Source organism: Acinetobacter sp. WU_MDCI_Abxe161, assembly GCF_025514355.1.
GTDB lineage: Bacteria > Pseudomonadota > Gammaproteobacteria > Pseudomonadales > Moraxellaceae > Acinetobacter > Acinetobacter pittii_E.
Map to the genome: position 1 here is coordinate 57672 of NZ_JAHPTU010000001.1, position 57671 is coordinate 115342.

49 protein-coding genes and 4 tRNA genes (2 of these 53 cut by a window edge) are annotated in these 57671 nt (G+C 39.0%); 37 read left to right on the forward strand and 16 right to left on the reverse strand.

Annotated elements, in window-relative coordinates:
• Together adeG and KTI78_RS00305 are read left to right on the forward strand one after the other, a co-directional pair.
• On the forward strand, nucleotides 1-2935 hold the 3' portion of the coding sequence (gene adeG, locus KTI78_RS00300) for a multidrug efflux RND transporter permease subunit AdeG (protein WP_262444886.1). 245 nt of this gene lie to the left of the window's left edge; 2935 of the gene's 3180 nt are visible here — the last part of the coding sequence; its start codon lies beyond the left edge, outside the window; it ends in the stop codon at nucleotides 2933-2935.
• A 12-nt stretch (nucleotides 2936-2947) separates the two neighbouring features.
• Nucleotides 2948-4408: an efflux transporter outer membrane subunit gene (locus KTI78_RS00305; protein WP_262444887.1), complete on the forward strand. Its 1461-nt coding sequence runs from the start codon at nucleotides 2948-2950 to the stop codon at nucleotides 4406-4408.
• Nucleotides 4409-4457: 49 nt separating this feature from the next.
• On the opposite strand, the gene glyA is transcribed toward KTI78_RS00305, so the two are convergent.
• Nucleotides 4458-5711 (reverse strand): serine hydroxymethyltransferase, encoded by a 1254-nt coding sequence (glyA, locus tag KTI78_RS00310; RefSeq protein WP_016140470.1) that lies wholly within the window; start codon nucleotides 5709-5711, stop codon nucleotides 4458-4460.
• 60 nt (nucleotides 5712-5771) lie between these two features.
• On the opposite strand from glyA, the gene KTI78_RS00315 reads away from it, so the two are divergent.
• Entirely contained in the window at nucleotides 5772-5933 is a 162-nt protein-coding gene (locus KTI78_RS00315; protein WP_262444888.1) for a hypothetical protein, read from the forward strand.
• A 23-nt stretch (nucleotides 5934-5956) separates the two neighbouring features.
• Here KTI78_RS00315 and KTI78_RS00320 read toward each other — a convergent pair whose 3' ends face one another.
• Complete coding sequence (locus tag KTI78_RS00320; protein ID WP_262444889.1) at nucleotides 5957-7186, reverse strand: alpha/beta hydrolase; 1230 nt, start codon at nucleotides 7184-7186, stop codon at nucleotides 5957-5959.
• A 248-nt stretch (nucleotides 7187-7434) separates the two neighbouring features.
• On the opposite strand from KTI78_RS00320, the gene KTI78_RS00325 reads away from it, so the two are divergent.
• From KTI78_RS00325 to KTI78_RS00375, 11 genes are all read left to right on the forward strand, one after another.
• A complete protein-coding gene (locus KTI78_RS00325) occupies nucleotides 7435-8121 on the forward strand; it encodes a putative quorum-sensing-regulated virulence factor (protein ID WP_262444890.1) in 687 nt (228 codons plus the stop codon).
• 148 nt (nucleotides 8122-8269) lie between these two features.
• Complete coding sequence (locus KTI78_RS00330; protein WP_262444891.1) at nucleotides 8270-8890, forward strand: hypothetical protein; 621 nt, start codon at nucleotides 8270-8272, stop codon at nucleotides 8888-8890.
• Between the two features lie 102 nt (nucleotides 8891-8992).
• Nucleotides 8993-9069 (forward strand) — tRNA-Arg (locus KTI78_RS00335).
• Nucleotides 9070-9186: 117 nt separating this feature from the next.
• Nucleotides 9187-10122, forward strand: coding sequence for an ABC transporter ATP-binding protein (locus KTI78_RS00340; RefSeq protein ID WP_002118101.1), 936 nt, complete (start codon nucleotides 9187-9189; stop codon nucleotides 10120-10122).
• A complete protein-coding gene (locus KTI78_RS00345) occupies nucleotides 10119-10892 on the forward strand; it encodes an ABC transporter permease (RefSeq protein ID WP_016140466.1) in 774 nt (257 codons plus the stop codon). The genes KTI78_RS00340 and KTI78_RS00345 overlap by 4 nt, the downstream gene beginning before the upstream one ends.
• Nucleotides 10889-11701 carry an NADPH-dependent 7-cyano-7-deazaguanine reductase QueF gene (gene queF / locus KTI78_RS00350; RefSeq protein ID WP_262444892.1) on the forward strand — a complete coding sequence of 271 codons (813 nt, stop codon included), beginning with the start codon at nucleotides 10889-10891 and terminating at the stop codon, nucleotides 11699-11701. The genes KTI78_RS00345 and queF overlap by 4 nt, the downstream gene beginning before the upstream one ends.
• A gap of 23 nt (nucleotides 11702-11724) precedes the next feature.
• The gene (locus KTI78_RS00355; protein WP_016140464.1) at nucleotides 11725-12375 is read left to right on the forward strand and encodes a hypothetical protein; all 651 of its coding nucleotides are present in this window, start codon (nucleotides 11725-11727) and stop codon (nucleotides 12373-12375) included.
• A 126-nt stretch (nucleotides 12376-12501) separates the two neighbouring features.
• A complete protein-coding gene (gene rodA, locus KTI78_RS00360; protein ID WP_057074415.1) occupies nucleotides 12502-13644 on the forward strand; it encodes a rod shape-determining protein RodA in 1143 nt (380 codons plus the stop codon).
• 19 nt (nucleotides 13645-13663) lie between these two features.
• Complete coding sequence (gene mltB, locus KTI78_RS00365) at nucleotides 13664-14665, forward strand: lytic murein transglycosylase B (protein WP_016140462.1); 1002 nt, start codon at nucleotides 13664-13666, stop codon at nucleotides 14663-14665.
• Between the two features lie 290 nt (nucleotides 14666-14955).
• Entirely contained in the window at nucleotides 14956-15567 is a 612-nt protein-coding gene (locus tag KTI78_RS00370) for a septal ring lytic transglycosylase RlpA family protein (RefSeq protein ID WP_002118141.1), read from the forward strand.
• 570 nt (nucleotides 15568-16137) lie between these two features.
• A complete protein-coding gene (locus KTI78_RS00375; RefSeq protein ID WP_262444893.1) occupies nucleotides 16138-16587 on the forward strand; it encodes a DUF962 domain-containing protein in 450 nt (149 codons plus the stop codon).
• Nucleotides 16588-16632: 45 nt separating this feature from the next.
• Here KTI78_RS00375 and KTI78_RS00380 read toward each other — a convergent pair whose 3' ends face one another.
• From KTI78_RS00380 to rpsB, 6 genes are all read right to left on the reverse strand, one after another.
• Nucleotides 16633-16950, reverse strand: a complete 318-nt coding sequence (locus KTI78_RS00380) for an AzlD domain-containing protein (protein WP_239967210.1) — start codon at nucleotides 16948-16950, stop codon at nucleotides 16633-16635.
• Between the two features lies 1 nt (nucleotide 16951).
• Nucleotides 16952-17668, reverse strand: coding sequence for an AzlC family ABC transporter permease (locus KTI78_RS00385; protein WP_262444894.1), 717 nt, complete (start codon nucleotides 17666-17668; stop codon nucleotides 16952-16954).
• Between the two features lie 88 nt (nucleotides 17669-17756).
• A complete protein-coding gene (locus KTI78_RS00390; RefSeq protein ID WP_262444895.1) occupies nucleotides 17757-18581 on the reverse strand; it encodes a helix-turn-helix transcriptional regulator in 825 nt (274 codons plus the stop codon).
• A 105-nt stretch (nucleotides 18582-18686) separates the two neighbouring features.
• Nucleotides 18687-19172 carry a DUF3465 domain-containing protein gene (locus KTI78_RS00395; RefSeq protein WP_016140457.1) on the reverse strand — a complete coding sequence of 162 codons (486 nt, stop codon included), beginning with the start codon at nucleotides 19170-19172 and terminating at the stop codon, nucleotides 18687-18689.
• A 65-nt stretch (nucleotides 19173-19237) separates the two neighbouring features.
• On the reverse strand, nucleotides 19238-20113 hold the full coding sequence (gene tsf / locus KTI78_RS00400) for a translation elongation factor Ts (protein WP_262444896.1): 876 nt from the start codon (nucleotides 20111-20113) through the stop codon (nucleotides 19238-19240).
• 137 nt (nucleotides 20114-20250) lie between these two features.
• A complete protein-coding gene (rpsB, locus tag KTI78_RS00405) occupies nucleotides 20251-21003 on the reverse strand; it encodes a 30S ribosomal protein S2 (protein WP_002118204.1) in 753 nt (250 codons plus the stop codon).
• Between the two features lie 210 nt (nucleotides 21004-21213).
• Between rpsB and map the strand changes: the two genes are divergently transcribed.
• The 4 genes from map to KTI78_RS00425 all read left to right on the forward strand — a co-directional run bounded on the left by map (nucleotide 21214) and on the right by KTI78_RS00425 (nucleotide 26452).
• Nucleotides 21214-22038 (forward strand): type I methionyl aminopeptidase, encoded by an 825-nt coding sequence (gene map, locus KTI78_RS00410; RefSeq protein WP_046811653.1) that lies wholly within the window; start codon nucleotides 21214-21216, stop codon nucleotides 22036-22038.
• Between the two features lie 207 nt (nucleotides 22039-22245).
• Complete coding sequence (locus tag KTI78_RS00415) at nucleotides 22246-23316, forward strand: OmpW/AlkL family protein (RefSeq protein ID WP_239975083.1); 1071 nt, start codon at nucleotides 22246-22248, stop codon at nucleotides 23314-23316.
• A gap of 403 nt (nucleotides 23317-23719) precedes the next feature.
• Nucleotides 23720-25066 carry an MFS transporter gene (locus tag KTI78_RS00420; RefSeq protein ID WP_262444897.1) on the forward strand — a complete coding sequence of 449 codons (1347 nt, stop codon included), beginning with the start codon at nucleotides 23720-23722 and terminating at the stop codon, nucleotides 25064-25066.
• A gap of 171 nt (nucleotides 25067-25237) precedes the next feature.
• On the forward strand, nucleotides 25238-26452 hold the full coding sequence (locus KTI78_RS00425; protein ID WP_262444898.1) for an MFS transporter: 1215 nt from the start codon (nucleotides 25238-25240) through the stop codon (nucleotides 26450-26452).
• Nucleotides 26453-26695: 243 nt separating this feature from the next.
• Here the strand turns inward: KTI78_RS00425 and sthA are convergent, their stop codons facing one another.
• Nucleotides 26696-28108 (reverse strand): Si-specific NAD(P)(+) transhydrogenase, encoded by a 1413-nt coding sequence (gene sthA / locus KTI78_RS00430; protein WP_002118117.1) that lies wholly within the window; start codon nucleotides 28106-28108, stop codon nucleotides 26696-26698.
• Between the two features lie 202 nt (nucleotides 28109-28310).
• Between sthA and lipA the strand changes: the two genes are divergently transcribed.
• The 3 genes from lipA (at nucleotide 28311) to KTI78_RS00445 (ending at nucleotide 32556) form a co-directional block, all read left to right on the forward strand.
• Nucleotides 28311-29324 carry a lipoyl synthase gene (gene lipA / locus KTI78_RS00435; protein WP_002118167.1) on the forward strand — a complete coding sequence of 338 codons (1014 nt, stop codon included), beginning with the start codon at nucleotides 28311-28313 and terminating at the stop codon, nucleotides 29322-29324.
• Between the two features lie 279 nt (nucleotides 29325-29603).
• Nucleotides 29604-32066, forward strand: coding sequence for an acyl-CoA dehydrogenase (locus tag KTI78_RS00440; protein ID WP_262444899.1), 2463 nt, complete (start codon nucleotides 29604-29606; stop codon nucleotides 32064-32066).
• 106 nt (nucleotides 32067-32172) lie between these two features.
• Complete coding sequence (locus KTI78_RS00445) at nucleotides 32173-32556, forward strand: carboxymuconolactone decarboxylase family protein (RefSeq protein ID WP_000043120.1); 384 nt, start codon at nucleotides 32173-32175, stop codon at nucleotides 32554-32556.
• A 37-nt stretch (nucleotides 32557-32593) separates the two neighbouring features.
• On the opposite strand, the gene KTI78_RS00450 is transcribed toward KTI78_RS00445, so the two are convergent.
• Nucleotides 32594-33130 (reverse strand): cysteine peptidase family C39 domain-containing protein, encoded by a 537-nt coding sequence (locus KTI78_RS00450; RefSeq protein ID WP_262444900.1) that lies wholly within the window; start codon nucleotides 33128-33130, stop codon nucleotides 32594-32596.
• 221 nt (nucleotides 33131-33351) lie between these two features.
• Between KTI78_RS00450 and ahcY the strand changes: the two genes are divergently transcribed.
• From ahcY to KTI78_RS00480, 6 genes are all read left to right on the forward strand, one after another.
• Nucleotides 33352-34734 carry an adenosylhomocysteinase gene (ahcY, locus tag KTI78_RS00455; RefSeq protein WP_016140447.1) on the forward strand — a complete coding sequence of 461 codons (1383 nt, stop codon included), beginning with the start codon at nucleotides 33352-33354 and terminating at the stop codon, nucleotides 34732-34734.
• A gap of 71 nt (nucleotides 34735-34805) precedes the next feature.
• Nucleotides 34806-35642, forward strand: coding sequence for a methylenetetrahydrofolate reductase [NAD(P)H] (metF, locus tag KTI78_RS00460; RefSeq protein ID WP_224991413.1), 837 nt, complete (start codon nucleotides 34806-34808; stop codon nucleotides 35640-35642).
• A gap of 18 nt (nucleotides 35643-35660) precedes the next feature.
• Nucleotides 35661-36383, forward strand: a complete 723-nt coding sequence (locus KTI78_RS00465; protein WP_262444901.1) for a 16S rRNA (uracil(1498)-N(3))-methyltransferase — start codon at nucleotides 35661-35663, stop codon at nucleotides 36381-36383.
• A 134-nt stretch (nucleotides 36384-36517) separates the two neighbouring features.
• Nucleotides 36518-39370, forward strand: coding sequence for a GGDEF domain-containing phosphodiesterase (locus tag KTI78_RS00470; protein ID WP_262444902.1), 2853 nt, complete (start codon nucleotides 36518-36520; stop codon nucleotides 39368-39370).
• A 236-nt stretch (nucleotides 39371-39606) separates the two neighbouring features.
• Nucleotides 39607-41877 carry an NADP-dependent malic enzyme gene (locus tag KTI78_RS00475; RefSeq protein WP_016140443.1) on the forward strand — a complete coding sequence of 757 codons (2271 nt, stop codon included), beginning with the start codon at nucleotides 39607-39609 and terminating at the stop codon, nucleotides 41875-41877.
• Between the two features lie 91 nt (nucleotides 41878-41968).
• Entirely contained in the window at nucleotides 41969-43207 is a 1239-nt protein-coding gene (locus KTI78_RS00480; protein WP_262444903.1) for a multifunctional CCA addition/repair protein, read from the forward strand.
• A gap of 42 nt (nucleotides 43208-43249) precedes the next feature.
• On the opposite strand, the gene KTI78_RS00485 is transcribed toward KTI78_RS00480, so the two are convergent.
• Nucleotides 43250-44425 carry a S1C family serine protease gene (locus tag KTI78_RS00485; RefSeq protein WP_200042497.1) on the reverse strand — a complete coding sequence of 392 codons (1176 nt, stop codon included), beginning with the start codon at nucleotides 44423-44425 and terminating at the stop codon, nucleotides 43250-43252.
• A 194-nt stretch (nucleotides 44426-44619) separates the two neighbouring features.
• Between KTI78_RS00485 and KTI78_RS00490 the strand changes: the two genes are divergently transcribed.
• The 6 genes from KTI78_RS00490 (at nucleotide 44620) to KTI78_RS00515 (ending at nucleotide 47211) form a co-directional block, all read left to right on the forward strand.
• On the forward strand, nucleotides 44620-45378 hold the full coding sequence (locus KTI78_RS00490) for a Nif3-like dinuclear metal center hexameric protein (RefSeq protein WP_262444904.1): 759 nt from the start codon (nucleotides 44620-44622) through the stop codon (nucleotides 45376-45378).
• Between the two features lie 145 nt (nucleotides 45379-45523).
• Entirely contained in the window at nucleotides 45524-46150 is a 627-nt protein-coding gene (locus tag KTI78_RS00495; RefSeq protein ID WP_000208083.1) for a superoxide dismutase, read from the forward strand.
• A gap of 147 nt (nucleotides 46151-46297) precedes the next feature.
• A tRNA-Asn gene (locus KTI78_RS00500) sits at nucleotides 46298-46373 on the forward strand.
• An 8-nt stretch (nucleotides 46374-46381) separates the two neighbouring features.
• A tRNA-Asn gene (locus KTI78_RS00505) sits at nucleotides 46382-46457 on the forward strand.
• A gap of 178 nt (nucleotides 46458-46635) precedes the next feature.
• Nucleotides 46636-46711 (forward strand) — tRNA-Asn (locus tag KTI78_RS00510).
• Nucleotides 46712-46767: 56 nt separating this feature from the next.
• Nucleotides 46768-47211, forward strand: a complete 444-nt coding sequence (locus KTI78_RS00515; RefSeq protein ID WP_262444905.1) for a DUF2726 domain-containing protein — start codon at nucleotides 46768-46770, stop codon at nucleotides 47209-47211.
• A 10-nt stretch (nucleotides 47212-47221) separates the two neighbouring features.
• Here KTI78_RS00515 and KTI78_RS00520 read toward each other — a convergent pair whose 3' ends face one another.
• The 5 genes from KTI78_RS00520 to glnA form a co-directional block, all read right to left on the reverse strand.
• Nucleotides 47222-47422: a hypothetical protein gene (locus KTI78_RS00520; protein WP_262445022.1), complete on the reverse strand. Its 201-nt coding sequence runs from the start codon at nucleotides 47420-47422 to the stop codon at nucleotides 47222-47224.
• 112 nt (nucleotides 47423-47534) lie between these two features.
• On the reverse strand, nucleotides 47535-48992 hold the full coding sequence (locus tag KTI78_RS00525; protein WP_262444906.1) for an alpha/beta hydrolase family protein: 1458 nt from the start codon (nucleotides 48990-48992) through the stop codon (nucleotides 47535-47537).
• 110 nt (nucleotides 48993-49102) lie between these two features.
• Nucleotides 49103-49981: a 4-hydroxybenzoate octaprenyltransferase gene (ubiA, locus tag KTI78_RS00530; RefSeq protein ID WP_262444907.1), complete on the reverse strand. Its 879-nt coding sequence runs from the start codon at nucleotides 49979-49981 to the stop codon at nucleotides 49103-49105.
• Nucleotides 49978-50487: a chorismate--pyruvate lyase family protein gene (locus KTI78_RS00535; RefSeq protein ID WP_224991421.1), complete on the reverse strand. Its 510-nt coding sequence runs from the start codon at nucleotides 50485-50487 to the stop codon at nucleotides 49978-49980. Before KTI78_RS00535 ends, ubiA begins: the two co-directional genes overlap by 4 nt.
• Nucleotides 50488-50613: 126 nt before the next feature.
• Nucleotides 50614-52029, reverse strand: a complete 1416-nt coding sequence (gene glnA, locus KTI78_RS00540; protein WP_002052696.1) for a type I glutamate--ammonia ligase — start codon at nucleotides 52027-52029, stop codon at nucleotides 50614-50616.
• A gap of 775 nt (nucleotides 52030-52804) precedes the next feature.
• Here glnA and KTI78_RS00545 point away from each other — a divergent pair.
• From KTI78_RS00545 to trpD, 4 genes are all read left to right on the forward strand, one after another.
• A complete protein-coding gene (locus tag KTI78_RS00545; RefSeq protein ID WP_262444908.1) occupies nucleotides 52805-54346 on the forward strand; it encodes a peptide MFS transporter in 1542 nt (513 codons plus the stop codon).
• Complete coding sequence (locus KTI78_RS00550; protein ID WP_262444909.1) at nucleotides 54343-56145, forward strand: aminopeptidase P family protein; 1803 nt, start codon at nucleotides 54343-54345, stop codon at nucleotides 56143-56145. The genes KTI78_RS00545 and KTI78_RS00550 overlap by 4 nt, the downstream gene beginning before the upstream one ends.
• Nucleotides 56146-56444: 299 nt before the next feature.
• Nucleotides 56445-57029, forward strand: a complete 585-nt coding sequence (locus KTI78_RS00555; RefSeq protein WP_039250772.1) for an anthranilate synthase component II — start codon at nucleotides 56445-56447, stop codon at nucleotides 57027-57029.
• A gap of 9 nt (nucleotides 57030-57038) precedes the next feature.
• Nucleotides 57039-57671, forward strand: the 5' portion of a protein-coding gene (gene trpD, locus KTI78_RS00560) for an anthranilate phosphoribosyltransferase (RefSeq protein ID WP_262444910.1). 417 nt of this gene lie beyond the right edge of the window; only the first 633 of its 1050 coding nucleotides appear in the window; the start codon lies at nucleotides 57039-57041; its stop codon lies off the right edge, out of view.

The window sequence follows — 57671 nt, forward strand, 5'->3', positions numbered from 1 at the left end:
TCAAGCAAACAGCGACGGTAACCTCACCATTACGGTGAACTTTAAACTTGGCATCGACCCAGATAAAGCTCAACAACTGGTTCAAAACCGTGTGTCTCAGGCTATGCCACGCTTACCTGAAGATGTACAGCGTTTAGGTGTCACGACTTTAAAAAGCTCACCAACTTTAACCATGGTTGTGCATCTGACCTCACCAGATAGTCGCTATGACATGACCTACTTGCGCAACTATGCAGTATTGAACGTGAAAGACCGTTTAGCGCGCTTACAAGGGGTGGGTGAAGTTGGTTTATTTGGTTCTGGTGACTACGCGATGCGTGTGTGGCTCGACCCACAAAAAGTGGCACAGCGTAACCTCACAGCAACCGAAATTGTGACTGCAATCCGTGAACAAAACATTCAGGTAGCAGCGGGTACAATCGGTGCATCACCAAGTAATTCACCTTTACAGCTCTCAGTCAATGCTCAAGGTCGTTTAACCACTGAGCAAGAATTTGCCGATATTATTTTAAAAACTGCTCCAGATGGTGCGGTTACCCGATTGGGTGATGTTGCACGCGTTGAACTCGCAGCTTCACAATATGGTTTACGTTCATTGCTTGATAATAAACAAGCAGTCGCGATTCCAATTTTCCAAGCACCGGGTGCCAATGCATTGCAAGTTTCCGATCAAGTGCGCGACACGATGAAGGAGCTTTCAAAAGATTTCCCATCTTCAATTAAATACGACATTGTGTATGACCCGACCCAGTTCGTACGTGCCAGTATTAAAGCGGTCGTTCATACCTTACTTGAAGCAATTGCACTGGTTGTTGTTGTTGTAATTTTATTCTTGCAAACATGGCGTGCCTCAATCATTCCATTGCTTGCCGTACCAGTTTCAATTATTGGTACGTTCGCACTCATGCTTGCTTTTGGTTATTCCATCAATGCACTGTCACTATTCGGGATGGTACTCGCCATCGGGATTGTGGTCGATGACGCTATTGTCGTCGTCGAAAATGTCGAGAGGAATATCGAAGCAGGTTTAAGCCCAAGAGATGCAACTTATCGCGCCATGCGAGAAGTGAGTGGGCCGATTATTGCGATTGCCTTAACGCTTGTTGCAGTATTCGTACCTCTTGCCTTTATGACAGGCTTAACAGGGCAATTTTATAAACAATTTGCCATGACCATTGCCATTTCAACAGTCATTTCGGCATTTAACTCACTTACTCTATCTCCTGCTCTAGCAGCCATGTTACTTAAAGGACATGATGCTAAACCTGATGCTTTAACACGCATTATGAACCGCGTATTTGGACGTTTCTTTGCACTGTTTAACCGCGTATTTACACGTACTTCAGACCGTTACGGTAAAGGCGTGAGTCGTGTCATCTCACACAAAGCATCGGCAATGGGCGTCTATGCAGCACTTTTAGGTTTAACCGTTGGTATTTCTTATATTGTTCCGGGTGGTTTCGTTCCCGCGCAGGACAAACAATATTTGATTAGCTTTGCTCAACTGCCAAATGGTGCGTCATTAGATCGTACCGAAGCTGTCATCCGTAAAATGAGTGATACAGCTCTTAAACAGCCTGGTGTAGAAAGTGCTGTTGCCTTCCCTGGCCTCTCAATTAACGGTTTTACCAACAGCTCAAGCGCTGGTATTGTCTTTGTAACCTTAAAACCATTCGATGAACGTAAGGCCAAAGACTTATCTGCCAATGCAATTGCTGGTGCACTCAATCAGAAATATTCAGCTATTCAAGATGCCTATATTGCAGTTTTCCCACCGCCACCCGTGATGGGCTTAGGTACTATGGGCGGCTTTAAACTCCAACTTGAAGACCGAGGTGCCTTAGGCTATTCAGCGCTGAATGATGCTGCACAGAACTTTATGAAAGCAGCACAATCAGCCCCTGAACTTGGTCCAATGTTCTCAAGTTATCAAATTAACGTACCTCAACTAAATGTAGATCTGGACCGTGTCAAAGCTAAACAACAAGGTGTTGCTGTAACAGATGTTTTCAACACCATGCAGATTTATTTAGGTTCTCAGTACGTTAACGACTTTAACCGCTTTGGACGTGTTTATCAGGTTCGAGCACAGGCAGATGCCCCTTTCCGTGCTAACCCTGAAGATATTTTGCAGCTTAAAACCCGTAACAGTGCCGGACAAATGGTGCCGTTATCTTCACTGGTGAATGTGACTCAAACTTATGGTCCTGAAATGGTCGTTCGTTATAACGGCTATACCTCAGCAGATATTAACGGCGGCCCTGCACCAGGTTATTCATCTAGCCAAGCAGAAGCTGCGGTTGAACGTATTGCCGCACAGACTTTACCGCGTGGCATCAAGTTTGAATGGACAGATTTAACTTACCAAAAAATCTTGGCTGGTAATGCAGGACTCTGGGTATTCCCAATTAGCGTATTGCTCGTGTTCTTAGTTTTAGCCGCACAATATGAAAGTCTAACTCTGCCTTTAGCTGTAATTTTAATTGTACCAATGGGAATCTTGGCGGCTCTGACAGGTGTCTGGCTGACAGGTGGAGATAACAACATCTTTACCCAAATTGGTCTGATGGTACTGGTCGGACTGGCCTGTAAAAATGCCATCTTAATTGTCGAATTTGCGCGGGAACTCGAAATGCAAGGTGCAACTGCCTTTAAAGCAGCTGTTGAAGCAAGTCGACTGCGTTTACGTCCAATTCTAATGACTTCTATTGCATTCATTATGGGTGTCGTACCACTGGTTACCTCAACTGGTGCAGGTTCTGAAATGCGCCATGCCATGGGTATTGCCGTGTTCTTCGGCATGATTGGTGTAACACTGTTTGGTTTATTCCTGACTCCTACCTTTTATGTACTGATTCGTACCCTGAACAGTAAACATAAATTGCATTCGGCAGCCGTTCATGAAGCGCCTTTGTCTACCCCACATGATCATTAAGGAGGATATTTGATGGCTACAGCAAAACAAAGCTTATTATTGTCCTCACTCATGGGAAGCCTGCTCCTTGCAGGCTGCTCTTTAGCTCCGGAATATCAACCTGCAAAGGTGATTGTTCCAGTCAAATTTAAAGAGTCTGATCCTCAACTTGAGGACAATAACTGGAAAATTGCTCAACCTGCCGATCAGCAGGTTCGAGGTGAATGGTGGCGTGTTTTTAATGATGCTCAATTGAATAAACTTGAACAACAAGCCATTTCCGGAAACCAGTCCCTTAAAGCGGCAGCAGCCAATATTCAGGCATCACGTGCGTTACGTTCAGCAGCACAAGCTGAACGTTTGCCAAGTATTGGTGCTGGCTTTGGGCCAACTCGTCAAAAGCCCTCTCCAGCTTCACTCGGTTTAGATGAAAATGCCCATACGTCTGCACAAACCTTATGGCGTGCTCAAGCGAATGTTTCATATGAGCTCGATTTATTTGGTCGTATCGCCAGTAGTGTTAATGCAGCAACAGCTGATGTACAGCAACAAGAAGCATTATATCAGTCAGCACTTTTAGCCTTACAGGCAGATGTTGCACAAGGCTATTTTCTTATTCGCCAACTTGATGCTGAACAAGCAATTTATAATCGCACCATTAAGCTACTTGGTGAAACACGAGATCTCGTTCAAACTCGATTTCAAAATGGCTTAGTCAGCGAATTAGATGTTTCTCGCGCACAGACCGAGCTTGCGACAGCACAAACGAGCGCATTGAATATTGCTCGTAACAGAGCCAATGCTGAGCATGCACTTGCAGTATTATTAGGCAAAACACCTGCTGATTTTAGCTTGGCAGTTCAGCCTTTAACTACAAACAGCCTCCGTCTCCCAACGGGTTTACCGTCAGCTTTACTTGAAAGACGACCGGACATTGCTGCGGCTGAACGTGCTATGGCAGCGGATAATGCGCGTATTGGAATTGCGCGTGCTGCCTTCTTCCCAAAACTGGATCTAACAGGTGCGCTCGGTTATGAATCATCAACTTTAGGTGATTTAGGTAAATGGTCGAGCCGTACATTCTTACTCGGTCCAGTTGCAGGTACTATTTTGTCTTTGCCATTATTTGACGGCGGGCAACGTAAAGCTGGAGTCGCTCAAGCACGAGCTGCCTATGAAGAAAGCGTGGCAAACTATCGGCAAACTGTACTGAATGCATTTCGCGAAGTTGAAAATGGTTTGTCCGATCAACGTATTCTAGATCAACAAATTCAGGCTCAAAATCAAGCGCTCTCCTCTTCTCGTCATGCAAACCAGCTTTCTCATCTACGCTATAAAGAAGGTGCTATTAGCTATCTTGATGTGATTGACTCTGACCGGACTATATTGCAACAAGAGCAACTTTCCGCACAGCTTAACGGCAGTAGAATGATGGCGAGTGTAGATTTAATCCGCGCATTAGGAGGCGGATGGCAGGCTGCTTCACCTAATTAACTTGATATAAAAAAAAAGCGCCATATGGCGCTTTTTTTATATCTATAACTTATTGTGCATATACAGGGAATTTTGCACAAACAGCTTCAACTTTTGCTTTTACGTCAGCAATAACTTTTTCGTCACCTTTGCTGTCAATCACGTCAGCGATCCAACCAGCAAGTTCACGAACTTCAGCTTCACCGAAACCACGAGTTGTTACTGCTGGAGTACCGATACGGATACCAGAAGTCACAAATGGAGAACGTGGGTCATTTGGAACTGAGTTTTTGTTCACAGTAATGTGAGCAGCACCTAACCAAGCATCTGCATCTTTACCAGTTACATCTTGTTTGATTAAAGATAACAAGAATAAGTGGTTTTCTGTACCACCAGAAACAACATCATAACCACGTGCAATTAATACTTCAGCCATTGCTTGAGCATTTTTCACAACCTGTTGTTGGTAAGCTTTGAAGTCATCAGACATTGCTTCTTTGAAGCAGATTGCTTTAGCAGCAATCGCATGCATTAATGGACCGCCTTGGTTACCAGGGAATACAGCTGATTGAAGTTTTTTCTCGATTTCTTCATTCGCTTTCGCAAGGATTAAACCAGAACGTGGACCACGAAGTGTTTTATGAGTCGTAGTTGTCGTTACGTCAGCAATTTGAACTGGGTTTGGATATACGCCAGCAGCAACAAGACCTGCAACGTGAGCCATATCAACAAAAAGGTAAGCGCCAACTTTGTCCGCGATGTCACGGAAACGTTGCCAATCTACAACACGGCTATAAGCAGAGAAACCAGCAACGATCATACGTGGCTTGTGCTCTAACGCTAAACGTTCAACTTCTTCGTAATCGATCTCGCCAGTTTCAGCGTTTAGACCGTATTGAACCGCATTATAAGTTTTACCAGAGAAGCTTACTTTTGCACCGTGAGTCAAGTGACCACCGTGAGCCAAGCTCATACCTAAAACTGTATCGCCCGGGTTAAGAAGCGCTAGATAAACAGCAGAGTTAGCTTGTGAACCAGCGTGTGGTTGAACGTTTGCGTAATCTGCACCAAAAAGTTCTTTAGCACGATCAATCGCCATTTGCTCGATGATATCCACATACTCGCAACCGCCATAATAGCGTTTGCCTGGATAACCTTCTGCATATTTGTTCGTAAGTTTTGATCCTTGCGCTTCCATCACAGCAGGAGAGCAATAGTTTTCAGATGCAATTAACTCGATATGTGCTTCTTGACGCTCACCTTCAGAAGCAATTGCTTGAGCTAATTCTGGATCAAATTCAGAAATGGAAATATTGGCAAACATTAGCGGGGGTCCTATAAATTAGGGCTTTTAAGCCGTGCTAAGATTGCGGCATATTGTAGCATGAACTTTATAATTAAACAGAATGAAGTTAGCTCAGTTTTAAATAAAAATGGCTCAAGTTTTATAAAAAATGAGCCATTGTTTATAAATCAAATAAAAAGCATGTTTAAAGCTTATATTTTAAATTTTTCCGTCGTTCATTTTAGCTTACAAAAATATTAAAAAGCCTTTAAATATCAATAACTCTATTGAGATGTCAGTAAAGTCTGAACATTTCCAACGATGTTATCAACATTACTACTCATTGCCGTACCATGATCCCAGTTACCCGTTACATAACTATTAATTTTGGTGCCTACAACAGTGGCATTAGATATCAAGATATCCGTTGCTACTTTAGGAACTGTTGAATCTGCTAAGCCCTGATAAATAATGATTGGTGTCGTGACTTTTACTTGTAACGGCTGCGAATCTTTATCTAAAAATGTTTTAACTAACGGCACAGCCATAAAATTAGGTTGTGTACGCGTATAACCATCCAGCGTTCCATTGTGATCTGTAGCATACTTAGTCATACCTGCGCCAAAAGCTTGACCCAATGGTCCGGAACAAATTGTTTCTGCTTGCTCTGCAATACTGGAGATTTGCGAAGTAAAGACTTGTGGATAATCAAAAGTGGGTTGTGTGTTGCGAATACCCGCACTAACTAAAGCTGTATAAGTATCAAGTTGAGCATACATTGATATCTTTTTATCTAGAGTCGCATTAGCAACAGATTGCTCTCCCGCCACTAAAATAAAACCTAAATTAGAAGCAGGTGCTACCGCTACAGTACCTTTATAATCTAGTTGTGCACGACTGGCATATTGTGCAGCACCTAACGCAGCATGCCCACCTTGCGAATGTCCTACAGTGACCCATTTTTTTGAAGTTAATAAATTACGCTGTAATAAATAGTTACGTGTTGCAACTACAGCATCCGTAATTGAGAAAGCTTCACTTTTAACATTTAAAAATGGATGTATGCCTGGGGTACCTAAACCCTCATAGTCAGGTGCGACAACAACATAACCTGCTGCAAGTAATTTACTAATTAAATCTTTTGTACTGTCTGTTAAAGCTGCTTTACTTGGTGCACAGGCATCTGCCACACCCGTAGTGCCATGCGCCCAGACTACAATTGGCCAACCGCCTACTGGTGGTGGAGTATTTGGGGTAAATACCAAACTGGTTGCCTGTACCTCTTGGCCACTTTGACCCAACATTTTATAAGTCAAAATACTACTTTCTGCTGCCACACTTCCTAAGTTGGTACTTGTGTAAGCTTCAACTTTAACAACTGGATTTTGAATATTATTGATTGGTGTCCCGGATGGATTAGTAGGAGCTGGGCCATCATCACTACTCCCTCCTCCACAAGCAACTAAAAATAAACTCGTGCTCAGAACGCTTGTCATTAATAGGTTCATTTTCATTGATATATCTTCCCTTAAATTCCATTTTTGTTGTGCTTTAATTTTTAATCAACATTTTCTAATGTCTTAAAAACAATTACGCCTAATCTTTCTTTTCCGCAAGTTCTATTGGATAGAATTAATCTCTGAAAACTCTATTTTTAATATAAATTGACGTTATCGCTACTTTATAGCTTCACTTCATGTTTTAAAGTAGGTAGTCAACTGTTAACATTCATAATTAATCGTGATTGTTTAAAGGGCCAGTTATGCAAACCATTATTTTAGATACAGAAACACATACACTAAATGGTTTGCCAATTGAAATTGCGTATGCCCCGATTGAGATTAATGCAGGTAAGCTCACTTTAGATAAAAGCAAATTGTTTGATCAACTTTATCAAGTCGGCACCCCTATCTCTTACGCTGCTATGGCAGTACACCATATATTAGAGTCAGATTTAGAAAACCAGCCCCACTATAAAACCTTTAAATTACCAGAAACTACCACTTATATTATTGGTCACAATATTGATTACGATATTGCCGCGATTGCTCGCTGTGGTGTAGATGTATCGAATATCAAACCGATTTGTACTCTAGCTTTAGCGCGTAAAACTTGGCCTGAAGCAGAAGCGCATAATATTTCAGCACTGATTTATATGATTTCTCAAGGCAGCAGTAAAGCTCGAGAATTGCTCAAAGGTGCACACCGTGCCGATGCCGATATTATTTTGACTGCTAATATTTTGATGCATATTGTCTATCATTTAAATATTCAAGATATTGAAGAGCTATACCGAGTCTCTGAAGAAGCACGTATCCCTACAACTATTAACTTTGGAAAGCATAAAGGCACGGCAATTGCGGAACTTCCTAAAGACTATATTCAATGGTTATTGCGCCAAGATGAACTGGACGTCTATTTACGCAAAGCTTTGGAAGGTGCATTTTAAAGACTTAAATAGATGATATTCATAAATTCTTCATCATATTGTCATTTTTGAGTTTTATCGTTAACCCTATTTATATTTTATTAAAAACAGTACTGTTCAACTGAGAAGCTTGAACAGTCTGATTTATTTTTTATCTTGGGGAAAAACGATGGCTGGTTTTTATCGAACCAATTTGGGAAGAGTCGCGCTTCAACAACGTAATATTGCTTTAAATGCAAAACAAAGACGTTTACTACTATTAATAGACCATGAAGATTTTCAAAATTTAAATAGTGAATTTAAAAAACGTATTGCGTCTCCAGAACTTATTCAACAACTTATCGACTTAAAACTTATTGCTCCTTCAAGCGAAAACTATTCAGAATTAAATGAACAAATATCTTTTCCACAAACACCTATAACTACTCTAGAAGCACATCAGAAAAATCCTAAAGATGATCATAAAAGTGACGATATAGTTGGTGAAATTCAGGTTCCCCAATCTTTGCAATCTACAAATATTGAAAATAGTCAGCCGCCAGTTCCTGTTCAACAACTTTCTTTTGAAGAAATACAACAACTGATGAAGCAAAATTTGAATCAGTACTGTGGACTTATGGCAAAACCACTTATCCAGAAAATAGAGCAAATAAAAACGCTTCAAGAGCTTAAAATGTGCCAAATGCAATGGATTACCCACTTACAGGAGTCACGTATTCCACCTCATGAGCTAGCCCATACTCTTCATTCTATTAATTATTCAATTCAACTTATCCAACAGCGCATCTAAAAAAACAACAAGCTGCTGTTTAATTAAGCATTAAACTCACTTGTTACCTATTTCGTGCTTTACCTATTGGTGTTTTTTTCCTATGATGTGGCCCACACACGTGCGCTCGTAGCTCAGTTGGATAGAGTACAGGTTTCCGAAGCCTGGGGTCGTGGGTTCGATCCCCGCCGGGCGCACCAATTTATATATAATAACTTCATAAATTTATCTCAATTTTATAAAATTCCGACTATTTTACTTGGTTTATTAATCATTATCGCTCAAAATATACCCCTCTTTCATAATGTGAGAATTTCATGACTGATGCTTTGGTTTTAAGAGATTTGTCCAAAACATATCGTAATGGTTTTCAGGCGTTAAAAGGTATTAACCTCACTGTGCCTGAAGGTGAATTTTATGCGTTGTTAGGTCCAAATGGTGCCGGCAAATCAACAACCATTGGTATTATCAGTTCCCTCACGAAAAAAACCGAAGGAACCGTTGAGATTTTTGGGCATAATCTCGACACTCATCCATCCTTGGCAAAACAGCAGCTTGGTGTTGTCCCTCAAGAATTTAACTTTGGACAGTTCGAAAAAGCGTTCGATATTTTAGTCACTCAAGCGGGTTATTACGGCATTCATAAAAAGATTGCAGAAAAACGTGCCGAACATTATTTAGAAAAGCTAGGCCTTTGGGAAAAGCGTAATATACAAGCACGCATGCTGTCTGGTGGTATGAAGCGCCGCCTCATGATTGCGCGCGCCATGATGCATGAGCCTAAACTTCTTATTCTAGATGAGCCTACCGCGGGTGTAGATATTGAGTTGCGCCGTTCTATGTGGGATTTTCTCACCGAAATGAACGAAAGTGGTACTTCTATTATTTTGACTACACATTATCTCGAAGAAGCTGAAATGTTGTGTCGTCAAATTGCCATCATTGATCGTGGTGTCATTAAAGAAGACACCAGCATGAAAAGTTTCTTAAACCAACTGAGTGAAGAATCTTTTATTTTTGATTTGGCAGAACCCATTGCCCCACTTCAATTAAACATCATTGGTGTGAAGTTCAACTTAATTGATAGCAGCACTTTAGAAGTGACAATGGATAAGGCCCATACATTAAATGACTTATTCCAGCTTTTAGAATCACAAGGTATTCGTGTTCGTAGTATGCGAAACAAATCGAACCGTCTAGAAGAGCTATTCGTCAAAATGGTCGAGAAAAATCTTGAAGGAGAGGCAAAATGAATTTTAACCAACTGCAAATTGCCCTCTGGACTCTAGTTCGTAAAGAAGTACGCCGTTTTCTACGTATTTGGCCACAAACTTTATTACCACCTGCGATTACAATGAGTTTGTACTTTGTCATTTTTGGTAATTTGGTTGGTTCGCGCATTGGACAAATGGGCGGTGTGAGCTATATGCAGTTTATTGTGCCCGGCCTAATCATGATGGCGGTTATTACTAATAGTTATGCGAACGTATCTTCAAGTTTCTTTAGTGTGAAATTCCAAAAAAGCATTGAAGAACTGATTATGAGCCCCGTGCCACTCCATATTATTTTATGGGGTTATGTGATTGGTGGGATTTGCCGTGGTGTATTGGTCGGAACAATTGTGACTGCAATGAGCTTATTCTTCACCGACCTTTTTATACACAATTGGTTCGTGACTATATATACAGTCTTAATTACCTCGGTTCTTTTCTCATTAGGCGGATTCATTAATGCAGTCTATGCGAAATCATTTGATGATATTTCTATTATTCCAACATTTGTCCTTACACCTTTAACCTATTTAGGGGGTGTGTTCTATGCCATTAGTGCACTTGGCCCTTTTTGGCAAAAACTTTCTTTAATTAATCCCATTGTGTACATGGTCAATGCTTTCCGTTTCGGCATTTTAGGTCATAGCGACGTGAACGTTACGTTCTCTTTAATCATTGTGACATTATGCTGTGTTGTACTTTACGGAATTGCTTACTATTTACTTGCTCGTGGTTCAGGAATGCGTGAATGAGTGTCGAACAGTCTTTATTGGGTAAAGAAACTCAATATCCAACTAACTATCAACCTGATGTTTTATTTCCAATTGCTCGTGCCCAGTCTCGTGAAGCCTACTCGCACATTGAAGGTATTACACAAGGTAAAGATTGGTGGCATGTTTTTGAAATTTCATGGTTAAACGCTCATGCCATCCCGCAAGTTGCTATTGGCAGAATTACGCTACCAGCTTCTTCACCAAATTTGATTGAATCAAAGTCATTAAAACTTTACTTCAATAGTCTTAACTTTACTCAGTTTGATTCTAAAGAATCATTCATTGAAACAGTTGAAAAAGACTTATCGGCTGCGGCAGGCGCTAAAGTTGAGTTAACCCTATTTCAGGTAGATGATTTAGAGATTTCCAAGCCTCAAGGTATTTGTATTGATGAGCTAAACCCAGAGCGTTTAGAGCAACATCCAGATGCGACTCTTTTAAAACAAGATGAGTTTGATGAAGAAGTAGAAATTGAACTGTATTCTCATCTTTTGAGAAGTAACTGCCCAGTCACGGGACAACCGGATTGGGGTACAGTTTTTATCCGTTTTAAGGGCAAAAAACCTTGTTATCGTAGTATTTTAGCTTATATTATCTCGTACCGTCAGCATAATGGTTTTCACGAACAATGTGTTGAGCAAATCTTTGCTGATATTTGGCAAAATTTGCAGCCTGAAAAGCTGATGGTTTATGCAACTTATACTCGTCGCGGCGGACTTGATATTAACCCTTGCCGAGTATCGGATCTTTCATGGATGCCAAAACCGATTCGATTGGCACGACAATAAAACGAATAATTTGAGGATATACCATGCCGTTTTTTGGTTTTACCCCTTCTGAAGGCTTATTGAACGATATACAAACTGGAATTGCGAATAAAAATTCTAGCGAACCTTTGTATCCACTTCGCGATAAGATTGCTTTACAACTCAATGAAGAGATTATTGATAATGTCTTAATTCAGTTAGTTCAGCATTTCCCTGCAAGTGAAAAACGCGATACTGCCGAAAAACTAGCAGGCTATGTCAAATCAACAGTTGCTGTTCTTTTAAAACAATTGTTAAGCAAAGCACCAAACGATGTTGTTAAACAGTCTGTAGAGTTCTCTGAAAAAAGCTTATTTAAAGACCCACAAGGTCAATATAAAGTAGGTGTAACTTTAGATCCTAGTTTAGTCACTAACCTTAAGCATAACTTCACTGAGCTTGAAGCTGGCAATGATATTAATAAAGCTGCATTAGCTGAACTATATAAACAATTCGGCGATGCTATGATCAAGCATTTTATGTCTGATTTTAACAAGACATTAGACCTCGGCATGATCAAGCGTAAAGCGGCTGATATTGGTGCTGCGGCTGTAACAAAAGCAGTTCATATTGCAATTGATAAGCTCATCCCTAGCTTAAATCGTACTGAACTAAAAGCGATGGCTGAATATCATGATGGCCTATTCTTTAACTAATAAAAAATAGCCTATCGGAAACCTAGCGAGAGCTAGGTTTTTTTATTGCAAAATATTGATATACATTGCCATTAATCAGGTTTATGTTAGCATGCGCCAAGCACTGATTGACCTAGTTAACGCCGCATGTCTCCGAGTCCACAATATAAATTTTTACGCCAAGCTCCTCGAGATGGTCTTAGCACCGCTATGCAACCATCAAAGTGGCAACAACTCCATATTGACCCGTGGTTATGCCTATTTTTGCTCTTAAATGCTCTGTTAGGTTTAACTGTACTATATAGTGCTTCAGCACAAGATGTAGGGTTAGTCAGTAAACAAGCCATGAGTTTTGGTATTGGTTTTCTAGTGATGGTTGGTCTAGCCCAAATTCCACCCAAGGTCTATCAAGCTTTTTCACCCTATTTTTATTTGTTTGGTCTATTTTCACTTGTGGCAGTCATGGTGTTTGGTGAAGTCCGAATGGGTGCTCAGCGCTGGATTGATATTCCCGGTTTCGGAAGTGTCCAACCCAGTGAATTCATGAAAATCGGCATGCCAATGATGATTGCGTGGTTCTTAGCAAGAAAACCTCTTCCCCCTAGCTTTTCACAAGTTGTTTTATCATTAATGTTAATTGGTATTCCTTTTTTACTGATTGCAGAACAACCAGATTTAGGAACATCACTTTTAGTCTTGGCAAGCGGCATATTTGTCTTATTTTTAAGTGGACTATCATGGCGGATGATTGGTGCAGCTGCCGCTTGTGCAGCGGTCATAATTCCCATTGCATGGGAGTTTCTTTTGCACGACTATCAGCGTCAAAGGGTGTTAACTTTACTTAATCCAGAAGCAGATGCACTCGGTACAGGTTGGAATATTATTCAATCTAAAACTGCAATTGGCTCAGGCGGTTTTTCAGGTAAAGGTTTCCTTGAAGGTACTCAATCACATTTACACTTTTTACCCGAAGGACATACTGACTTTATTATTGCTGCGTATTCCGAAGAATTTGGTCTCATCGGTGTACTTATTTTAGTAACTCTTTATTTTGCTATTATTTTTAGAACATTCCAGATCGGTTTACAAAGCTTCCATAACTATGGACGTTTAGTTGCCGGCGCCTTTGGTTTGTCTTTTTTTGTTTATGTATTTGTAAATGCGGGAATGGTCAGTGGTATTTTACCTGTAGTAGGTGTTCCTTTACCTTTTATGAGTTATGGTGGAACAGCTATTATTACTTTAATGGCCACCTTTGGTTTAGTCATGTCCATTCATACACATCGATAATCTGGAATTTTAAAACGATATGTTGTCTCAACACTTAAATAAAACTTTAAAAATGCTTGCTTTGTGTACTGGCTTAATCAGTACCAGCCATTTTGCTCAGGCTAACGATTTTGCCACACATCCTGATTATTTAAACTTTAAACAAAAAACGATGAATGCTTATGGCTTAAGTAGCGACCAAGTCGATGCAGCCATGAGTGGCGCAAAAAATTTACCAAACATTCTAAATATTATGACTCGCCCAGGTGAAAGTAAGCCTTGGTATGACTACCGTTCCATGTTCTTGGTGGAAGGCACAATTCAACGCGGCGTGCGTTTTAAAAACCAATATGCAGATGCTTTAAATCGCGCTGAACAGCAATATGGCGTATCCCAAGCTGTCATTTTAGGTATTTTGGGCGTTGAGACAGGCTATGGTGCAAATAAAGGTTCTTTTATTACACGTGATGCCTTAGCTACCCTTGCTTTTGGCTACCCTCGCCGCGCTGAATATTTTGGTGATGAGTTAGCTGCTCTGATTGCATGGACATATAAAGAAGGTTATCCAACTAGAAGTATTGTTGGCTCATATGCAGGTGCGATTGGCTATCCGCAATTTATGCCAAGTAATATTAGTAAATATGGTGTGGATTATGACGGTAATGGCCATATCGACTTAAGAAACTCAGCAGAAGATGCCATCGGTTCAATCGCTAACTATTTAGCAAAACAAGGTTGGCAACGCGATCAGCCTATCGGGTTTATGGCACGTTACACAGGATCAAATCCGGAAAGTATTATTGCGAAAGATTTAACTCAACCTTTCCCCTATGGCGCACTAAAGACACTGGGTATCGCACCATTAAATCCTTTAGTTAAAATTGATGATCTGGATATGGTGAATGTAATTCAATTACAAGACTATAACGGTCCAATTTACTATTTAACTTACCCGAATTTTCAAGTGATTACGACCTATAATAAGAGCCGCATGTACGCTACCGCTGTGTGGTTATTAGGCACTGAAGTGGCTAGCCGATAGGCTAGCTTTTTTTACACCCACACCAAAAGTCAATAAATATTTTTGTTAAATAGCTCACAATACATACATTTTAAATAAATTGTTACACTATTGGTTATTTTTTAACCCAAAACTGTAAGTTTTTGCCCTTTTTGTAACGATTTCTCGTTAAAGACTAGACACTCTCCGTAAGCGATGAATATTATCCACCCCAATATAGCAATTGCAAAAGTGAATAATAAGGCATGTTCACTTTAAATTTCAGTCAATGGCTGAAAGAAAAAAGTACATGTTCTCAGGAGTTTATACAAATGCAGTTATCGCTGAAATACGTTCTTGCACTGACGGCTAGTTTAAGCATGGCCCCACTGCACGCTGAAATGGTGCAGTCATCATCATTAAACAGTGATGTAGATGGTCCTAATCTAGCAGCACGTGTGTTGAGTAAAGATACTCAAAACTTTAATTCTCGTTTTTCTAACATTAACAGTCTTTCAATCACTGAACGTTCTGGCGATCAAATCCGTCGTCAAGCGATCGCAGCAAAAATTGAAATCCCTGAAGATGAGCCTTCAGTGATTGAAAAACTTAACACAGTAGCTTCAAATACTGTTCGTAAGTTTAGCCAAACTGGTATGGCGTCTTGGTATGGCCGCCAATTCCATGGTCGTAAAACTGCAAGTGGTGAAACATTCGACATGAATGCTCTAACTGCTGCTCACCGTAGCCTACCATTGAACTGTTATATTCGAGTAACGAATAAAGACAATGGTAAAAGTGTGGTTGTAAAAGTAAATGACCGTGGTCCTTTCCATGGTAATCGTGTACTTGACCTATCTTACGGTGCAGCTAAACGTCTTGGTATTACCAATGCCGGAACTGCAAAAGTAAATATTGAGCGTGTTGATGGCCCAACTTCATAAGTTATAGCCTCTCGAGTTCATGTAAAAAGCCGCATATTTTCTGCGGCTTTTTTATATTTTAAACTATCAAATATAATTTCCTTCCCAGAATTAGAGTGCCTTCTTTTTTGCCCCTAACTCACCCCAAATTTGAATATTTATTAATCAAAAAAACACATTAATTTAGCCCAACTCAATTTAACGCCTAAATTGCGTTTAGAGCAACTTTATAAAATTTTGGCTACCCTAGTACCATTTTTCTAAAATAAAGGCTATTTACGGCGTTTTTAGAGTAGATGAGTAGAGCCTTTTCACACAATTTTCCCGACTATCTCAAAATGGCACTTTTTTTGATAATTTCATCATCTAGCAACATAGAAAAAATATTATGAAATATTGCACTTCTCTTGAGGTCAAATTGATCACTTTTTCAATTACCGTGACCTTATTTTTTTCCATTGTGCTTTCCTAAGCGTTTATTACCAATTTTCCATAGTTGAATAGTGTGAGTTTCTTGTCGATATCTTCAACAACAGGCTAAAATACACTCAGAAAAAATAAATCAAATTTAAAACAAGGAGTGTGCTACTCATGAAATCCATTACTGAATGGTTTGATGAATATAGTGAAAGTCATCAAAATCCAACAAATAAACAAATTCACTGGCTTTGCGTTCCTGCTATTTTATTTTCTATTATTGGAATTATTGCGCATTTCAGCACCTTACTTACTGCGCTATTACTTGTGCTAACCTTAGTATTTTATGCACGTTTAGATCTTGTACTTGCTGTTGCGATGGCTGCTTTACTCGTTGTTATGGCATGGCTCATTTACACCCTGCCTGTAGGAGTCGGGTTTTATATCGCTATTTTTGTGATTGCTTGGGTCGGACAGTTTTACGGACACAAAGTAGAAGGCAAAAAACCATCATTCTTTAAAGATTTACAATTCCTACTGATTGGACCAGTTTGGTGTATGGATGCTTATCTCTCAAAAATCTTACCCAAATGGAAAACTAGACAAAAACATGCTATTTCCTAATTGTTAAATTAGAGCTGAATCCTCTCGATTCAGCTTTTTTATATCTTAGTAATTTATTAGAAAATTTATAAAATAAAAGAATCCCAAACTTGCTATCACACTTAAAAGTACTTTTTTTAGATAAATAGCGATCACAATACAAAAGATTGCTGCATAAATATAAGGATTATTTACCATACCTCTAAAATGATCACCATCGAAAAAAATAACTGGAATGCAGATTGCAGTTAACAAACAAGGTGCGGAATAGTGAAGCATCTTATTCATAATAAGCGGCATTTTAATTTTTACTTTCGGCTCTAAAAAGTAATAGCGATTAAAAAAGACAATTGCTGCCAAGCCTAAAATCATAAACCAAGACATACTATTCCCCCATCCCTATTTTTTCAGTTAATACAGCAGCTAACATCCCTATTAATCCTGAAAGTAAAATCGCTCCCTCAATTTGATAAAGTTTAAATAAAAATCCGCTTAAACAAGTGGTTAATACACCCGCCACAACAGGATATCCTTTACATAACGGCACAATCATGGCAATAAAAATAGCAATGATCGAAAAATCTAAATGATAATTTAAAAGATTAGGTATCACTGTTGCGAGCAATATGCCCGCCAAGCTAAATACCACCCAAAATAAATAAAAAGACAGTCCGGCTCCGAGCAGATATTCCGATCTTCTTTTTTCCAAGGGAGCGCTCACAGCAAACAATTCATCTGTTAATAAAAAGCCTAAACTTAACCGTTTTGGAAGAGACAAAATAGAAATGTCATTTCTTAAAGTTAATGCATAAATAAAGTGCTGAGCAGTTAAAAAGAAAATAGTTAAATAAATTGTAAAAACGGATGCCCCTTCCATAGACATGCTTAAACTAACTAACTGAGCAGCTCCAGCAAAGACAAGTCCAGACATTGCCAGTGCTTTAGAAAAAGATAGTCCCGCATGAATTGCCATAGACCCCGCTAAAATTGCCCATGGAATAATAGAAATTGACAAGGGTAAAATATCCACTGCACCACGTAAAAACAAATAGGATGGCTTATTTTTTGAAAACTCAACCGACTGATTAAGCTGAAAATTCATATATAAAATCCAATATAAGAAACACCTCCATAACTTGCTTGATGAGTGCTGACTTATATTGGATAAAATTGCTTGAGTACCAGTTTATTTATATGTTTAAACTTGCCACATATTGAGTAGGTGTAACGCCCATTGCTTTTTTAAAGTGACGGTTAAAATGGCTTTGATCAGAAAAACCACATTGTTGTGCCACCATCACAATTTGATCCCCCTGTTTTAATAACTGTCTCGCTTTTTGCAAGCGCGCTTGAACCAGCCACGCATGAGGTGGTAAGCCTACATATTTTTTAAATTGTCTTAAGAAATGCCAAGCGCTCAAGCCGACCATGTCCGCCAAATCTTGTAAAGAAAAGTTCGTTTCAGGCATTTCTACCAGCAATTCTTTAACTCTTAATATTTTTGAATACGCCTCTGGCAGCTCACAAAAAGTATGATTTGATTTACCATGTCGTTTCATTAAACAAGCTAATGTCGATAAATACATTGTTTCTTTGAGTAGAAAATTATCTTTTTGTTCTAATAAATCAAATAGTAAACAAAGCTGTTGAGCCAAACCTAGATCGTGAATCACAGCTTGTGGAAACCATGGAGCTCCATGCGGATTTTCAAAAAAATCTTGGCTAACTTCTGCCAACATTTCCGGTGTAGGATAAATTGCTCGATAGCGCCAACCCGATTCGACAGCAGAGGAGCCAGTATGAATCTCATCTGCATTAACTAAAATAATATCGCCTTTAGGGGCTACATGTAGCTGTCCCGTCCGAAAAAAAGACTGTGCCCCTTCTTCAATTACACCAATACAATATCCTTCATGAGTATGCTTTGAAAATTGTGTTTGGTGATAATGTGCTTTTAATAACTCTAAACCGCCCAACTCTCGCACATGCAGATAATCGGCTTGCTCCCGCTGCATAAATACGTCTCATCTATTCAATAAAAAAACCATAGCATGTTTTAATAAACTGAATAGAACAAAATTGCTCTATGAAAATAATCTAATCAGACATTCACTGGAGTTTTATTGGTAGATTTGTCCATCATGTTTAAGCCAACCACTTTCATGACGACCTTGTGGATCATGATGAGTCCAATGTAATACCCCACCTTTTGGGTTGTATTCATATTCGCCATAAAACTCTACGATATCACCTTTATTTAGATTGGAAATTTTAGGTGCCAAATCGATGTTATGGGCGACCAAAATTGAAAGGCCATTGTTTAATACCAGAATAAATTTCTGATGTCTCGACCCATCATTATCATCTCTTAGAATTGCTTTGACTCGCCCCTTTCCCCCTACTTGAACATTACTTTGTCGCTGCTCGTAAGCAGTTTTTATAGTGTCCACCCCATTATTTGAAAATGTAGTTTTATTATTCTGAGCTGTGGGTATAGTTGATGAAGGCGATTGGCTTTGCTTATGTCCAGATAAATCCAGTCCAAAATACGCAGCAATCAATAAAATAATAACACCACCAATACTGAGATTTTTTTTATTTGTCATTGTATACCCTTATTTTAACTGAGATAAAAAAAGCCCCAATGGGGCTTTTTTTATTGTGATACGAATTACTTCGCAGCAGCTTGAGCAGCAGCAACTTCTTCAGCGAAGCTAAGTTCTGCTTTCTTCTCAATACCTTCACCAACTTCGAAACGTACGAATTCAGCAACAGTAGTACCAGTTGCTTTTAATACATCAGCAACTTTTTTGTCATTGTCGATTACATACATTTGACGATCAAGAGCAACTTCGTTCAAGTATTTATCAACTGAACCTGTTACCATTTTCTCAACGATGTTAGCTGGCTTACCAGATTCTAACGCTTTCGCTTCAGCAATTTCTTTTTCTTTAGCGATAAGGTCAGCAGGAACAGCTTCAGCATTTACAGCTACTGGGTTGAATGCAGCAACGTGCATTGCAATACCTTTACCAGTATCAGCATCACCAGTATAAGAAACTACAACACCGATTTTTAAACCGTGTTTGTAGATAGCCAAGTTTTCGCCTTCAACGATTTTCGCACGACGAACTTGGATGTTTTCACCGATTTTTTGAACAAGTGCAATACGAGCTTCTTCAACTGATTGACCGTCTGCTAATTTTAATTCAGCGATTTTAACAGCATCAGTTTCACCAGCAGCTAAAGCAGCAGTAGCAACAGCTTTTGAGAAGTTAGAGAAGTTTTCGTCTTTAGCAACGAAGTCAGTTTGACAGTTAACTTCAACTAAAATTGCTTTGTTGCCTTCTTGAACGATTGTGATTGCACCGTCAGCAGCAATGTTACCAGCTTTTTTAGCAGCTTTAGCTTGACCAGATTTACGAAGGTTATCAATAGCAAGCTCGATGTCACCGTTCGCTTCTGTTAATGCTTTTTTGCATTCCATCATTGCAAGACCAGTACGGTCACGTAATTCTTTTACCATGCTTGCAGTAATTGCAGTCATGTTGATCTCCTAAAATCGGTAGAAAATAAATCTTTTCAACAAAAACGGCCCAAAGAATCTCTGGGCCGTTTGCACTCTCGACGCTTAATTTGCCACCATTACATGTCGCAAAAATGACAAGCCTGCGTCAAAACGCATTAAGCCTCAGAAGCGTCTTTCGCAGCGTCATCGCCTTTTGCTTGAGCGTTCGCTTGAGATTGAGCGTATTCTTTACCAGCAAGAATTGCGTCAGCCATAGCTGAAGCATATAGAGTTACTGCACGGATCGCATCGTCGTTACCAGGAATAACGTAATCAACGTTGTCTGGGTTAGAGTTTGTATCAACGATACCGATAACAGGAATACCTAAGTTCTTCGCTTCTTTGATTGCAATCGCTTCGTGATCAACGTCGATTACAAATAATGCGTCAGGTAAACCACCCATGTTTTTAACGCCGCCTAAAGAGCGCTCAAGTTTTTCCATCTCACGAGCACGTTCTAAAGCTTCACGTTTAGTAAGCTTAGCAAAAGTACCATCTTGAGATTGAGTTTGAAGATCTTTTAAACGGTTGATAGATTGGCGAAGTGTTTTCCAGTTCGTCAACATACCACCTAACCAACGGTGATCTACGTATGGTTGACCAGCGCGTTGAGCTTGTTCACGGATGATGTTAGAAGCAGCACGTTTTGTACCAACGAACAAAACTTTGTTCTTTTTGCTTGCTAATTGGTTAGCGAAGTTCAAAGCATCATTTAACGCAGGAACAGTGTGCTCAAGGTTGATGATGTGAATTTTGTTGCGCGCGCCAAAAATGTATTGACGCATTTTTGGGTTCCAGAAACGAGTTTGGTGACCAAAGTGCGCACCTGCTTGAAGAAGGTCGCGCATGCTTACGTTGTAATCTGCCATTTTCTTTACCTTAAAAGTTGGGTTAGGCCTCCATATATCCGCATTCTCCACCCTTTTACAGGCACCCAGAGTAATGTGACGATATATGTGCGGATTTTTTACTCCATCTATCAAAATTGTTCGTAAAAGATATTCACGAAAAGCATTTGATAAAATGGGCGGCTATTTATACCATAGACACTTGTAAATTACCAAAAGTTTTTAGAGATCATGAACAGTACTTATACAGCTCCACGTCGATTAATCAAAACTCCAGATGAAATTGAAAAAATGCGCATTGCAGGACGACTGGCGGCTGAAGTTCTAGAGATGATCAAGCCCCATATTAAGGCAGGTGTAAGTACACTTGAACTTGATACCATTTGTCGCAATCACATTGAAAATGTGCAGCATGCTATTCCTGCATGTGTCGGCTATGGTGGAGCTCCTGGCCGCCCGGCTTTTCAGCACTCTATTTGTACTTCGGTTAACCATGTTGTATGCCATGGTATTCCCTCTGAAAATAAAATTTTAAAAAATGGTGACATTCTTAATATTGACGTAACTGTCATTAAAGACGGTTATCACGGCGATACCAACATGATGTATGTCGTTGGTGGTGAAACTTCTATTTTAGCAAACCGTCTATGTAAGGTTGCTCAAGAAGCGATGTATCGTGGAATGGCAACTGTCAGAGATGGTTCATATTTAGGTGATATCGGCCATGCAATCCAGAAGTATGTTGAATCAGAACGTTTTAGCGTAGTACGTGAATATTGTGGCCACGGTATTGGGACTGTTTTCCATGATGAACCTCAAGTCCTCCATTATGGTCAAGCTGGTACAGGTATGCGTTTAGAAGCTGGTATGACTTTTACGATTGAACCTATGGTAAATGCGGGTGTTTGGCAAACCAAATTATTGGGTGACAAATGGACGGTTGTAACGAAAGATCATAAACTTTCAGCTCAATATGAACACACTATTTTAGTCACTCAAACAGGTATTGAAGTTCTAACTGCTCGTCCTGAGGAAGATCTATCTCGCTTTAACTAAATAGTTTAACAAACTTAAATAAAAGGCTGCCTTGTGTAGCCTTTTATTATTTATTATGTACTTTTTATTAATAAATATTTCCAAATATAAACAAATATTTCAAAAAAATTACAATTGTTAATTTTAAATACACAATCATTTTAATAAAACACGCTATGGTGGGCTCAATAAAAATCAGTAAACAAATGCCGGACATGGAGTCCTTTTATGATGAAAAAGTCATTATTTTGTATGACAGCTGCTTTTTTTGCTCTGCCAACAGTCACTTGCGCCGCTTCTCCATATTTTAGTTTAAAAGATGGCGATGGCTTCAAACGTTTTTCTATCTCTGCTGGTCCGTTATATGTCAAACCGACAGGTAATGCTCAACCATTTAGAATTAATACTTCTGTTAAAGAGAATGAGCAGTCTAAGGTCGGAGATATTAAAGTAAAAACTATTCAAGACAATATTTCAGACGATAATAGTAATGTCGTTCTTGAACAGCTCATTGATGTTATTGGTTTAGGTACAGATACTATTCCTGCATGGTTAAGTGGGACAGCAGAAATCCGCGGTTTAAGCCAATGGGAAGCTGAAAATACAGGTTTAGAAGCAGATGATGTGACTACTCTCGGTCTCATGTCAAATTACTTTTTTACAGATAATGTTTCACTAGAAGTAAAAGCAGGAATTCCCCCTAAAGTTGATTTACAAGGTAAAGGGAAAATATATGCTCCCTTTTCTGCTACTGCAAAACCTGCTGGTGGAATCCTCGGGTCGATGGAGCTTGAAAATAATATTTTTATTACCGATCTTGAAGCACATGGAAGTGCGGCATCGGCTCGAGCTTGGACACCTGCATTTGAACTACAGTACCATTTTGGCAAAACTGGCGTAAATAAGTTTAGACCTTATGTCGGATTAGGTGTGATGTATGCCTATTTCAGTGAGTTAGAAATGAATCCTGAAATTGAGAAAGATTTGGTCAGTGCCGGGCACATGATTGTCAATATTAAAGATGGTAAATCAGGTGCTGCCTTAGAAAGAAAAACCAGTTCTGGTGATCCTAAAGTAGAACTTGAAGCATCCGATGCAATTGCGCCTGTAGCAACTTTAGGTTTCACCTATGACTTCAATGATAAATGGTATGCGGTCGGGTCTGTTTCTTATGCTCATTTAAAAACAGATACAACGATTACAGTCAATGATGCTAAGTATGGTGAATTAATTAATGCAAAAGCAGATATCGAAATTAATCCAATTTTAGGTTATGCAGGTATCGGTTACCGTTTCTAACTTTTGTGTCACGTAAAGCTATAAGAACGGAGGAACGTTGTTATAGCTTTCTTTCTCTCTACACACTGCCTCTTTTTAAAACAAAGTGCTAAAAAAATGAGCACTTTTTAAAAATAGGTTTATCAAATCTCTCTTTCTTCACTTTTATCATCTTCTTTCTTTAAAATTCCCTACCCTAATAGTTTTTAATTTTAATAACTAAATGAATAAAATTAAAAACTAAGGTTTTCCTTTTAGTAAAAATAATTTTTTGGCACAAGCTTTGCTTTATTCATAGCAAGATGAGTCAACGATGACTCAATGAATAAACCAAGACGGCCAATGATGTCCGCTCTGATCGGTATGCAGTAGGCAATAAATTGCCAAGCAAATTAACATTTCGTTCAGTTCAGGGGGACGGCGTATGTCTTCAAATATCAATCTAGATGCAAAAAAAGCAACTGAGATTAAATTATTCAGTTTTTCTACTCCATCAATGCGTGCCTTCCATATGACATGGCTCGCATTCTTTGTGTGCTTCTTCGCATGGTTTGCATGTGCTCCATTAATGCCAGTGATTAAAGGTGAGTTCGGCTTAACGAAAGATCAAATTGCCAATATTAATATTGCTGCCGTTGCGATTACGATTTTAGTAAGACTCGCTGTCGGTCCACTATGTGATAAATATGGCCCCCGCATCACTTACACCACCCTATTGCTATTAGGAAGTATTCCAGTATTTGGAGTAGCTGCGGCCAACAGTTATGAATCCTTTTTATTCTTCCGCTTGCTGATTGGTGCAATTGGTGCAAGCTTTGTCATTACGCAATATCACACCAGTGTCATGTTTGCCCCTAACGTAGTAGGGACAGCAAATGCGGCAGCAGCTGGTTGGGGAAATGCTGGTGGCGGTGCAACCCAAGCGCTTATGCCTTTATTACTCGGTGCAATTATCATGTTTGGCGTCGAGCAAACTATGGGCTGGCGTGTTGCGTTAGTCGTACCGGGCATAATGATGGTCATTGTTGGTATTCTTTACTGGAAACTCACTCAAGATTGCCCGCAAGGAAATTTTAAAGAAGTTCGTGCACAAGGCATTGAAGTTGGCAGTGGCAAAAAAGGTGGCATGGCAATTTTAATGCAAGCTGCTCGCAACTACCGCGTCTGGATTTTATTTGTGGCTTACGGGGCATGCTTCGGAATCGAAATTTTTATCCATAACGTTGCAGCAATGTACTATGTTGATCAGTTCAAAATGGATTTAAAAACTGCTGGTTTAACTGCCGGGATATTTGGTCTTTTAGCATTATTCGCTCGTGCGCTTGGCGGTATTATTTCCGACAAAGTCGCTCTGAAAAAAGGTTTAGATGGCCGCACTAAAGTACTGGTGCTCATGATTTTGGGCGAAGGTTTATTCTTAATTCTTTTTTCTCAAATGAATGTGGTTGCTCTTGCAATTATTTCCATGACAATTTTTGCCCTGTTTACTCACATGGCTTGTGGCGCGACCTATGCTCTCGTACCATTCATTGACCGTAATGCATTAGGTGGTGTTGCTGGCATTATTGGGGCTGGTGGCAATGTTGGTGCTGTAGCTGCTGGTTTCCTACTTAAAGGCTTGCTTGATGTTCAAACTTGCTTATTTATTTTAGGTGGTCTGGTTATGGTCGCTGGCTGTAGCGTCATTTTGATTCGCTTTACTACTGAACATAAAGAAAAAGAACAAGTCCTTTTTGAACAAGCATTACTTGAGCGTAATTCCGCTGCGTAATTTTTATAAGAAGCAGATATCAAAATGATGTCTGCTTCTTTAATTGTCTTTTCATAAAATACGCCTCTTAAAAACTTTTCTAATTCTTCTTAAATATTCTTGCCATCTATATCGATATTATTCGATATATCTTCTACAATAAATCATCATTATTATAATTTCCCGCTAATCATGACTAGAACTGACAACCAATTTTCTCAGTCCCTCATCTATATGTTGATTGGCAGTGCAATTATTCTGGCACTTTCATTAGGTGTTCGTCATGGTTTCGGCCTTTACCTCGTACCAATGAGCCATGAGTTCGGTTGGGGGCAGCATGTTTTTAGTCTTGCAATCGCTATGCAAAATTTAATCTGGGGCGCAGTTCAACCTTTTACTGGGGCTATCGCAGATAAATACGGCAGTAAAATTGTGGTTGCTGTTGGTGGGCTACTTTATGCCCTCGGCTTACTACTCATGGCTTTTAGTTCAAATGTACTCATTTTGAATTTGAGCCTAGGTCTTATTATTGGTTTAGCTTTATCCGCAACTTCTTTTACAGTTTTACTGAGTGCAGTAGGCCGAGCTGCTCCGCCTGAAAAAAGAAGTATGGCAATGGGGATTGCCAGTGCAGCAGGTTCTTTTGGTCAGTTTATTATGCTGCCCTCAACCCTTCTCTTACTTAAAAATGTTGGATGGTCAGCAGCCCTAATAGTCAGTGCGCTATTAATTGCCCTTATTATTCCACTAGCGTGGATGTTAAAAGGTCCTAGCACTCAAACACCAAAAGCAATTACACAACCTCAGCTCACATTTAAGCAAGTATTGAATATTGCCCGAAAACACAAACCCTTCTGGTGGTTAGCATTAGGCTTTTTAGTTTGCGGATTTCAAGTTGTATTCTTAGGTGTACATTTACCCGGTTATTTAATCGACCATGGCTTTGATGCCGCTACAGGTACCGTGTTTCTGGCACTAGTCGGACTATTTAATATTGTGGGGACTTACGGCGCAGGCTGGTTAGGAGATCGTTTCTCGAAGCCAAAGTTATTAATGGTACTTTATGGTAGCCGCGGCATCGCAATTATTGCTTTTTTACTATTACCTTTAAGCACATATACGGTATATGCTTTTGGAGTGATTATGGGCCTTTTATGGCTTTCTACAGTTCCACTCACAAATGGCATTGTGGCAAATATGTTTGGTGTTAAATACCTTTCAATGCTAAGTGGTATTGTGTTCTTCACTCATCAAGTCGGTTCTTTCTTTGGCGGTTGGCTTGGCGGTGTTAATCACGACTTAACAGGTAATTACAATGCGATTTGGCTATGTTCTATTGCATTGAGTATATTAGGTGTAATCGTACACTTCTTTGTAAATGAGGAGGCTATTATTCATGACGCATAATGCCTTACTTTTGAAAACAATTATGATTTTTCTCGTCATTACTCTTTTGGTCTGTTCACTTATTTTATGGAGGCAGACACCTGATTTATTTGAATATTTCAATCAAGCATTTTGTGCTCACTAGAGATAGCGATAATCAGATTAAAGCTTTGCATTGTCATAAAAATATAAGAAACCTATGGTCTAATGAAAATAAAAAAGCCCGCAAATTTGCGGGCTTTTTTATAAAAAAATTATTTAAAATCAAAATAAACGGTTCATACCATTAAGTGCAGCTACACGGTATGCTTCAGCCATAGTTGGATAGTTAAATGTCGTTTCAACAAAATATTTCAAGGTATTGTTTGGGCTGTGCATAACTGCTTGCCCAATGTGGATAATTTCGGCAGCGTTATTACCAAAACAGTGAATACCTAAAATTTCCATAGTGTCGCGATGGAAAAGAATTTTTAACTCACCTACTGTATCACCGGTAATTTGTGCACGAGCCAAATGACGGAAAGAAGCTTGACCCACTTCATACGGAATTTTCTCTTCCGTTAATTCCTGTTCATTCTTACCAATTGATGAGATTTCCGGAATGGTGTAGATACCCGTTGGGATATCACGTACTGGCTTCGCATCTTCACCACTCATGTTTGCGCCCGCACAGCGCCCTTGGTCATAAGCAGCAGAAGCAAGTGAAGGCCAGCCAATCACGTCACCAGCAGCATAGATGTTTTCAACTTCAGTTTGGTACTGATCATTTACTGAAAGTTGGCCACGGTTGTTTGGAACTAAGCCAACATTCTCAAGGCCTAAACCTTCTGTGTTTCCTGAACGACCATTACACCAAAGGATCGCATCAGCTTTAATCTTTTTACCACTTTGTAAATGCAGAACCACATGGTCATCAAACGTTTCAAGATGATCCATTTGTTCATTATGACGAATCAATACACCTTGTTCACGTAAGTGATAAGACAAGGCATCAGCAATTTCATCATCTAAATAGCTTAAGAGTTTTTGCTGAGTATTAATCAAGTCAACTTTATGATCTAGACCAATAAAGATTGAGGCATATTCACAGCCAATAACGCCTGCGCCGTAAATAATAATTTTTTGAATTGAGTAATCAAGATCAAGGATTTTATCCGAATCAAATACACGAGGATGATCAAAATCTAGACCTTGCGGATGATAAGGACGGCTACCTGTTGCAATCACGATTTGCTTACAAATAATTGTTTCTTTAATGCCTTCATGGCTAAAAACTAAAACTGTATTTTTATCTTGAATATATGCACGGCCGTGGAATACACCGATTTTGTTGCGGTCGTAAAAACGTGTATGCGTATCAACCTGTTGTTGAATTACTTTGTGCGCATTACGCAATACCTGTTTCATGGTGAACTGTTTCCATTCACCTACTTTTTGAAACATTGGATCACGCTGATAGCGAATAATACTAGAAACCGTTTGACGCAATGCTTTACTTGGAATGGTACCTACGTGTGCACAGTTACCACCAAGTTGATCACGCACATCTACAATTGCAACACGCTTACCCGCTTTTGCAAGCTTCATTGCCGCGCCTTCACCTGCAGGTCCAGAACCGAGAACTACCGCATCGTACTTAACGAAATTCCCACTAACGACCTCTTTTTTACGTGGCATTGAAAGCTCCTTCCTCACTTGAATGACCATATTTTATAATAAATTATGGGTAATATGCGGTGAATTTATGTATTTCTCAACCCTATATTTCTGAATAACCACATTTATTATATGAATAGTTATTTTCCGCTATTAACTGCAGAAGTTCGCTATAATACAATGTCAATGTCAATGTCTCTATAAACGAGTGGAAAAGTTAAATATGTCAGAACACCGTAAACCTGAACAGGGTGTAAAACTTCGTGGCGCAGAAAAAGTCGCAAGAATTCCTGTAAAAGTTGTACCTACGGTTGAAGTGCCGCGTAAACCTGACTGGATTCGTGTCAAGATGACGGCACCAGAAGAAGTTCAGCGTATTAAAACGACTTTACGTGCTCAAAAACTCCATACCGTTTGTGAAGAAGCTGCTTGTCCTAACCTACCTGAATGTTTTGGTGGTGGTACAGCAACATTCATGATTATGGGTGATATTTGTACACGTCGTTGCCCTTTCTGTGATGTAGCACATGGTCGTCCAAATGCACTCGATGCTGATGAACCTCGTCACATGGCAGAGACAATTGCAAATCTTAAACTCAAGTATGCAGTCATTACTTCGGTTGACCGTGATGACTTGCTTGACGGTGGTGCACAACACTTTGTGGACTGTATCAAAGAAGCTCGCGCACTTAGTCCAAATACATTACTTGAGATTTTAGTACCAGATTTCCGCGGACGTATGGACATTGCCTTACGTATTATGACTGAATGTCCGCCAGACGTATTTAACCACAACATTGAAACTGTGCCACGTCTATATAAAGCAATGCGCCCAGGTTCAGACTATCAACATTCTTTAAACTTATTAAAAATGTTTAAAGAATATTGCCCAGACATTCCAACGAAATGTGGTTTGATGGTCGGTATTGGTGAAACTGAAGAAGAAGTTATTGCATTGCTTGATGACTTACGTGCTCACGATGTTGACTATGTGACTATTGGTCAATATTTACAGCCATCGAAACAACACGCACCAATTGACCGCTTTGTAACGCCAGAAGAGTTTGAACGTTATGCAGAGCATGGTCGCAAACTTGGCTTTAGAAATATTTGGTCTGCACCAATGGTTCGTTCAAGTTACTTTGCTGATCGTCAATACCATGGTGAACCAGTACCAGAAGTTCGTCGTAAAGTAGATCCAGCTAAAAAAATTGCTGTTCAAGTTGTCGAAGCTTAAAAATTAAAGTTCAATGAAAGCCCTCTACTTTAGAGGGCTTTTTATTTGTATAAGAAAATCAATAACATTTCTTGACAAATCGATAAAACAAGCCATTACACTTTCACTGAAAAATATCTTATACCTAAAAGTACGATATATCCCTGCTCTAGCATATACATCAATTGCGATATAAAAAATTAAATTTAAACAGCATTAAAATTAGCTAGTTAAGCCTTAACTCTCTCCTCGCTTTTTTTGTAACTTCTAACTTGAGGGCTTATCTAGCAAGGAGCAAGTATGATTTTCCTACTCTTTGTTTTAAGCATTGTCATTCAGATTTTTGCAATATGGGCAATTTTCTTTTTTAACCTGAATCGGATCATTGGTAGTGTAATTACGATTGCTGTCGCTATATTTACAGCACTCATAGTAACGCCATGGGCTCTCATTTTAGGTATTCCCCTCATTGCCCTTAGTATCATTATTTTATTTGCACCATTACGCTTTAACCTGATTACCAAACCTGCATATAAAACATTAGCAAACTCAATGCCAAGCATCAGTACGACTGAACAAGAAGCTTTAGAGGCGGGTACTAGTTGGTGGGAAAAAGAATTATTTATGGGGGCACCTGACTGGTCGCAATTTGAAAAGTATCCCTATCCAACGTTGTCAGCAGAAGAACAAAGTTTTATTGACAATGAAGTTGAGTTACTTTGCAACATGCTAGATGAGTGGGAAATTCACCATCACTTAAAAGATCTTCCACCAGAGGTTTGGCAATTTATTAAAGACAAAGGTTTTTTAGGTCTCATTATTCCAAAATCTTTTGGTGGTAAAGAATTTAGCTCATTTGCCCAAAGCCGTATTATGAGCAAAATTGCTTCACGCTCACTCACCACTGCTGTAAGTTGTATGGTTCCAAACTCGTTGGGGCCAGGTGAGCTACTCATGCATTACGGTACCGATGCTCAAAAGCAACAATATTTACCGGGCCTTGCAAAAGGTGAAGAAATTCCATGCTTTGGTTTAACCAGTCCAGAAGCAGGTTCAGATGCTGGTGCCATTCCAGATTCAGGCGTTGTTTGCTACGGTGAATATGAAGGTGCTCAGGTTCTTGGGCTGCGCATGAATTTCTCTAAACGCTGGATTACCCTCGCCCCAATTGCCACAGTCGTAGGTCTTGCATTTAAACTTTATGACCCAGACGGCTTACTCGGCGATAAAGATAAAATAGAGTACGGTATTACCTGTGCCTTAATTCCTGCCAGTCATGCAGGTGTAAAAATAGGAGCACGTCATTATCCTGGCTCTCCATTTATGAATGGAACAGTAGAAGGAGAAGATGTTTTTATTCCTATTGATTGGATTATTGGTGGTCAAGAAAATGCCGGTAAAGGCTGGCGTATGCTCATGGAATGCTTAGGTGTGGGCCGTGGTATTTCCCTTCCAGCTTTAGCAACAGCAGCAGGTGAAATGAGCTATTTAACCGTTGGTGCTTTTGCGAAAATTCGTCAACAGTTCAACATTTCTGTCGGTAAATTTGAAGGCGTACAAGAAGCGACCAGTGAAATTGCCAGCGATGCTTACATGCTTGAAGCATTCCGTTATTTAGTGACATGTGGCCTAAACCAAGGTGGAACTCCTGCCGTGATGACTGCCATGGCAAAATATTATGCAACTGAAACGATGCGTAAAGTAGTCAATCATGGGATGGATATTGCGGGAGGACGTGCAATTCAACTTGGGCCACGTAATTTCCTTGCGCTTACCTATCAAGCAATTCCAATTGCTATTACGGTAGAAGGCGCAAATATTTTGACCCGTTCATTGATGATTTTTGGTCAAGGTTCAATGCGTTGTCACCCTTATTTATTTGAAGAGTTGCAACTTTTACAGTCTGAAGATAAAGCCAACGCGGTTCAAAAATTCGATGATTTATTATTTAAACATTTAGCCTATACCTTTAATCGTGGTGCTAGATCATTTGCTTATGGTTGGACAGGTGGCTCAAGCGATGCACCTCAGTCAGCAGATCAATTCACCGCAAGTTACTATAAAACGATTAATCGTTTTAGTGCCAACTTCGCGCTTGTTTCAGATATGTCACTTGGCTTACTTGCAGGAGACTTAAAACGCAAAGAGATGTTATCAGGACGCTTGGCAGATATTCACGCGCACCTCTTTATTTCTACTGCGATTTTAAAATTTTATGAAGCCGGACAAAAAACTGAAGCTGAACAACTTCACGCTAAATTGACGCTACAAAAAGCGTTCTTGAATATTCAAGAAGCATTTTGGGGATTATTTGAAAATTTCCCAGCCAAACTTCCAGCAACGTTTGTGAAATGGATCTGTTTCCCTTTTGGTCGTGTCATTTCAAAACCAGATGATGAGTTAAAACAACAAGTCGCTGAACTTATGATGCAAGAGCATCCTTTCAGAGAACAGCTTAAGCATCACGTATTTTATTCAACCAAAGCCGATGATGTAACGGGTCGTTTAGAGCATGCTTTCCAAATTCTACGAACACTTGAGCCGCTTTGGGATAAGTTTAAAAAAGCTGAATCTAAAGGCAAATTTACAGGACTCACTTTCGAAGAGAATATTCAACAAGCGATAAAAGAAGGTTTTATTTCTGAAAGTGAAGCTCAACAATTATTGCAATACAACGCAATTCGATTCGATAGCATGCTTACAGATGTATTTGATGAAGATTTAAATAAGGATCTTCCTTTGTCGAATCCTCATCAAATTTAGTGACTGATGCCTCCACTAATTCACTATTGCAATCACACTTGATTCGCATTAATTAATAAACAGCCATAAAAGCGTCAATCGACGCTTTTATTTTTAGGAGAAATTAATGTCTAAGCAAGATTACGAAAATGGATTAAAAGTACGCACAGAAGTGATGGGAGAAGCTTTTGTAAAACGTGCCCAAGAAAATACCGTACCCTTTACCCAGCCTTTACAAGACTGGATTAATGAACATGCATGGGGATCTACTTGGCAACGTGAAGGTGTGCTACCACGTAAATATCGTTCATTAATTACTTTGGCAATGCTCACGGCACTCAAATCACCTACTGAACTCAAAGGGCATGTTCGTGGTGCACTTAACAATGGCTGTACAGTTGAAGAGATTCAAGAAACTTTATTGCATAGTCTGCCATATTGTGGCGCACCTGCTACTCAAGAAGCTTTTCGTGCTGCTTTAGAAGTGATTCAAGAATATCAACAAAAATAACTTCAATATGAGCCAGCACGCTACTGGCTCTTTTTATCTAATTCAATTTGGTCGAATATGCCTGAAAATTACGGTCATCAATCACGATAGCCTGACGACAAATCCCTTCTACTTGACGTTGTATTTCAAAAACTGCTGCCGACATCGGCTCAAAACTATCAAAAAAGCAGATTTCATTTGATTCAATAGAATAGATAAGTGACTGATTTCCGACACCCTCTAATGTATCGTAATAGACAATCACCATTTTTCCATTTTCAATTGCAGTTTGAATATCTTGATAGCTGAGTGCTGGTCCAGTTGGAATTTTTAATACCTTTGCTTCTTTATAGCTCATTCTTTCACTTGCGCTAATATTAGGGTCTTCATCTGAATGAAATGACACTTCAAATCCGAGTTTTTTTAAAGCGATGGCTAAGGCAATCGTATAAGTCCCTCCTTCATCGTGTCGACAAACTTTGATCAACTCAGCCACATCAATTTGCACTGCATGATGCTGAAGTACCATCCACACTGCAAATACGCCACAGTTGGCTTCAAGGTTCGCTAATACTTCGGGGATATTTACTGCCATAATTGAAATCTAAAGTAATAATTACGCAGATAATAAACAAAACTGGATTGGCACTAAAAGCTTTTCCAAGTACAATATCCCGCTAGTCGAGGGATGCTGCGACAAATGATCGGCACTAAAGATCAATTTGCCAGGCTCGACGATCGGTTAAACACTCGTTTTAACCAACAACGGCATCCGCGAACAGAATGATCAATACTATTTTTTCCTAGGAGATCCTGATGAACGCGGTTAATGCTTCATTTACAGATTACAAAGTTGCTGACATCTCACTTGCTGACTACGGTCGTAAAGAAATCAAACTTGCTGAAGCAGAAATGCCAGCTTTGATTGGCTTACGTAAACGCTATGCAGCGACTAAACCACTTGCTGGCGCAAAAATTCTTGGTTGTATTCACATGACCATTCAAACAGCGGTTCTTATTGAAACGCTTGTTGAGTTAGGTGCTGAAGTACGCTGGACATCATGTAATATTTTCTCGACTCAAGACCACGCTGCTGCTGCAATTGCTGCTCGCGGTATTCCAGTTTTTGCTTGGAAAGGCGAAACTGAAGAAGAATATGTATGGTGCCTTGAACAACAGATCAATGTGAATGGTCAACCTTGGGATGCCAACATGATCTTGGACGATGGCGGTGACTTAACTGCTCTTGTTCATGAAAAATACCCTGCTCTTTTAGAACGTATTCACGGTATTACTGAAGAAACTACAACAGGTGTTCAACGTCTTATCGAAATGTGGAAAGACGGTTCTTTGAAAGTTCCTGCAATCAACGTAAATGACTCAGTTACTAAATCTAAAAACGACAACAAATACGGTTGCCGTCACTCATTAAATGACGCAATCAAACGTGCAACTGACATGCTTTTGTCTGGCCGCCGTGCACTTGTAGTTGGTTATGGTGACGTAGGTAAAGGTTCTGCTCAATCTTTACGCCAAGAAGGCATGATTGTTCGTGTAACTGAAGTTGACCCAATTTGTGCAATGCAAGCATGTATGGATGGCTATGAAGTTGTATCTCCATACAAAAATGGCGTACAAACAGGTAAAAAAGAAGATATTAACCACGATCTTCTTGGCAATACTGACCTTGTTGTAACAACAACTGGTAACTACCACGTGTGTGATGCAGCGATGTTAGATAGCTTAAAAGCTGGCGCAGTTGTATGTAACATTGGTCACTTCGACACAGAAATCGACACGGCTTATTTACGTGGTTACAAGTGGGTTGAAGTTAAGCCACAAGTTCACCAAGTTTATCGTTCAGAAGACGAAAACAACTACCTTATCCTTCTTTCTGAAGGTCGCCTTGTAAACCTAGGTAATGCAACTGGTCACCCATCACGTGTGATGGACGGTTCTTTTGCTAACCAAGTTTTAGGTCAAATTCACTTATTCCAAGAGAAATTTGCTGACCTTCCTGCAAATGAAAAAGCTGCAAAAATTCGCGTAGAAGTTCTTCCTAAGAAACTTGACGAAGAAGTTGCTGCTGCAATGGTTGCAGGTTTCGGTGGTGTACTTACTCAGTTAACTCAAGAGCAAGCCGATTATTTAGGCGTTGCTGTTGAGGGACCATTCAAATCTGACGCTTACAAATACTAAGAAATTAAGGGCAGACGGTGAACCGACTGCCCTTTTTTCTAAAAATGTTTCGCTGTTTACAAGGATTTGACATGACTAAACGTACACCTATTTCTTTTGAGTTTTTCCCACCAAAAACTGATGCTGGTGCTGAAAAACTTCGTATTGTTCACCAAGAATTACAACTATTAAACCCTGAGTTTTTCTCGATTACTTATGGGGCTGGTGGTTCTACTCGCGAACGTACTCTTGCTGCTATTGAAGATTTTAACGGTAAAGGTACGCCAGTTGCACCTCACCTTTCTTGTATTGGTGATGATAAAGCTCGTATTGCTGAGTTACTGGATTTATATAAAGCGCAAGGCATTAATCGTATTGTTGCTTTACGCGGTGACTTGCCTTCTGGTCAGGTTGGACTTGGGGAACTTCCTTACGCACAGGATCTAGTACGTTTTATTCGTGAGCACTCAGGTGATCATTTTCATATTGAAGTTGCAGCTTATCCAGAAATGCATCCTCAAGCTGAAAACCTTGATTCGGACATTCAACGTTTTATTGAAAAAGTACAATCTGGTGCCAATGCGGGAATTACCCAATTCTTCTTTAATCCAGATTCATACTTTTATTTTATAGAGCGTTTAGATAAAGCTGGAATTAACATTCCTGTCGCTCCTGGTATCATGCCTATTACCAATGCAAGTAATTTAATTCGCTTTGCAGATGGTACGGGTGCTGAAATTCCTCGCTGGATCCGTAAGCAGTTACAAGCCTATGGCGATGACAGTGAAAGTATTAAAGCTTTCGGTCATGAAGTTGTTGTTAAGCTATGCGAACGCCTTATTGCAGGTGGAGCACCAAGCTTGCACTTCTATTCAATGAATCAAGTCGAACCAACTCGTCAACTCGTTGTTGATCTTGGTTTAAATTAATTTTGTAAGGCGTACCCAATGAATCGTTTTTTTATCGAAACTGAACTTACAGTTGGCTCAACAATTCAACTGACAGAATCAGTATTCCATCATTGGGTACGTGTTTTACGTGCACAACTACAAGAACAAGCGACTTTATTTAATGGACAAGGTGGTGAATATCTCGCAACGTTGACCGAAATTAATAAAAAAAATGCGTCTGTCACAATTGAAAATTTTAACCCTGCAAACCGTAATGCCCCTTTTAAAGCTGTTTTGGGCCAGGTTATGAGTAAAGGCGATCGAATGGATTATGCTATTCAAAAAGCCACTGAACTGGGTGTAAGCCAAATTCAATTATTGACAAGTGAGCGTTGTGAAATGCGCTTAAAATACGATCGAGATCAAAAAAAATTAGATCACTGGCAAGCAGTTGCAATTGCAGCATGTGAACAATGTGGCTTGAACTTAGTGCCAGAAGTATTAGCACCTATTGCCCTTCATGAATGGTTAAGTTCGTCTGAACTCCCTCACTCTAAATTTGTTTTAGCGCCTGAAAAAGAACAAAAAGATGTATTGGCAGGAATACAACCTGAACTTGCCTTATTGATTGGTCCAGAAGGTGGACTAAGTGAAAATGAAATTACCCAAGCCAATCAAGCTGGTTTTATGAACTGGTGTATTGGTGACCGTGTTTTACGTACAGAAACTGCCCCAGTTGTTGCCTTATCTATTTTAAATTATCGATTTTTATCCACCTAAGTTCTCTGAACATTGATTAAATCGTGATTTAAAGTTAATTTACTTTTATTGTATGAATAAAATTTCAAATTCTTTTTCACTGATAAATCAGATTCTTTCTGTATATATGTAAAAAAATAGGATAGAAAAATCTTATGTCTGGGCTTCAGGAAGAATATCTACAGCATCAAACAAAAATTGAACAGCTGAAACTTTCAACTCAATATATACGTTGGTATTTGATTAGCCTGATATTACTGTGCCTTATTTCATATGGTATTTTTTCTTATTATTTTTCCTCTGTAATAACAATATTTAGCTGGTCTATTGGACTGACTATCATTTCTTTTATCTGCTTATTATTTATTCCAAATATTTTAACTCACTACCGCACTATCGACTTCACAAAAAAAGCTGATCGTGTCTTACAAAGTATTTGTTTATTATCTGGCATTTTAATGGGAATAAATGTCACGATTATTCATTTTTATCTTCCGCCTGAGCTAGTTGCACTACCAGATGCTCATATTTTAATTGCTTTATTCATTACCTCTGCTCATATCATTGGCCTTACGTTTTTAACGCAACAACTTCGATACTTTTATCTCTTATTTATTCCTAGTACTTTGCCGTTATTGTTCGCCCAATTCACACACGACTCCATTACTGAATTACCATTTTATTTTGCCTATAACCTTACCTTTGTAGCAACTGTACTTTGTGCTTACGCAACTCAACGTAATTATCAAAAAATTTCTCAACTATTACTTAAAAACAAACAGCTTGTTCAAATTTCCGATCAACATACTCAATGGGCTGAAGAATTATGTGTACAGCTCCAACAAGAAGTAAATAAGTCTAAAGATATTGAAGCCCAGCTTCAGTTCAACAATCATTTACTTGAGCAAAAAGTACGTGAACGCACTTATGATCTCACCAAAATGAATGAGCAGCTCGAAAGCCATCACTACAATTTAGCTTTTGCGCATGAAACTGCAGGTATCCGGCCTTGGGATTGGGATATTGAAAATCAAAAGTTAGAAATTACTTTTTTTGATCAACAAAAGCAAAGTCAGACTGCTGTTATTCATCTTCATACGATATTAGATCGGATCCATCCAAGTGATAAAAAGCTTTTTGAAGAACGTTTAAAACAACATTTGGAAGGTATTACAGATCATTTTAATATCAATTTTCGCATTTTACGTCGAGATGGTTCTTGGCGATGGATTCATGATGTAGGTCGAGTCATCACGAGAGATCCTAAAACACAAAAAGCGCTTCGTATGGTTGGAATGACCCGAGATATACATCAAGAGAAAAAAGACCAAGAACATCTAAGGCTATCTGCTATTGTGCTTGAGCAAGCAGCAGAAGGAATATTTATTTTAGATGAACATCTGAACTATATTAATATTAATCCTTACTACGAAAAATTGACCGGATTTACTAAAGCAGAACTTCTGAATAAAGAGTTATTTAGCATTACAAGTAATCAAAAAGAATTACAACAACAATTTCATACATCAATAAAACAGCAACTCCTCGAGACAGGAGAATACATGGGTCAGTTTGATGAAAAATTTAATTCTGGTAAAAGCGTCTATTTATGGTTGCATATTAATGTCGTCAAAGATGAGTTCAATCAAATTACCAATTACATTGGATTTGCCCGCGATCTCACTGAGCAGAAGCGTCAAGAACAGCACCTATCTTATTTAAAAAATTACGACAGTCTCACCCACCTCCCTAATCGTCTTTACTATTACAATCAATTACACCAATATCTTGTAAACCCTTCATATAACATTAAAAATTTAGCTTTAATACGAGTCAATATTGACCGATTCCGGGCTTTTAATGAGTTTTTAAATAATGATAGTGGTGACGAACTACTTAAACAGTTCGCACAAAGATTACGCTTAATCAATATCAATGCAATTTTAGTTGCCTATTTAAATAGTGATGATTTCGCAATTATTTATGAAATTTCGCCAATTCATCCAAATATTGAGCAATATTGCCAAAATATTTTGCAAGCGCTAAACGCACCATTTTATATTGATAATCACGAATATTTTATTACTGCTTCTATTGGTGTGGCATGTTTCCCTGAACATGGCAGACAAATTGACCATCTCAACCATCATGCAGAACAAGCACTTTCAGAGGCAAAACGTTTAGGAGGCAATACCATTTCTTACTACTGCAATAAAACAGATCACCCATATAAAACTGCCGATTTAGAACAAGAATTACGCAAAGCTATTCAAAATAATGAATTTGTAGTTTATTACCAACCTAAAATTAGTCTACAAGATCAATCTATTATCGGTTTTGAGGCACTCATTCGTTGGCAACATCCTGAAAAAGGATTAGTCATGCCGAATATGTTTATACCTTTTGCTGAGCGTAGTAGCCTAATTTCAGACATTGGTAAAGTTGTTTTAGATAAAGTTGGAAAGCAACTACAAGAGTGGAAAAATTCAGGCTATATCAATATTCAAGTCTCTGTAAATATTGTGGCGCAACAGATACATCGAGGCTTATTACTCAGTGATTTAGATGAGGTTTTGCAAAAATATAATATACAAGGTTCAGATCTCGAACTTGAAATTACCGAGTCAGCCCTTTTAGATAATACTGATAACGTAAAAACACTATTACACGCGATAAAACAACGAGATATCTCAATTGCCCTAGATGACTTTGGTACGGGTTATTCTTCTTTGGCGTACCTGACAGAGTACCCAATTGATGTATTAAAAATTGATCGTGCTTTTATTTCTAAAATTGGTGACCACAAACAAGAAGCGATTGTAAATGCAATGATTGCAATGGGTAAAAGCATGGGGCTTAAACTGGTTGCTGAAGGCGTAGAAACAAAAGAACAAGTAACCTATCTGCAAAAACAACAATGTGATTTTTTACAAGGCTATTTCTTTAGTCGTCCAATCCCTGCCGAGCAGGTCATTCCTTATCTACAAACAAATCCACATATTTCTTAACTGTTTTGGCCATCTATTTTACCTATGCTGCTTTTTCCAAAAATGAGCGTTTTTGACTGTGAGAAATAAAGAAGTAGTGTTATATTCTTTAGCATTTAGCTCACCACGGGGCTATTGGCAATTCGTCTACTATTCTCTTAATTGGTAAAAATTAAAGCATAGTCAAAGAGCCGCGTTGCCTCTCCCTAAATGAGCGATTTGACTAGTTTGCTTTTTTGTATCAAATAGAGACTCAGATGGACGATCAATCTTTAAAACAGGCCGCTTTAAATTACCATGAATATCCAAACCCAGGGAAAATCAGCGTCACCCCAAGTAAGCAACTTGTCAACCAACGAGATTTGGCTTTAGCCTACTCACCAGGAGTTGCTGCGCCATGTTTAGAGATTGAACGTGATCCATCAACTGCTGCTAAATATACAGCTCGCGGAAATTTGGTTGCCGTAGTCAGTAACGGTACAGCTGTTCTTGGTTTAGGTAATATTGGACCATTAGCTTCTAAACCTGTAATGGAAGGTAAAGGGGTTCTATTCAAGAAGTTTGCTGGTGTTGACGTATTTGACATCGAAATTGCAGAAAACGATCCAGATAAAATTGTAGATATTGTTGCTTCTCTTGAGCCAACTTTCGGCGGTATCAACCTCGAAGATATTAAAGCGCCAGAATGTTTCTATATTGAGAAGAAACTTCGTGAACGTATGAAAATTCCTGTATTCCATGACGATCAACATGGTACAAGTATTATTGTAGGTTCAGCTTTGCTCAATGCATTGCAACTTGTAAATAAAAAAATTGATGAAATCAAAATTGTAGCTTCAGGTGCAGGTGCAGCAGCACTTTCATGCTTAGACTTGCTTTGTGCACTTGGTGCTAAAAAAGAAAATATTATTGTTGCCGATTCTCGTGGTCTATTAACGACTTCTCGTGATGGACTTGATGAATCTAAAAAACGTTATGTTCAAGACATTACTGCATCTCAGCTTCATGAAGTAATGGCTGGTGCAGATATGTTCTTGGGTCTTTCTGCTGCTGGTATTCTCACCAAAGAAATGGTGAAACAGATGGCTGAGAACCCTATTATCTTTGCTTTGGCAAACCCAGATCCAGAAATTTTACCTGAACATGCACATGAAGTACGTCCAGACGTGATTATGGCAACAGGTCGTTCTGACTATCCAAACCAAGTAAACAACGCATTATGTTTCCCTTACATTTTCCGTGGTGCACTTGACGTTGGTGCAACGACGATTAATGAAGAAATGAAAATTGCATGTGTACATGCAATTGCTCGTATGGCACATGTAGAAGCTGATGCAGCTACTTATGGTGAAAAATCTGCTTCATTTGGCCGTGATTATTTAATTCCACGTCCACTTGATCAACGTTTAATTTTAGAAATTGCCCCTGCTGTTGCTAAAGCTGCAATGGATTCAGGTGTTGCAACTCGTCCGATCGAAGATTTCTCTGCGTACCGTCAAAAATTATCTGAGTTTGTTTATAACTCTGCATTCTTGATGAAACCGATTTTTGCTCAAGCAAAAACAGATCCTAAACGCATTGCATATGCTGAAGGTGAAGATGAGCGCGTATTACGTGCAGTTCAAATCGCAGTTGATGAGGACTTGGCTAAACCAATTTTAGTAGGTCGTACTGCTGTAATTGAAGCTAATATCAAAAAATTAGGCTTACGTTTACAACATGGCGTAAATATTGAAATCGTAGATCAAGAACAAAACCCGATGTATGAAGAGTTTTGGAAAGACTACTATCAAACAATGCAACGTAAAGGCATTACTGTTGAATATGCTCAACGTGAAGCTCGTCGCCGTTCTACTTTAATTGCATCTTTACTGGTTAAATTCGGTAAAGCAGACGGTATGTTATGTGGTACTTATAGTAGCTATAACATTCACCTCGACTTTGTACGCAATGTGATTGGCCTTAAAGAAGGCATGAATAACTTCTTCACATTAAATGCATTAATGCTTGAAGATCGTAATTTATTTATTGCAGATACCTACGTAAACACCAACCCGACTGCTGAACAACTTGCTGAAATGACTATTTTAGCAGCTGAAGAAGTACGTCGTTTTGGTATTACTCCACGTGTAGCCTTACTTTCTCATTCAAGTTTTGGTAGTGATCAAACTGATTCAAGTGCTCAAAAAATGCGTGAAGTTTATCGTATTCTGTCTGAGCAAGCTCCTGAGCTTGAAGTTGAAGGTGAAATGCACGGTGATGCAGCATTAGACGAAAATATTCGTCAATTTGCATTCCCAGGTTCACGTTTTAAAGGTTCTGCAAACTTGCTCATTATGCCGAACCTAGATGCAGCAAATATTTCATTTAACTTATTGAAAGCGACTTCTGGTAACAACGTTACTATTGGTCCAATTTTGTTAGGTGCTGCTAAACCTGTTCATATTTTGACACCGACTGCAACCACTCGTCGTCTTATCAATATGACTGCTTTAACTGTTGCTGAAATCCAACAACAAGAAAAGTAATTTAGAAACCGCTTTTTACGAAAAGCCTCTCTAATGACTTGAGAAAACCTCTATTCTGTAGCATGATTGCTTGAAGAATAGAGGTTTTTTCATGCAAGTGTATTTAGTAGGCGGTGCTGTCCGTGATTCTTTACTTGGGCATCCCTATCAAGAAAAAGACTATGTTGTGGTCGGTGCAACGCCGGAACACATGCTCGCCCAAGGTTTTCAACCTGTAGGCAGAGATTTTCCTGTGTTTCTTCATCCTGAAACAAAAGAAGAATATGCACTTGCACGTACTGAACGAAAGTCCGGTAAGGGATATCACGGTTTCCAATTTTTTACCGATACTACTGTAAGTTTAGAAGAAGATTTAATTCGCCGTGATTTAACCATCAATGCCATAGCAATGGATCAAGATGGCAAACTATATGACCCATATGGCGGTCAAACTGATTTAGAAAATAAAACTTTACGTCATGTTTCAGAAGCTTTTGCTGAAGATCCTTTACGTGTTTTACGTGTTGCACGCTTTGCAGCACGTTATTCTTCATATGGTTTTCATATTGCACCTGAAACTTTAGAACTCATGCAAACAATGGCAGAATCAGGTGAACTAGATGCATTAACACCAGAGCGTGTATGGAAAGAGACTTCACGTGCACTTTTAGAAGATCATGCCGATGTTTATTTCCAAACATTACGTGATTGCGGTGCCTTAAAACATCTTTTTCCTGAAATTGATGCATTGTTTGGTGTTCCACAGCGTCCTGAATATCATCCAGAAGTAGATTGTGGCATACATACCTTAATGTCTTTACAGCAAGCTTGTAAGGCCAATTACTCGCTCGATGTTCGATTTGCTGTGTTAGTACATGATTTAGGTAAAGCATTAACTCCAGTTAATGAACTTCCTCGCCATATCATGCATGAAGAACGTGGGGTGAAACCCGTTACCGAGCTATGTGAACGTTTAAAAGTTCCTACTCAAACTCGACAGTTGGCACTCTCGGTGTGTAAAGAACATCTAAAATGTCATCAGATTATGTCATTAAAACCTGGAACTGTATGGCGTTTATTACAGCGTCTAGATGTCTTACGCCGTCCTGAGAGAGTGGAAGCTTTTGTACAAGCATGTGAATGTGATGCTAAAGGAAGACTAGGTTTAGAAAACCGACCTTATCCTCAAGCTCAATATATGTTAGACGCGATGCAAATCGTTCGCTCTATTAAAGTTCAGGATTTACCTGAGAATATTAAAGGTGCTGAGATTGGTGAAATGCTAATTCAGTATCGCATTGATGCTTTAACTGAGTTTAAACATCAACATCAAGCGCCCTCTCATTCTTAATTCAAGCCAATAAAAAAGCCTCACTAAGAGGCTTTTTTACTTTTACTGTTTAGGCAGTGGTATAAATTGTGATTGAGTATTTTGGTTTTTCCGTTCCCCGACTGTCACCACAAAGTTTTGTTGCTTCCCATCTCGCTCAACCATTACATTAATTTCGCTATTAGGCGCTTGTAATGCGACGTAATTAATCAAATGAGATGCTGAAGTGATTGGCTCATTATTAACTTGAATAATTTTATCGCCAATTTTAATACCTGCTGACGCAGCTGGACCACTTTTCAAGACATCTGCAACCACTACCCCAATTTGCTGTTTCGGCGCTAATACATCTTCTTGTGTAGGGGGTACTAAACTAATCCCTAACCATCCACGGACAACACGACCATCTTTCAAAATTGAGTTTAAAACTTGTTGGCAAACTTTAGCGGGAATTGCAAAACCGATTCCTAAAGAACCACCTGACTGAGAGAAAATAGCAGTATTTACACCAATTAAATTCCCAGCCACATCAATTAATGCTCCACCAGAGTTACCTGGGTTAATTGCTGCATCCGTTTGAATAAAGTCTTCATAGGTATTGATACCTAAATCAGAGCGTTCAGTCGCAGAAATAATACCCTGGGTTACCGTTTGCCCTACACCAAATGGGTTACCGATAGCCAAGACAACATCACCTACTTCATTGCCACTTAGCTTAAATGGCAATACAGGTAATTTATCTAAATCGATTTTAATTACGGCTAAATCCGTATCAGGGTCTGTACCCACAATCGTTGCTTCTGCACGACGCCCGTCATGTAATGCCACCACAATTTGATCAGCTTGAGCAATTACATGATTATTCGTAAGAATATAACCGTCAGCTCGTACAATAACCCCAGAGCCTAAGCTATTTTCATTTTGCTGTTGTTGTTCAGGAACCTGATTTCCAAAAAATTCGCGGAAGACAGGATCACTTAATAATGGATGATTTTGTTTAACTTTCTGGGTCGTAAAAATATTAACAACGGCTGGCGCTGCAACTTTTACCGCAGCGCTATAAGATACCACCCCGCCCGTTCGTGAAGTATCAACCAATGGTTCAACTTTCTCAGCAGGCATTTGCACCCCATCAACTGCAACAGTTGGTTTCGGCTGATGGTATTTTTGCCATGCAATAAAACTGGCAATTACAATAATAAGTAACACCCAAGGTAACCATGTAAAGGTGCGGCGCACGTTCATATCCTCTACGCAAAGAAGTTTTTAATTAAATTAATATATTGAACAAAAAGACTTTTCAGTTAAGCATTTTAAATTAAATATGTCGATATACATAAAAAAGTCAAAAAAGATTTGTCTAGCTTTAGTTACACAACAAAATATGTTTCTATAGCTTTAGCAATTATTTACTACTCAATTCAGGAAATATCATGGCAAATTTGCATGAAATTATTCAGTGGTGCGACCAAACCTTAAAAGCAACAGAATTTAAAGATTACGCACCTAATGGCCTGCAAATTGAAGGTTCAACTGAAGTGAAACGTATCGTTTGTGCGGTTACTGCTTCCGAAGATGCAATTGATGCGGCAATTGCTCAGAATGCAGATCTATTACTCGTACATCACGGTTATTTTTGGAAAGGCGAACCATATCCAATTACAGGAATGCGCGGCAACCGCATTAAGAAACTCATCCAAAATAATATTTCATTAGTTGCTTATCATCTACCTTTAGATGCCCATCCAACTTTAGGCAACAATGTGGCTATTGCAGAAAAACTGAGCTTGCAGAATTTAGAACCACTCGATTTAGCCGAGAAACATCCAATTGGCAATATTGGTTATTTAGAACAAGCGCTTTCTGTTGATGAATTTAAAGCAAAACTACAAAATAGTTTTGATTTTAAGGTGATTCATTTGCCAGCAGAAAAACAAAGCATTCAAAAAGTGGGCTTCTGCACAGGTGGGGCTCAAGATTTTATTGCTAAAGCGGCTTTGCAAAATTGTGATGCTTATATCTCAGGTGAAGTCAGTGAACGAACTTTTTATGAAGCAAAAGAGTTAGGTGTTCATTATTTTGCTTGTGGTCATCACGCAACTGAGCGTTATGGTGTTCAACGTTTGGCACAAGCGATCTCAAAACAGTTCTCAGTTGAAAGTGAATATTTTGAATTGAATAATCCGATTTAATTAAGTCTTTTTTTCAATCTGTGTTATGCGTATTAATTAGATCTTTATTGTGTATAGTTCTTTAAAACGATGCCCTATTGTGACCAGAATCATTTACAATAGAGCCACTTAATTGTATAACCCAGCAAATGCAAGGAATAGGAACATGACAACCATTACTTTACCTGCACTTCCATATGGCTATGATGATTTAGCGCCACATATTAGTAAAGAAACTTTAGAATACCATCACGACAAACACCACAATACCTATGTTGTTAACTTAAACAACTTAATCAAAGGAACTGACCTTGAAGGTAAAACTTTAGAAGAAATCATCAAAGCAACTGCTGGTGATGCATCTAAAGCTGGTATTTTCAACAATGCTGCTCAAGTTTGGAACCATACATTCTACTGGAACAGCATGAAGCCAAATGGTGGTGGTAAGCCTACTGGCGCAATCGCTGCTAAAATTGACGAAGCTTTTGGTAGCTACGAAAAATTTGCAGAAGAATTTACTGCTGCTGCAACAACTCAATTCGGTTCAGGTTGGGCTTGGTTAGTTGCTGATGAAGTAAACGGTAAACTTTCTATTACTAAAACTTCTAATGCAGACACTCCACTTGCACATGGTCAAATTGCTGTATTAACAATTGACGTATGGGAACACGCTTACTACATCGATTTCCGTAACTTACGTCCTAAATATATCGCAACTTTCTTAGAAAGCCTTGTGAACTGGGACTATGCAAATGCAAAACTTGCAGGTCAACCAGCAGGCGTAGAGAAATAATTTTATTTCTTTATAAAAAACCACCCTATTTCGGGTGGTTTTTTTTATTTTTAATACCACAAAAGCATATTAATCAAGCAAACGATTCATTTTCTTTAATATTCTTATTGACGGTTTTAGATTTCATCCATAAAATGCGCATCAGATTCTCCAATAGCTCAGTCGGTAGAGCGACGGACTGTTAATCCGCAGGTCCCTGGTTCGAGCCCAGGTTGGAGAGCCATCTACTAATCTCCCATAGCTCAGTCGGTAGAGCGACGGACTGTTAATCCGCAGGTCCCTGGTTCGAGCCCAGGTGGGAGAGCCAAGATTCTAAAAGCCCGCATTCATTGCGGGCTTTTTCTTTTTTATCATTTAATACTTTTATTATTTTTAATAAAATCAACGTTTCGAGTATTTTTAAACCAAACGATTAGATATTCTCTCTAATTCTGCCATTAAGGCTTGACCCAGCCCCCTTTCCTGCCTAAAATCCTTTTCCAGATTCTCCCATAGCTCAGTCGGTAGAGCGACGGACTGTTAATCCGCAGGTCCCTGGTTCGAGCCCAGGTGGGAGAGCCAAGATTCTTAAAAACCCACTCATCATGAGTGGGTTTTTATTTGTATGATGCTTTCCCATGTTCGAATCGAGTCACTTATTTTTTATTGTTTTAGGTTGCGTAAGCACCTGTATTTTTCTTCTCGTTTGTTTACGGCCTTATTTATTTCCAAAACAAAAATTCTTTGCCCGTCCTGTCATTACAAACTTTGAAACTCAAATGTTTATCCGTTTAAAACAAAGTTTTCCAAATTATCATGTATTAGCACAAGTGGCTTTTAGTGCTTTAATTACCAGTAATGACTATAAAATTCGTAGTCAGTTCAACCGTAAAGTCACTGACTTTGTCGTGCTAAATGACAAGATGGAAGTGATTGCTATTATTGAGCTAGATGACCCTACCCATCTTGAAAAAATAGAAGAAGACCGTGTTCGTGATCAAATGCTCACTGAAGCAGGTTACCTAGTAAGGCGCTACACGAATATTCCTACGGTACGCCAGTTACAAAAGGATATTCATTAACAAGCTGCTGTTATTTCTTTTCTGAATTTGCAGCCTCTTTTTCAGCGATTCTTTTTGCCATGTCTAAACGCTGCTGTTCGTATTGTTTTTTATTCTTCGCATCGCTTTTCGCAGCAAAGAAAAGAATTCCTATAATCAGAAAAGGAATGAGTAAACCTAATCCCATTAATAACCAAGGAACAGATTTTTTTTCAACAGGTTGCTGGCTCATAAATGCTTTAAACTCAAATAGTATCAAATCAAACTGTGTAACAATATAACAAAAAGAGCCTCTATAAAGTGGCTCTTTTTTTAAAGCTAATTTCCAATTAAACAAATAAATCTTAGAATTTACCTGTGCAATGTGGACTTTGGCTGGCATCTTTTTGTGCATCAGTCAGCACAATACCCGTACCCGCTGACATATTAGCTTGAATGAAATCTACAGCATTGGCATTTTCACATATGATTGCTTGAGTATGGGTCGCATTCGGTACAATAGTTAGCTTATAGCCTTTATCATAGCCTGCTTGTGGGAAGAATTTTACAGCATTAGCTTTCATATTGGCAAATAAGCCTTGTGTAACTACTGGCAATACAGCTTGATCTTTTTCACCTTGAATAATAAATACAGGCGTTTTAATAACTTTCTCGGCTGTAGCATTCGTCGCAGGTTGAGTCGCCGTCAAGAAGCGTTGAACAACTTGATCTCCTTTAAATTTATTTAGATCAATACCGTACTGGGTAATTTGATGTGTAGGGTCAGCCAAGAAAGCTAAGATTCCCGCTTTAAATTTCTCTTGTAAACCATTTGCACTATCTGGTGCAGGATAACTTAAACAAGCACCATCATCACCAGTACGACCATAAGCCAATTCTGCAATATCAGCCGCTCCTGAGGTAAAAATTGCCTTCAAGTCATAGTCTGGTTGCTGTGCTTTAATCCCTGCACTTGCTAAGGCAGCATATGCTAATAATTCGGCATATCCTTCTGCAGTTTTATCAATTGTAGGTACAGCAAGCGCTAGTGGATCATTTGGAGACATTTGCCCTGCAGCAATCGCTGCATCAATCTGTCTACGCGCTCTAATTGCCTGATCTAGCTTACTAACTGCAAAATTACTATCTTGATTCATTGCAGGGTCAATATAAATTTGAATAATTGTTCCTAAGCTTGAAGCTGGTGCACCAGCTACAGCACCTTTATAACTTGCATCGGTATTAGCAAATTCAGCAGTTCCCAAAGATGCATGCCCACCTTGAGACTGACCAATCGACATCCAGTCACCTTTTAACTGAGCGCCATAATGTTCTTTTACTGCTTTAACTGCAGCTAATGCTGATTTTGCTTCACTTGATAAGTTTAAGTACGGATGCACCCCTTGTGTACCTAATCCCTCATAATCTGGTGCCACAATCACATAACCTGCTGCTAACAAAGACTCAGCAAGGATTTTAAATCGCGGATTAATTGCATTTTTACTTGGTGCGCAACCATCACCCACCCCAACAGTTCCGTGTTCCCATACCACTACGCGATAACCATCTTTCGGTTGTGTAGCTTTTGGAAACAATACCATTGCTGTAGCAGTTGCTGTTTTTCCTTGAACATTTGCCATGTTATAAGTCATTACTTTGATCGTTGAGGCATTATCAACTTTATCAATTGCGTAATTACTTTCAGAGACATAGGCTTTATTTGTATCTATCCCAGTGTAATTATCATCATCGTCATTACACGCTGTAAGAAATAATGCTGAAATTGATAATGTTATAGCTAAAGCAATGTTTGACCGTTTCATAGAATATCCTTTTTATGTGTTATTTATTCCGCATATTTTTTATGCACAAATATTAAGACATAAAAAAAGTGCTCTGCATAGAACACTTTTCAACCTCATGGTCATTTTTACTATATGAAATTTAAAAATATTCCTAGAAAAATGATTAATCCAACCCAACGATTGTGACGGAATGCCCAAAAGCAGACTTGAGGGTTGCGGTCTTTGGTTTTCATTGTTTGATATATAAAATCGAATGCTACAATCACTAAAGCGAAGATCGCCCATGGAAATAAGATATTTTCTAAATATAGTGCAGTACCAATCAAAACAAGACTCGTTGCCTGTAAAAGCGCAATAATCTGGATGTCATATCGACCAAAAAGAATAGCGGTAGATTTCACACCAATCTTTAAATCATATTCACGGTCAGTAATTGCATATTGAGTATCGTAAGCAACTGTCCAAGCCAAATTACCAAAATAGAGCAGCCAACACGTTATATCTAAAGGCTTACCCATTGCTGTAAAGGACATTGGAATACCCCAAGAAAATGCCATACCTAAAACGACTTGCGGTAAATGGGTATAACGTTTCATGAAAGGATATATAAATGCTAGAACCAAACCTCCTAACGCACAGTAAAATGTCGCTATAGGTAAAAAGAACAAGGTACAAGCACTCGCAAATACTAAAGCTAAAAATACATATATAGCTTCTCTTGGGCTAATTACACCAGTTGCCAAAGGACGTGTCTTTGTACGCTCTACATGACCATCGACTTTACGATCAGCAAAGTCATTAATGGCACAGCCAGCAGCACGCATAAAAATTGTGCCTAATACCATCGCCAGAAGAATATGTAGAGGTGGCATCCCCTCTGCTGCAACCCAAAGTGCCCACATGGTTGGCCAAAACACCAGTTCTGTTCCAACTGGCTTATCAAATCGACATAGATAATAATAAGCTTCTAAGCGCTGACGCCATGTTGTGCCTGTTGCAGTCGTCATAGTAATTCCTTGTCGTGCTGCTGATTTAAAAAAGCTTCAAAAGCCGGTAAGAATGTTTCTTGGACGATAAATTTACATCCATGCCAAGTATAGCAACTTTGCCGTGTCCAACCTTCCGGTAAACGAATGACACGGCGGTCACAAAGCGGAGTGGTTCTTTGAAATAAAAAAAAGCCAATCGGTTTAGAACCAATATGCTGAAATATACGGGCTTTTTTTTGTAAGCTTTGAATTGGAAAAATACTTTTTGCCTTCACCCATGGCTGTGCCTCACAGCCATATAAATAAGTTTCCCTTACCCACGAGGTGTGAGCATGAGACATATTCATCCATTGACTATCTGCAAAAGTTAAACGCTGAAAGTGTTCTTTAAAGGGTTTTACACTGAACTGGCCACCACCAAGCTCAGTTAATTGTTGAGTCAGAGAACCAGACGCATACAACCATGTTTTCAATTCAGGATTTAAAGTCTTTTCCTGTTTAAGTACTGGTTGCCGTTTACGCATAATCTGCTCACATGAAAACTCGCACCTAGTTTACCCCAATTTTTTGATAAAAAACGTAGAGAATTCAATCAACATTTTGAACAATAAAAAAGCCTGCATAAGCAGGCTTTTTTACGAAAATATGTATTACAAGCTGTAGTACATATCAAATTCAACTGGGTGAGTAGTCGTGTTAAGACGACGTACATCTTCAGTTTTAAGTTCGATGTATGCATCAAGCATTTCTTTAGTGAACACGCCGCCTTTTAACAAGAATTCGTGATCTGCTTGAAGTGCTTCAAGAGCCATATCTAAGCTATGAGCAACTGTTGGGATTTTTGCTTCTTCTTCTGGAGGAAGATCATACAAGTTCTTATCAGCAGCTTCGCCCGGATGGATCTTGTTTTGGATACCGTCGATACCAGCCATCAACAATGCAGCGAAACCTAAGTACGGGTTCATCATTGGATCTGGGAAACGAGCTTCGATACGCTTACCTTTAGGGCTAGAAACGTATGGAATACGGATAGAAGCAGAACGGTTACGCGCTGAGTAAGCAAGCATAATTGGTGCTTCGAAGTGAGGAACCAAACGCTTGTATGAGTTTGTAGATGGGTTTGTGATTGCATTCAATGCACGAGCGTGCTTGATGATACCACCGATGAAGTACAACGCCATTTCTGAAAGGCCTGCATATTCATCACCAGCAAACAAGTTCTTACCATCTTTAGAGATAGACATATGAACGTGCATACCAGAACCGTTATCACCTACCATTGGTTTAGGCATAAACGTAGCTGTTTTTGCATATTGATGTGCAACGTTCCAAACAGCATATTTAAACTGTTGAACTTCGTCAGCTTTACGTACAAGAGTATTGAAGCTCACACCAATTTCTAATTGGCAAGAAGCAACTTCGTGGTGATGTACTTCTACACGACCTGGGCCCATGATGTCTTCGATTTTCGCACACATTTCTGCACGCATATCTTGTGAAGAATCAACTGGAGGAACTGGGAAGTAACCACCTTTAACACGTGGACGGTGACCAGAGTTACCAGACTCGTAGTCTTTACCAGTAGACCAAGCAGCTTCTTCAGCGATTAATGTATGACGAGCGCCAGACATATCGATGTCCCATTTCACTTCGTCAAATACAAAGAATTCTGGTTCTGGACCAAAGAATGCAGTATCACCGATACCTGTAGATTTTAAGTATTCTTCTGCACGGCGAGCAATCGAACGTGGGTCACGCTCATAACCTTGACCTGTTGAAGGTTCAATAACGTCACAAGTCACAACTACAGTTGGTTCAGCAAAGAACGGGTCGATGAAACCAGTTTCTGCATCTGGACGTAAAATCATGTCAGATGCTTCAATGCCTTTCCAACCAGCGATTGAAGAACCATCAAACATTTTACCGTCTTCAAAAGTATCTTCATCAATAGAATCAGCTGGGTAAGTTACGTGCTGTTCTTTACCCTTAGTATCAGTAAAGCGAAAATCGACCCATTTTGCGCCACTTTCTTGTATGAGTTGAAGGACCTTGTTCGCCATGCTCATTTTGCTCCAATGAAATTTTGTTGCACTTGTTAAGTGCGTGTTAGTTGCTGGTATTTATATAGCAATTCTCATACCAACTTTATAAGACTTACCTAAAACATTGAATTGCTTATAACTATCGATGATTTAGGTCCCTTGTCTCGAACCCATTATACTGTTTGCATAGTTAAATGCACCATATTCAGACATTTTCAAATTATGGCATACAAGAATAACTCGCAATCGCCCTAATTTAGTGCAAAATTGTTGCGCCAATATGAATCATCGCATCAATATCTAGCAATCATTCACGATCATAATACTTTCTTATATAGAAAGCCGACCTTCCTACTGCAATGCATGAAAATAATAATCTATTTTATATGAAATTTTTAAGCTAGAGCTGAGACCATGGTATATACACCATGATTTGCTAATAAAGGCTTTAAAAAGACTTCTTCTGAATAGATATTTTTAAAATGGAATAGTTTATGAGTTCATACTCACCCATTGAAATTCTAAAGCTTTAAAATATTAATCTAATTTTGTTCTTATTGTTCTTTGTACTAAAGCAAGAGTTGATCAGCTTTGGTGCAGTAAGAACTTTATAGAACCCACCTCACCTTATAATTTTTCTGATCTAATTTTTACCGTTTGTTATATACCTTTTTTATACATGACAAACTTGCTTTTCAAGTTAAAAAAATCTAAAAAATGAAACATAACTTTTTTTTATAATTAAACAAACTAAAAGTTTGGTTTTCTCTAAATTACCAATCAGTTCAAAGGATTTGAAATGAAGCATGAACTCGAACAATATGACAGAGCTTTTTTCGGCCATCCAAAACCCCTAAAAACTTTATTTTTTACAGAGCTTTGGGAAAGATTTTCTTATTATGGTATACGGCCTTTACTCGTTCTTTATATGATTGCAATGGTCAACGACGGTGGTTTAGGCCTTGACCGCCCAACCGCTGCAGCAATTGTTGGGTTATTTGCGGGCTCAATGTATTTAATGACCGTTTTTGGTGGTTGGATTGCCGATAACTGGTTAGGTCAGGCACGATCGGTCTGGTACGGTTCCATTATTATTGCGCTAGGCCATTTATCAATTGCCCTCACTACCATTTTTGATCAATTCTTTTTTTATTTCGGTTTAGTTCTTATTGTGCTTGGATCAGGTCTATTTAAAACCTGTATTTCAGTGATTGTCGGTACATTATATAAAGCTCAGGATAGTAGACGAGATGCCGGTTTCTCCATTTTTTACATGGGGATTAATATGGGATCGTTTATTGCCCCCCTTCTTACGGGTCTATTAGCACGTGATCACAACTGGCACTTAGGTTTTGGAATCGGCGGCCTTGGGATGTTAGTTGCATTACTTATTTTTCGTATCTTTGCTATTCCACAGCTACAAACTTTTAATCAGTTGCGTCAAGAAAATGACAATTGCAATAAACCCATTGTTGAAAATAAAAATGCGCCCAAAATTGCTTTCTCCTTTTTACTATCTGTCGCAGTCATTAGTGCTCTTACCTTCTTTGGCATCATACATATCAATCCAGTCGCAGTAGCAACTTATTTAACAGTTGCAATTGGGATTGGAATTATTGCTTATTTTGCGTATTTACTACTTTTCCTAAACTTAGAGCAGCATGATAAATTTAAAATTATTATTTGTTTCGTTTTATTAGCAGCATCTGCCCTATTCTGGTCAGCTTTTGAACAAAAACCCACAACTTTTACTTTATTTGCGCAAGATTATACAGACCGTATTGTTTTCGGATTTGAAATACCAACGGTATGGTTTGAATCAATTAATGCCCTATTTATTATTGTTTTTGCTCCAGTTGCAGCTTGGTTATGGGCGAAGCTAGGTAAGTCAAATAAAGACCCAAGCTATATCAGCAAATTCATCATTGCATTGTTATTCGCAGCAGGCGGCTTTTTGCTTATGTCTTTTGCGAGTCGTTTCGCAATTGCTGGCGGTTTAGTCTCACCATTTTGGTTAGTCAGTACTGTATTTTTGCTTACCATAGGTGAACTTTGTCTAAGCCCGATTGGCTTATCAACCATGACCAGACTTGCACCTGATGTTATACGTGGTCAAATTATGGGTCTGTGGTTTACAGGTACAGCTTTAGGTAATCTCATTGCGGGTCTTATTGGCGGGCACGTATCGGCAGATAGTATTGATCATTTACCCACCCTGTTTATGCGATGTGTTTTGGCATTAGTGATTGGTGCAATCGTGTTATTTTTATTAAAGAAACCTATTAATAAATTAATGAACAAAACTACCAGTAAAGTTCAACCTGACTTGGAAACTATATGAGCGTTTTAACTGTTCCAGAAAAACTTGAAAAACTTCGCGAACTCATGCGCATTCAGCAAATTGATGCATTTGTTGTAATGAGTGCCGATCCCCACATGTCAGAATATTTACCAGACTATTGGAAGGCGAGACAATGGCTCAGTGGTTTTAGTGGTTCTGTTGGTACGCTTGTGGTGACACAAAAGTTTGCTGGCCTATGGGCAGATGGTCGCTATTGGGTACAAGCCGAGCAACAACTGGTTGGAACTGGCTTTAATCTTCAAAAATTAACAAGTGATGAGTCTTCAACACATTTAGCTTGGATTGGACAAAACTTAGCAGCAAATTCGATCATTGCTGTAAATGGACATACCTTATCTATTCAACAATTTAAAGCACTCGAACATACTGCACGAGTTCATAGCTATAAACTCGAGACTCAAAAAGATTTAGTTGGAGAGATTTGGTTAGACCACCCAGAACTACCCTCTGAAAAAATCCATTTAATGCCTGAAGGGCTAAATGCACTCTCTCGTAAAGAAAAAATTCAGGCTATTCGTGAGACTTTACATAGCAAGAATATTTCGGGGCATTTCATTTCATCTTTAGATGATATTGCATGGGTCTTAAATGCACGTGGACAAGACGTAGAATACAACCCAGTTTTTCTTTCTCATTTTTATATTAGTGCAGAGCAAGCTGTTCTGTTTATTGATAGCAGTAAAATAGACTCAACCATTCAACAGGCTTTCGCAGCCGATGGCATCGAAATTCGTAATTATGAAGATACCTCTAAGTTTTTAACGAATATTTCTGATCCATCTGTGCTTTTAGATCCAGCAAAAGTATCGATTTTTCATGAACAAGCCATCGCAAAAGATATTCAGGTTGTATACGACATCAACCCAAGTACACTTTTTAAATCGCGCAAGCATGAAAGCGAAATTGCTCATATCCGCCATGCAATGCTTAAAGATGGAGTCGCGCTTTGTCACTTTTTCCATTGGCTAGAAAAAGCACTTCATCAGGGTGAACGCATTTCAGAACTGACTATCGATGAGAAAATTACTGCCTACCGCGCTCAGCAAGACGGATTTATAGGACCAAGTTTTTCAACGATTGCAGGCTTTAACGCCAATGGTGCTCTACCTCACTACCGTGCAACTCCAGAGCAATACTCATTCATTGAGGGCGATGGTCTATTACTCATTGACTCTGGCGGGCAATATGTAGATGGAACAACTGATATCACTCGTGTTGTTCCTGTGGGGACACCAACAGAGCAACAAAAACGTGACTATACGCTGGTTTTAAAATGTCACATTGCTTTGGCAAAAGCTATTTATCCAGAAGGTTTAGCTGCACCGCTACTCGATTCAATTTGTCGACATACTTTATGGCAACATGGTTTAGATTATCGACACGGAACAGGTCACGGCGTAGGCTTTGCACTTAACGTACATGAAGGGCCACAAGTTCTTTCTTACTATGCGCCTGTACATGCCTACAGCAAATTGCGTGAAGGAATGATTCTCTCTAATGAACCGGGTCTATACTATGAAGGACAATATGGTATTCGTATTGAGAATTTGGTTGCAAACAAACTTCACTCAGGCTTTGAAAAAACTTACGGTGAATTTTTAGAGTTTGAAACGCTCACGCTTTGTCCAATTCATTTAGACTGTATCGTAGTTGACCTACTAACAAATGAAGAGAAAGACTGGCTAAATCATTACCATCAAACCGTCCAAGAAAGACTCGCTGAACATTTGTCGGGAGAGGTCTTAGACTGGCTGATTTATAACACACGTAAGATTTAAACTTTTTTGTGACTAAGGCAGAATAATCCTCTATTTCTAATGAAAAGCTTATTCTGCCTTTATTGTCTTTATCTCTATTTTTAAACAAACTTAATATGCATCAAAGCTTAATTTTTTCTCAAATGTCTAACGAATGAAATAGTTAAACTGGTCACTTCTTTTTTTGTTATATTAGCCGCTTAGAAAGCGGCTTTTTATTTGATCAAATAAAGGTACTTTTTAAAAAGTGAGTAACATTGTGAGTAAAACTCTAGTCACTTAATTAAATATATATTAATTATCATGAGGTTAAGTTCATCATGCTTCTAATGATCGACAATTACGACTCTTTTACCTACAACATCGTCCAATATTTTGGCGAGTTGAATCAGGAAGTAAAAGTAGTTCGCAATGATCAAGTCACATTAGAGGATATTGAACGATGGCAACCTAAATATCTGGTTATTGGTCCTGGTCCTTGCTCTCCAAGTGAAGCGGGTATTTCCATTCCTGCAATTAATCACTTTGCCGGAAAAATTCCTTTGCTTGGCGTGTGTTTAGGGCATCAAAGTATTGGGCAAGCTTTTGGCGGAAACATTGTAAGAGCCAAAACGGTTATGCATGGACGTTTATCTGATATGTACCACAGCAATAAAGGTATTTTCAGTAATCTCCCTAGCCCATTCTCGGCAACTCGTTACCACTCTTTGGTGATCGATCAGCAAACACTGCCTGATTGCCTTGAAGTCACGTGTTGGACCAATGAAGCAGATGGCTCAATGGAAGAAATTATGGGTGTTAAACATAAGACACTCCCTGTCGAAGGTGTGCAGTTCCATCCAGAATCTATTTTGAGTCAACATGGCCATCAAATCTTTAAAAACTTTTTAGATATTTATGCATAAGTGATCACTATGAATATTCAACAAGCACTTAACCATATAACAAAAAATATTCACCTGACTCAGCCGCAAATGGAAGACATTATGCGCAGCATCATGCAAGGTGAGGCAACCGAGGCACAAATTGGTGCTTTGATGATGGGCCTTCGCATGAAAGGTGAAAGTATTGACGAAATTACTGCTGCCGCACGTGTTATGCGTGAATTCGCCATCAAAATTGATGTGAGCGATATCAAATATTTAGTTGATATTGTGGGTACTGGCGGCGACGGTCAAAACTTGTTTAATGTGTCTACTGCTTCAAGCTTTGTCATTGCAGCAGCAGGCGCAACCATTGCAAAGCATGGTAACCGAGGCGTTTCAAGTAAATCAGGTTCATCAGACTTACTTGAGCAAGCAGGAATTAATCTTGATTTAGACATGCAACAAACTGAACGCTGCATTCGTGAGATGGGTGTAGGGTTTTTATTTGCTCCAAATCATCACAAAGCAATGAAATATGCTGTCGGCCCACGTCGTGAGCTTGGTGTTCGCAGCATTTTCAATTTACTTGGCCCGCTTACGAATCCGGCCGGCGTAAAACGCTTTGTGATTGGGGTATTTTCAGATGAGCTTTGTCGTCCGATTGCAGAGGTTATGAAGCAA

Excerpts from the sequence above, each read along its gene's own strand:
- KTI78_RS00305 (WP_262444887.1), top strand. The coding sequence starts at position 2,948 with ATGGCTACAGCAAAACAAAGCTTATTATTGTCCTCACTCATGGGAAGC.
- glyA (WP_016140470.1), bottom strand. The coding sequence starts at position 5,711 with ATGTTTGCCAATATTTCCATTTCTGAATTTGATCCAGAATTAGCTCAA.
- KTI78_RS00315 (WP_262444888.1), top strand. The coding sequence starts at position 5,772 with ATGAACTTTATAATTAAACAGAATGAAGTTAGCTCAGTTTTAAATAAA.
- KTI78_RS00320 (WP_262444889.1), bottom strand. The coding sequence starts at position 7,186 with ATGAAAATGAACCTATTAATGACAAGCGTTCTGAGCACGAGTTTATTT.
- KTI78_RS00325 (WP_262444890.1), top strand. The coding sequence starts at position 7,435 with ATGCAAACCATTATTTTAGATACAGAAACACATACACTAAATGGTTTG.
- KTI78_RS00330 (WP_262444891.1), top strand. The coding sequence starts at position 8,270 with ATGGCTGGTTTTTATCGAACCAATTTGGGAAGAGTCGCGCTTCAACAA.
- KTI78_RS00340 (WP_002118101.1), top strand. The coding sequence starts at position 9,187 with ATGACTGATGCTTTGGTTTTAAGAGATTTGTCCAAAACATATCGTAAT.
- KTI78_RS00345 (WP_016140466.1), top strand. The coding sequence starts at position 10,119 with ATGAATTTTAACCAACTGCAAATTGCCCTCTGGACTCTAGTTCGTAAA.
- queF (WP_262444892.1), top strand. The coding sequence starts at position 10,889 with ATGAGTGTCGAACAGTCTTTATTGGGTAAAGAAACTCAATATCCAACT.
- KTI78_RS00355 (WP_016140464.1), top strand. The coding sequence starts at position 11,725 with ATGCCGTTTTTTGGTTTTACCCCTTCTGAAGGCTTATTGAACGATATA.
- rodA (WP_057074415.1), top strand. The coding sequence starts at position 12,502 with ATGTCTCCGAGTCCACAATATAAATTTTTACGCCAAGCTCCTCGAGAT.
- mltB (WP_016140462.1), top strand. The coding sequence starts at position 13,664 with ATGTTGTCTCAACACTTAAATAAAACTTTAAAAATGCTTGCTTTGTGT.
- KTI78_RS00370 (WP_002118141.1), top strand. The coding sequence starts at position 14,956 with ATGCAGTTATCGCTGAAATACGTTCTTGCACTGACGGCTAGTTTAAGC.
- KTI78_RS00375 (WP_262444893.1), top strand. The coding sequence starts at position 16,138 with ATGAAATCCATTACTGAATGGTTTGATGAATATAGTGAAAGTCATCAA.
- KTI78_RS00380 (WP_239967210.1), bottom strand. The coding sequence starts at position 16,950 with ATGTCTTGGTTTATGATTTTAGGCTTGGCAGCAATTGTCTTTTTTAAT.
- KTI78_RS00385 (WP_262444894.1), bottom strand. The coding sequence starts at position 17,668 with ATGAATTTTCAGCTTAATCAGTCGGTTGAGTTTTCAAAAAATAAGCCA.
- KTI78_RS00390 (WP_262444895.1), bottom strand. The coding sequence starts at position 18,581 with ATGCAGCGGGAGCAAGCCGATTATCTGCATGTGCGAGAGTTGGGCGGT.
- KTI78_RS00395 (WP_016140457.1), bottom strand. The coding sequence starts at position 19,172 with ATGACAAATAAAAAAAATCTCAGTATTGGTGGTGTTATTATTTTATTG.
- tsf (WP_262444896.1), bottom strand. The coding sequence starts at position 20,113 with ATGACTGCAATTACTGCAAGCATGGTAAAAGAATTACGTGACCGTACT.
- rpsB (WP_002118204.1), bottom strand. The coding sequence starts at position 21,003 with ATGGCAGATTACAACGTAAGCATGCGCGACCTTCTTCAAGCAGGTGCG.
- map (WP_046811653.1), top strand. The coding sequence starts at position 21,214 with ATGAACAGTACTTATACAGCTCCACGTCGATTAATCAAAACTCCAGAT.
- KTI78_RS00415 (WP_239975083.1), top strand. The coding sequence starts at position 22,246 with ATGATGAAAAAGTCATTATTTTGTATGACAGCTGCTTTTTTTGCTCTG.
- KTI78_RS00420 (WP_262444897.1), top strand. The coding sequence starts at position 23,720 with ATGTCTTCAAATATCAATCTAGATGCAAAAAAAGCAACTGAGATTAAA.
- KTI78_RS00425 (WP_262444898.1), top strand. The coding sequence starts at position 25,238 with ATGACTAGAACTGACAACCAATTTTCTCAGTCCCTCATCTATATGTTG.
- sthA (WP_002118117.1), bottom strand. The coding sequence starts at position 28,108 with ATGCCACGTAAAAAAGAGGTCGTTAGTGGGAATTTCGTTAAGTACGAT.
- lipA (WP_002118167.1), top strand. The coding sequence starts at position 28,311 with ATGTCAGAACACCGTAAACCTGAACAGGGTGTAAAACTTCGTGGCGCA.
- KTI78_RS00440 (WP_262444899.1), top strand. The coding sequence starts at position 29,604 with ATGATTTTCCTACTCTTTGTTTTAAGCATTGTCATTCAGATTTTTGCA.
- KTI78_RS00445 (WP_000043120.1), top strand. The coding sequence starts at position 32,173 with ATGTCTAAGCAAGATTACGAAAATGGATTAAAAGTACGCACAGAAGTG.
- KTI78_RS00450 (WP_262444900.1), bottom strand. The coding sequence starts at position 33,130 with ATGGCAGTAAATATCCCCGAAGTATTAGCGAACCTTGAAGCCAACTGT.
- ahcY (WP_016140447.1), top strand. The coding sequence starts at position 33,352 with ATGAACGCGGTTAATGCTTCATTTACAGATTACAAAGTTGCTGACATC.
- metF (WP_224991413.1), top strand. The coding sequence starts at position 34,806 with ATGACTAAACGTACACCTATTTCTTTTGAGTTTTTCCCACCAAAAACT.
- KTI78_RS00465 (WP_262444901.1), top strand. The coding sequence starts at position 35,661 with ATGAATCGTTTTTTTATCGAAACTGAACTTACAGTTGGCTCAACAATT.
- KTI78_RS00470 (WP_262444902.1), top strand. The coding sequence starts at position 36,518 with ATGTCTGGGCTTCAGGAAGAATATCTACAGCATCAAACAAAAATTGAA.
- KTI78_RS00475 (WP_016140443.1), top strand. The coding sequence starts at position 39,607 with ATGGACGATCAATCTTTAAAACAGGCCGCTTTAAATTACCATGAATAT.
- KTI78_RS00480 (WP_262444903.1), top strand. The coding sequence starts at position 41,969 with ATGCAAGTGTATTTAGTAGGCGGTGCTGTCCGTGATTCTTTACTTGGG.
- KTI78_RS00490 (WP_262444904.1), top strand. The coding sequence starts at position 44,620 with ATGGCAAATTTGCATGAAATTATTCAGTGGTGCGACCAAACCTTAAAA.
- KTI78_RS00495 (WP_000208083.1), top strand. The coding sequence starts at position 45,524 with ATGACAACCATTACTTTACCTGCACTTCCATATGGCTATGATGATTTA.
- KTI78_RS00515 (WP_262444905.1), top strand. The coding sequence starts at position 46,768 with ATGTTCGAATCGAGTCACTTATTTTTTATTGTTTTAGGTTGCGTAAGC.
- KTI78_RS00520 (WP_262445022.1), bottom strand. The coding sequence starts at position 47,422 with ATGAGCCAGCAACCTGTTGAAAAAAAATCTGTTCCTTGGTTATTAATG.
- KTI78_RS00525 (WP_262444906.1), bottom strand. The coding sequence starts at position 48,992 with ATGAAACGGTCAAACATTGCTTTAGCTATAACATTATCAATTTCAGCA.
- ubiA (WP_262444907.1), bottom strand. The coding sequence starts at position 49,981 with ATGACGACTGCAACAGGCACAACATGGCGTCAGCGCTTAGAAGCTTAT.
- KTI78_RS00535 (WP_224991421.1), bottom strand. The coding sequence starts at position 50,487 with ATGCGTAAACGGCAACCAGTACTTAAACAGGAAAAGACTTTAAATCCT.
- glnA (WP_002052696.1), bottom strand. The coding sequence starts at position 52,029 with ATGAGCATGGCGAACAAGGTCCTTCAACTCATACAAGAAAGTGGCGCA.
- KTI78_RS00545 (WP_262444908.1), top strand. The coding sequence starts at position 52,805 with ATGAAGCATGAACTCGAACAATATGACAGAGCTTTTTTCGGCCATCCA.
- KTI78_RS00550 (WP_262444909.1), top strand. The coding sequence starts at position 54,343 with ATGAGCGTTTTAACTGTTCCAGAAAAACTTGAAAAACTTCGCGAACTC.
- KTI78_RS00555 (WP_039250772.1), top strand. The coding sequence starts at position 56,445 with ATGCTTCTAATGATCGACAATTACGACTCTTTTACCTACAACATCGTC.